The organism is Methylobacterium sp. CB376 (assembly GCF_029714205.1).
GTDB lineage: Bacteria > Pseudomonadota > Alphaproteobacteria > Rhizobiales > Beijerinckiaceae > Methylobacterium.
The window spans coordinates 7,136,332-7,191,814 of record NZ_CP121648.1; the positions used below are offsets into that span (position 1 = coordinate 7,136,332).

The 55,483-nt window shown below is 72.9% G+C and carries 53 protein-coding genes and 2 tRNA genes (2 of these 55 running past the window's edge); 35 read left to right on the top strand and 20 right to left on the bottom strand.

Annotation, left to right across the window (positions count from 1 at the left end; translation table 11 throughout):
- From QA634_RS32840 to fliQ, 5 genes are all read left to right on the top strand, one after another.
- Positions 1 to 792, top strand: partial view of a flagellar hook-associated family protein gene (locus QA634_RS32840; protein WP_012336142.1) — the 3' portion only. Its footprint begins 243 nt before the window's first position; only the last 792 of its 1,035 coding nucleotides appear in the window; its start codon lies off the left edge, out of view; its stop codon occupies positions 790 to 792.
- 284 nt (positions 793 to 1,076) lie between these two features.
- The gene (flaF, locus tag QA634_RS32845; RefSeq protein WP_012336143.1) at positions 1,077 to 1,424 is read left to right on the top strand and encodes a flagellar biosynthesis regulator FlaF; all 348 of its coding nucleotides are present in this window, start codon (positions 1,077 to 1,079) and stop codon (positions 1,422 to 1,424) included.
- An 8-nt stretch (positions 1,425 to 1,432) separates the two neighbouring features.
- Entirely contained in the window at positions 1,433 to 1,876 is a 444-nt protein-coding gene (flbT, locus tag QA634_RS32850) for a flagellar biosynthesis repressor FlbT (RefSeq protein ID WP_150108772.1), read from the top strand.
- A 111-nt stretch (positions 1,877 to 1,987) separates the two neighbouring features.
- Positions 1,988 to 2,416: a flagellar hook assembly protein FlgD gene (gene flgD / locus QA634_RS32855; RefSeq protein WP_012336145.1), complete on the top strand. Its 429-nt coding sequence runs from the start codon at positions 1,988 to 1,990 to the stop codon at positions 2,414 to 2,416.
- On the top strand, positions 2,413 to 2,679 hold the full coding sequence (gene fliQ, locus QA634_RS32860; protein ID WP_012336146.1) for a flagellar biosynthesis protein FliQ: 267 nt from the start codon (positions 2,413 to 2,415) through the stop codon (positions 2,677 to 2,679). Before flgD ends, fliQ begins: the two co-directional genes overlap by 4 nt.
- Positions 2,680 to 2,836: 157 nt before the next feature.
- Here the strand turns inward: fliQ and QA634_RS32865 are convergent, their stop codons facing one another.
- Together QA634_RS32865 and QA634_RS32870 are read right to left on the bottom strand one after the other, a co-directional pair.
- Positions 2,837 to 3,280, bottom strand: a complete 444-nt coding sequence (locus QA634_RS32865) for a hypothetical protein (RefSeq protein ID WP_150108773.1) — start codon at positions 3,278 to 3,280, stop codon at positions 2,837 to 2,839.
- Complete coding sequence (locus QA634_RS32870; protein ID WP_050777532.1) at positions 3,270 to 3,596, bottom strand: hypothetical protein; 327 nt, start codon at positions 3,594 to 3,596, stop codon at positions 3,270 to 3,272. The genes QA634_RS32865 and QA634_RS32870 overlap by 11 nt, the downstream gene beginning before the upstream one ends.
- A 565-nt stretch (positions 3,597 to 4,161) precedes the next feature.
- Between QA634_RS32870 and QA634_RS32875 the strand changes: the two genes are divergently transcribed.
- The 7 genes from QA634_RS32875 to QA634_RS32905 all read left to right on the top strand — a co-directional run bounded on the left by QA634_RS32875 (position 4,162) and on the right by QA634_RS32905 (position 9,592).
- Positions 4,162 to 4,716: a hypothetical protein gene (locus tag QA634_RS32875; RefSeq protein WP_012336147.1), complete on the top strand. Its 555-nt coding sequence runs from the start codon at positions 4,162 to 4,164 to the stop codon at positions 4,714 to 4,716.
- A gap of 272 nt (positions 4,717 to 4,988) precedes the next feature.
- Positions 4,989 to 7,070, top strand: a complete 2,082-nt coding sequence (gene flhA / locus QA634_RS32880; protein WP_012336148.1) for a flagellar biosynthesis protein FlhA — start codon at positions 4,989 to 4,991, stop codon at positions 7,068 to 7,070.
- Complete coding sequence (gene fliR / locus QA634_RS32885) at positions 7,067 to 7,837, top strand: flagellar biosynthesis protein FliR (protein ID WP_012336149.1); 771 nt, start codon at positions 7,067 to 7,069, stop codon at positions 7,835 to 7,837. The genes flhA and fliR overlap by 4 nt, the downstream gene beginning before the upstream one ends.
- Before the next feature lie 3 nt (positions 7,838 to 7,840).
- The gene (locus tag QA634_RS32890; protein WP_012336150.1) at positions 7,841 to 8,272 is read left to right on the top strand and encodes a hypothetical protein; all 432 of its coding nucleotides are present in this window, start codon (positions 7,841 to 7,843) and stop codon (positions 8,270 to 8,272) included.
- Positions 8,273 to 8,332: 60 nt separating this feature from the next.
- Positions 8,333 to 8,794 carry a rod-binding protein gene (locus QA634_RS32895; protein WP_012336151.1) on the top strand — a complete coding sequence of 154 codons (462 nt, stop codon included), beginning with the start codon at positions 8,333 to 8,335 and terminating at the stop codon, positions 8,792 to 8,794.
- A 17-nt stretch (positions 8,795 to 8,811) separates the two neighbouring features.
- A complete protein-coding gene (locus QA634_RS32900; RefSeq protein WP_012336152.1) occupies positions 8,812 to 9,135 on the top strand; it encodes a flagellar protein FlgN in 324 nt (107 codons plus the stop codon).
- A 10-nt stretch (positions 9,136 to 9,145) separates the two neighbouring features.
- A complete protein-coding gene (locus tag QA634_RS32905; protein WP_012336153.1) occupies positions 9,146 to 9,592 on the top strand; it encodes a hypothetical protein in 447 nt (148 codons plus the stop codon).
- Positions 9,593 to 9,699: 107 nt separating this feature from the next.
- On the opposite strand, the gene QA634_RS32910 is transcribed toward QA634_RS32905, so the two are convergent.
- The 3 genes from QA634_RS32910 to QA634_RS32920 all read right to left on the bottom strand — a co-directional run bounded on the left by QA634_RS32910 (position 9,700) and on the right by QA634_RS32920 (position 15,088).
- Positions 9,700 to 12,375, bottom strand: coding sequence for a heparinase II/III domain-containing protein (locus QA634_RS32910; RefSeq protein ID WP_283027085.1), 2,676 nt, complete (start codon positions 12,373 to 12,375; stop codon positions 9,700 to 9,702).
- 45 nt (positions 12,376 to 12,420) lie between these two features.
- Positions 12,421 to 14,106: a thiamine pyrophosphate-binding protein gene (locus QA634_RS32915; protein WP_012336155.1), complete on the bottom strand. Its 1,686-nt coding sequence runs from the start codon at positions 14,104 to 14,106 to the stop codon at positions 12,421 to 12,423.
- A 106-nt stretch (positions 14,107 to 14,212) separates the two neighbouring features.
- Complete coding sequence (locus QA634_RS32920; protein ID WP_012336156.1) at positions 14,213 to 15,088, bottom strand: hypothetical protein; 876 nt, start codon at positions 15,086 to 15,088, stop codon at positions 14,213 to 14,215.
- 85 nt (positions 15,089 to 15,173) lie between these two features.
- Between QA634_RS32920 and QA634_RS32925 the strand changes: the two genes are divergently transcribed.
- The 5 genes from QA634_RS32925 (at position 15,174) to QA634_RS32945 (ending at position 19,043) form a co-directional block, all read left to right on the top strand.
- A complete protein-coding gene (locus QA634_RS32925) occupies positions 15,174 to 15,431 on the top strand; it encodes a phosphopantetheine-binding protein (protein WP_012336157.1) in 258 nt (85 codons plus the stop codon).
- Positions 15,418 to 16,881, top strand: a complete 1,464-nt coding sequence (locus QA634_RS32930; protein WP_012336158.1) for an ANL family adenylate-forming protein — start codon at positions 15,418 to 15,420, stop codon at positions 16,879 to 16,881. The genes QA634_RS32925 and QA634_RS32930 overlap by 14 nt, the downstream gene beginning before the upstream one ends.
- Positions 16,874 to 17,599 (top strand): SDR family NAD(P)-dependent oxidoreductase, encoded by a 726-nt coding sequence (locus QA634_RS32935; protein ID WP_012336159.1) that lies wholly within the window; start codon positions 16,874 to 16,876, stop codon positions 17,597 to 17,599. Before QA634_RS32930 ends, QA634_RS32935 begins: the two co-directional genes overlap by 8 nt.
- A 76-nt stretch (positions 17,600 to 17,675) precedes the next feature.
- Positions 17,676 to 18,329, top strand: a complete 654-nt coding sequence (locus tag QA634_RS32940; protein ID WP_012336160.1) for a YidB family protein — start codon at positions 17,676 to 17,678, stop codon at positions 18,327 to 18,329.
- Between the two features lie 3 nt (positions 18,330 to 18,332).
- Complete coding sequence (locus QA634_RS32945) at positions 18,333 to 19,043, top strand: glutathione S-transferase (protein WP_012336161.1); 711 nt, start codon at positions 18,333 to 18,335, stop codon at positions 19,041 to 19,043.
- Between the two features lie 24 nt (positions 19,044 to 19,067).
- On the opposite strand, the gene QA634_RS32950 is transcribed toward QA634_RS32945, so the two are convergent.
- Complete coding sequence (locus tag QA634_RS32950; RefSeq protein WP_012336162.1) at positions 19,068 to 20,000, bottom strand: EcsC family protein; 933 nt, start codon at positions 19,998 to 20,000, stop codon at positions 19,068 to 19,070.
- Positions 20,001 to 20,170: 170 nt separating this feature from the next.
- Here QA634_RS32950 and QA634_RS32955 point away from each other — a divergent pair, with 170 nt between their 5' ends.
- On the top strand, positions 20,171 to 20,614 hold the full coding sequence (locus QA634_RS32955) for an acyl-CoA thioesterase (RefSeq protein WP_012336163.1): 444 nt from the start codon (positions 20,171 to 20,173) through the stop codon (positions 20,612 to 20,614).
- A gap of 54 nt (positions 20,615 to 20,668) precedes the next feature.
- On the opposite strand, the gene QA634_RS32960 is transcribed toward QA634_RS32955, so the two are convergent.
- The gene (locus QA634_RS32960) at positions 20,669 to 22,000 is read right to left on the bottom strand and encodes an AmpG family muropeptide MFS transporter (protein WP_012336164.1); all 1,332 of its coding nucleotides are present in this window, start codon (positions 21,998 to 22,000) and stop codon (positions 20,669 to 20,671) included.
- A 279-nt stretch (positions 22,001 to 22,279) separates the two neighbouring features.
- Between QA634_RS32960 and QA634_RS32965 the strand changes: the two genes are divergently transcribed.
- A complete protein-coding gene (locus QA634_RS32965; protein ID WP_265576476.1) occupies positions 22,280 to 23,341 on the top strand; it encodes a sensor histidine kinase in 1,062 nt (353 codons plus the stop codon).
- 281 nt (positions 23,342 to 23,622) lie between these two features.
- On the opposite strand, the gene mutS is transcribed toward QA634_RS32965, so the two are convergent.
- From mutS to QA634_RS32985, 4 genes are all read right to left on the bottom strand, one after another.
- Positions 23,623 to 26,445, bottom strand: a complete 2,823-nt coding sequence (gene mutS, locus QA634_RS32970) for a DNA mismatch repair protein MutS (protein ID WP_415926895.1) — start codon at positions 26,443 to 26,445, stop codon at positions 23,623 to 23,625.
- Positions 26,446 to 26,521: 76 nt separating this feature from the next.
- Positions 26,522 to 27,532: an Hsp33 family molecular chaperone gene (locus tag QA634_RS32975; protein WP_012336167.1), complete on the bottom strand. Its 1,011-nt coding sequence runs from the start codon at positions 27,530 to 27,532 to the stop codon at positions 26,522 to 26,524.
- A gap of 187 nt (positions 27,533 to 27,719) precedes the next feature.
- A complete protein-coding gene (gene argF, locus QA634_RS32980; RefSeq protein ID WP_012336168.1) occupies positions 27,720 to 28,664 on the bottom strand; it encodes an ornithine carbamoyltransferase in 945 nt (314 codons plus the stop codon).
- Complete coding sequence (locus QA634_RS32985; protein ID WP_012336169.1) at positions 28,664 to 29,857, bottom strand: aspartate aminotransferase family protein; 1,194 nt, start codon at positions 29,855 to 29,857, stop codon at positions 28,664 to 28,666. Before QA634_RS32985 ends, argF begins: the two co-directional genes overlap by 1 nt.
- Positions 29,858 to 30,079: 222 nt before the next feature.
- On the opposite strand from QA634_RS32985, the gene QA634_RS32990 reads away from it, so the two are divergent.
- Both QA634_RS32990 and QA634_RS32995 read left to right on the top strand, forming a co-directional pair.
- Positions 30,080 to 30,553 (top strand): RidA family protein, encoded by a 474-nt coding sequence (locus tag QA634_RS32990; protein WP_012336170.1) that lies wholly within the window; start codon positions 30,080 to 30,082, stop codon positions 30,551 to 30,553.
- On the top strand, positions 30,550 to 31,317 hold the full coding sequence (locus QA634_RS32995; RefSeq protein WP_012336171.1) for a glycerophosphodiester phosphodiesterase family protein: 768 nt from the start codon (positions 30,550 to 30,552) through the stop codon (positions 31,315 to 31,317). The genes QA634_RS32990 and QA634_RS32995 overlap by 4 nt, the downstream gene beginning before the upstream one ends.
- Positions 31,318 to 31,329: 12 nt before the next feature.
- Here QA634_RS32995 and QA634_RS33000 read toward each other — a convergent pair whose 3' ends face one another.
- Positions 31,330 to 32,415, bottom strand: coding sequence for a 2'-deoxycytidine 5'-triphosphate deaminase (locus QA634_RS33000; RefSeq protein WP_012336172.1), 1,086 nt, complete (start codon positions 32,413 to 32,415; stop codon positions 31,330 to 31,332).
- Between the two features lie 173 nt (positions 32,416 to 32,588).
- On the opposite strand from QA634_RS33000, the gene apaG reads away from it, so the two are divergent.
- Together apaG and argE are read left to right on the top strand one after the other, a co-directional pair.
- Positions 32,589 to 32,981: a Co2+/Mg2+ efflux protein ApaG gene (apaG, locus tag QA634_RS33005; protein ID WP_012336173.1), complete on the top strand. Its 393-nt coding sequence runs from the start codon at positions 32,589 to 32,591 to the stop codon at positions 32,979 to 32,981.
- A gap of 79 nt (positions 32,982 to 33,060) precedes the next feature.
- Positions 33,061 to 34,230 carry an acetylornithine deacetylase gene (argE, locus tag QA634_RS33010; protein ID WP_012336174.1) on the top strand — a complete coding sequence of 390 codons (1,170 nt, stop codon included), beginning with the start codon at positions 33,061 to 33,063 and terminating at the stop codon, positions 34,228 to 34,230.
- Between the two features lie 126 nt (positions 34,231 to 34,356).
- Here the strand turns inward: argE and QA634_RS33015 are convergent, their stop codons facing one another.
- The 5 genes from QA634_RS33015 to QA634_RS33035 all read right to left on the bottom strand — a co-directional run bounded on the left by QA634_RS33015 (position 34,357) and on the right by QA634_RS33035 (position 37,937).
- Complete coding sequence (locus QA634_RS33015) at positions 34,357 to 35,673, bottom strand: GGDEF domain-containing protein (RefSeq protein WP_012336175.1); 1,317 nt, start codon at positions 35,671 to 35,673, stop codon at positions 34,357 to 34,359.
- A gap of 203 nt (positions 35,674 to 35,876) precedes the next feature.
- Positions 35,877 to 36,500: a LysE family translocator gene (locus tag QA634_RS33020; RefSeq protein ID WP_012336176.1), complete on the bottom strand. Its 624-nt coding sequence runs from the start codon at positions 36,498 to 36,500 to the stop codon at positions 35,877 to 35,879.
- 296 nt (positions 36,501 to 36,796) lie between these two features.
- Positions 36,797 to 37,048: a hypothetical protein gene (locus QA634_RS33025; protein ID WP_043701846.1), complete on the bottom strand. Its 252-nt coding sequence runs from the start codon at positions 37,046 to 37,048 to the stop codon at positions 36,797 to 36,799.
- Positions 37,041 to 37,226 (bottom strand): ribbon-helix-helix protein, CopG family, encoded by a 186-nt coding sequence (locus QA634_RS33030; protein ID WP_043701849.1) that lies wholly within the window; start codon positions 37,224 to 37,226, stop codon positions 37,041 to 37,043. Before QA634_RS33030 ends, QA634_RS33025 begins: the two co-directional genes overlap by 8 nt.
- Positions 37,227 to 37,424: 198 nt before the next feature.
- Positions 37,425 to 37,937 (bottom strand): PRC-barrel domain-containing protein, encoded by a 513-nt coding sequence (locus QA634_RS33035; protein ID WP_012336177.1) that lies wholly within the window; start codon positions 37,935 to 37,937, stop codon positions 37,425 to 37,427.
- A gap of 228 nt (positions 37,938 to 38,165) precedes the next feature.
- Here QA634_RS33035 and QA634_RS33040 point away from each other — a divergent pair, with 228 nt between their 5' ends.
- Together QA634_RS33040 and hrpB are read left to right on the top strand one after the other, a co-directional pair.
- A complete protein-coding gene (locus QA634_RS33040) occupies positions 38,166 to 40,457 on the top strand; it encodes an NADP-dependent malic enzyme (RefSeq protein ID WP_012336178.1) in 2,292 nt (763 codons plus the stop codon).
- A 91-nt stretch (positions 40,458 to 40,548) separates the two neighbouring features.
- Positions 40,549 to 43,020: an ATP-dependent helicase HrpB gene (gene hrpB, locus QA634_RS33045; RefSeq protein ID WP_012336179.1), complete on the top strand. Its 2,472-nt coding sequence runs from the start codon at positions 40,549 to 40,551 to the stop codon at positions 43,018 to 43,020.
- A gap of 43 nt (positions 43,021 to 43,063) precedes the next feature.
- Here hrpB and cmk read toward each other — a convergent pair whose 3' ends face one another.
- Positions 43,064 to 43,696: a (d)CMP kinase gene (gene cmk / locus QA634_RS33050; protein ID WP_012336180.1), complete on the bottom strand. Its 633-nt coding sequence runs from the start codon at positions 43,694 to 43,696 to the stop codon at positions 43,064 to 43,066.
- Positions 43,697 to 43,722: 26 nt separating this feature from the next.
- Positions 43,723 to 45,072 carry a 3-phosphoshikimate 1-carboxyvinyltransferase gene (gene aroA / locus QA634_RS33055; protein ID WP_012336181.1) on the bottom strand — a complete coding sequence of 450 codons (1,350 nt, stop codon included), beginning with the start codon at positions 45,070 to 45,072 and terminating at the stop codon, positions 43,723 to 43,725.
- Positions 45,073 to 45,284: 212 nt separating this feature from the next.
- On the opposite strand from aroA, the gene QA634_RS33060 reads away from it, so the two are divergent.
- From QA634_RS33060 to QA634_RS33070, 3 genes are all read left to right on the top strand, one after another.
- The gene (locus tag QA634_RS33060) at positions 45,285 to 45,668 is read left to right on the top strand and encodes a TIGR02300 family protein (protein ID WP_012336182.1); all 384 of its coding nucleotides are present in this window, start codon (positions 45,285 to 45,287) and stop codon (positions 45,666 to 45,668) included.
- 180 nt (positions 45,669 to 45,848) lie between these two features.
- A tRNA-Ala gene (locus QA634_RS33065) sits at positions 45,849 to 45,924 on the top strand.
- 96 nt (positions 45,925 to 46,020) lie between these two features.
- Positions 46,021 to 46,096 (top strand) — tRNA-Ala (locus QA634_RS33070).
- Between the two features lie 242 nt (positions 46,097 to 46,338).
- On the opposite strand, the gene QA634_RS33075 is transcribed toward QA634_RS33070, so the two are convergent.
- Entirely contained in the window at positions 46,339 to 46,629 is a 291-nt protein-coding gene (locus QA634_RS33075; protein ID WP_012336183.1) for a hypothetical protein, read from the bottom strand.
- 494 nt (positions 46,630 to 47,123) lie between these two features.
- Between QA634_RS33075 and QA634_RS33080 the strand changes: the two genes are divergently transcribed.
- From QA634_RS33080 to QA634_RS33110, 7 genes are all read left to right on the top strand, one after another.
- On the top strand, positions 47,124 to 48,377 hold the full coding sequence (locus tag QA634_RS33080; protein WP_012336184.1) for an aminotransferase class V-fold PLP-dependent enzyme: 1,254 nt from the start codon (positions 47,124 to 47,126) through the stop codon (positions 48,375 to 48,377).
- A 75-nt stretch (positions 48,378 to 48,452) separates the two neighbouring features.
- Entirely contained in the window at positions 48,453 to 49,391 is a 939-nt protein-coding gene (locus QA634_RS33085; RefSeq protein WP_012336185.1) for a D-2-hydroxyacid dehydrogenase, read from the top strand.
- A 127-nt stretch (positions 49,392 to 49,518) separates the two neighbouring features.
- On the top strand, positions 49,519 to 50,382 hold the full coding sequence (locus tag QA634_RS33090; RefSeq protein WP_012336186.1) for an NADP-dependent methylenetetrahydromethanopterin/methylenetetrahydrofolate dehydrogenase: 864 nt from the start codon (positions 49,519 to 49,521) through the stop codon (positions 50,380 to 50,382).
- A complete protein-coding gene (gene fchA / locus QA634_RS33095) occupies positions 50,382 to 51,008 on the top strand; it encodes a methenyltetrahydrofolate cyclohydrolase (RefSeq protein WP_012336187.1) in 627 nt (208 codons plus the stop codon). The genes QA634_RS33090 and fchA overlap by 1 nt, the downstream gene beginning before the upstream one ends.
- A 125-nt stretch (positions 51,009 to 51,133) precedes the next feature.
- Positions 51,134 to 52,312: a malate--CoA ligase subunit beta gene (locus QA634_RS33100; protein ID WP_012336188.1), complete on the top strand. Its 1,179-nt coding sequence runs from the start codon at positions 51,134 to 51,136 to the stop codon at positions 52,310 to 52,312.
- Between the two features lie 23 nt (positions 52,313 to 52,335).
- Positions 52,336 to 53,235: a succinate--CoA ligase subunit alpha gene (gene sucD / locus QA634_RS33105; protein ID WP_012336189.1), complete on the top strand. Its 900-nt coding sequence runs from the start codon at positions 52,336 to 52,338 to the stop codon at positions 53,233 to 53,235.
- A 215-nt stretch (positions 53,236 to 53,450) separates the two neighbouring features.
- Positions 53,451 to 55,483 carry the 5' portion of a phosphoenolpyruvate carboxylase gene (locus tag QA634_RS33110; protein ID WP_012336190.1) on the top strand. Its footprint extends 730 nt past the window's final position, so only the first 2,033 of its 2,763 coding nucleotides appear in the window; its start codon is at positions 53,451 to 53,453; its stop codon lies beyond the right edge, outside the window.

Consider the following 55,483-nt stretch of genomic DNA (forward strand, 5'->3'; position numbering starts at 1 on the left):
ACGCTCAAGCAGCTCCAGGCCGCGGCCGACGACACCCTCAAGCAGCTGCTCGGCGCCTCGATCGACAAGAAGGTCTCGACCATCTCGACGCTGGCCGCCACCCAGCTCGCCGCCCTGACCTCGGCCCTGAACGGCGCCGCCAACGGCCAGTACCTGTTCGCCGGGCTCAACACCGACAAGGCGCCGCTCACCGCCTATGCGGGCAGCCCGACCTCGCCCGCCAAGGCGGCGGTCGACCAAGCCTTCCAGGCGGCCTTCGGCAGCGCGGATCCCGCCACGATCACGCCGGCCCAGATGACCGCGTTCCTGAATGGGCCCCTGGCCCAGCTGTTCGACGAGGCGCACTGGACCGCGACCTGGTCGAGCGCGTCGAGCGACGCGCTGACGAGCCGGATCGCCCCGGACGAGACCGCCCGGACCTCCGTCAGCGCCAATGCGGAGCCGATCCGCAGCCTCGCCATGGCCTACGTCCTCGCCTCCGCCCTGAAGGCAGACACCATGTCGGCGGCCACGCAGACCGTCATCGCCGACAAGATCACGTCGCTGCTCAGCCAGGGGAGCCAGGGCCTCGTCGGCCTCCAGGCCGATCTCGGCACGGTGCAGGCGCGCATCAAGGACGCGAACACCCGCATGGACGCCCAGAAGAGCCTGATCGCCAGCCGGATCGACGATCTCGAAGGGGTCGATCCCGCCGAGGCCAAGACCCGGCTCGACCGGCTCAACGCTCAGATCCAGATGTCCTACTCGCTCACGTCGCAACTTCGGCAGCTCAGCCTCGTCAATTATCTGTAGTGATCGCCGGTTGCGGATCATCTTCCGCAGCTGCACTCAGCTTGGTTCTCCTTGCATGGGAAGGTTTTCACGGGCGCAGGCCAGGTCCCGCGCGCGTCATGGGCTCCCAAGAAAGGCCGCTCAGGAGTTTGTCGGTGTTAACCTTAAGCACAAACTCTCCTGAGATACTTCGCGACGGCCGCCCGACCCGGCGCGGATGGGGCTCCCGGGGCCCCTCCGACCGGCGGGCGGCCGGTTCGACGGTCCGGCTGACCGGGCCCGAGTCACACGAGGCATCAGCGACGATGTACCGTTTTTCCTACAACGAGATCCTGGAAGACGCGCCGGACCTCTGCCGCGAGCGGGAGCGCGCGGCCTTCGACAGGGCGCTCGCCCTGCTGCGGAAGGCCGATGCGGCGGACGCGAAGTTCGAGGATCGCGGCGAGGCGGTGAGCTTCCTGCAGCGACTCTGGGACGTCCTCATCGAGGACCTCCTCAACCCGGAGAACGGGCTGCCGGAGCCGTTGCGCACCGACCTCGTCTCGATCGGGCTGTGGAGCATGCGCGAGGCGAGCGAGGCCCTGCGCCTGCCCGAGCGCAGCCTCGCGCCGCTGATCGACGTGAACACGGCGATCCGCGACGGTCTGCGATGAGCCGGCGCATGCGGCTGTCCCTGCGGGCCGGCGAGCGGGTCTACGTGAACGGCGCGGTCCTGCGCGTCGACCGTCGGGTCTCGCTCGAGCTCCTGAACGAGGCCACCTTCCTGCTGGAGCAGCACGTGCTCCAGCCCGAACAGGCGACGACTCCCCTGCGGCAGCTCTACTTCGCCGCCCAGGTGCTGCTGATGGACCCGGCCGGGGCCGAGCCGGCCCGCAAACTCTATGACGAGTTGCATGCCGGCCTGATGGCGGCGCTCACCAACGCGGAGATCCGGGAGGGCCTGATGGCCGCCTCCGCCCAGATCGCGGCCGGGCGGCCCTACGAGGCCTTGAAGCTCATCCGGAATCTCTACGCCGCCGAGGCGGCCGTCCTCGACGGCGGCGCGGCCCAGGCCGAGCTGCCCCCGCCGCGCCGGGTCGTCCGGAGCGCGGGCCGCGCGGCCTGAGGCCCGAGCGGCCCGAGATCCAACCGGCACGAGAGCCAACCGGCCCGGATCCAAGCGACACCGCGCCGCCGGCGCGGCAGCGGCGCCGCGGCGCCAGAGGAGAGACCAGCGATGAGCATCACCGGCATCAGTTCGTCCACGGCGGGGGCGTCGAGCGGCGCGACCGCGACGGGCGGCAGCGCCGCGCCCACCACCTCGAAGACCGCGACCTCGCTCAACACGGACGCCTTCCTGCAGCTGCTGCTCACGCAGCTCAAGAACCAGGATCCGACCAAGCCGATGGATTCGACGGCCTATATGGGCGAGCTCGCCACCTTCTCGGAGGTCGAGCAGAGCACCAAGATGAACAACAAGCTCGACGCGCTCCTGTCCTCGAACTACCTGTCGCAGGCCGAGAGCGCGATCGGGCGCACCGCGACCTCGGACGACGGCAAGATCACCGGCGTGGTCGCCTCCGTGAAGATCACCACGGACGGTCCGCTCGCCACCCTGAAGGACGGCCGGCAGCTGCTCCTCGGCAACGGCGTGTCTCTGTCGTGAACGAGGTCGACGCCCTCGAACTGGTGCGCGCCGCGATCTGGACCATCCTGATCGGGGCCGGGCCCGCGGTCGCGGCCGCCATGGCGGTCGGCATCGCGGTCGCCCTGCTCCAGGCGCTCACGCAGATCCAGGAGGTGACCCTCACCTTCGTGCCGAAGATCGTCGTGATCCTGCTCGTGATGCTGATGACCGGCTCCTTCGTCGGCACCCAGCTCTACATGTTCACCGAGAACGCCTACGGGCGGATCACCTCGGGCTTCTGAGGAACGCGGAGAGGGCCCGGATGGCCGTCGCGCGAGGGCCGGCCCGGCCCTGGCGGCGCGGTCTCGCGCCGGCGAGACCCTCGGGGGCGGGCCGAACCGGGGCCGCGAGGGGAAGGGCGACCGCGCGCGGCGATCGCCACCACTTCACCGCCAGGTTCTACGCGAAGATGAAATCGCTCGCGTCCATCGCGGTCGGCGTCACCCCGGCCAGGAGCGCGTAGGTCGAGCCCCCATCGAACCTGAGCAGCGCGTTTCCATTATAGTTGAGCACGTCGACGGATGAGAGCGAGGGTCCGACGACGATCTTGTCGGTGCCGTCCTGCCAATCCATGATCAGGTCGATGCCTTGACCGGCCTCGAAGCGGAATTGATAAATCCCGCTGCCGCCGATCAAGGTGTCGTTGCCCTCGCCGCCGTCGAGCCTGTCGCTGAGATCGGAGCCGGTGAGTTCATCGTTGCCGCCGTATCCGTTGATCGTGATGCCCGTCCACGTGCCGGTCGCCTGGTGGTACACGCGTTCCCCGGTCAGATAATTGTTGCCTGCGCTGCCATTCAGCGCATCGATATCGACCAGTTTGACTCCTGTGAGATCAAGTGACAAATTTGGTTTTGATTGTTGTCGGGACGCTCGTGAGATTAATGATCGCCTCGATCGAAGTCATCGAGCTGATGCCGATCTCGACGTAATTCCATACATAGCTGACGCCTTTGAGAAAAATACTATCGGATCCGCTGCCGCCCTCGTAGAAATCGTTACCCTCCGATCCATTCAGGAGGAACACGTCGTCCCCGTCGTCGCCTTGCAGGACATCGTCACCGTATCCACCGTAGATGGTGTCATCGCCACCTTTTCCCTGGATGAGATCAGGTCCAGAGGTGCCCCCAAAGAACGTCGCGCCCGTCAGTTCCAACGACATTCGCCATCTCGGATCTCCTCATTGGAAAGCTGCAGATTCTCACCTGCGAAGCAGGCCTAGCGGCCTTCGATGCGGCGTCCTCTCCACGCCGCAGCGCCAACTCCTTTGAGTCAGCGACTAACCCTAGCGGGAACATATCGATCCAACTACCGACCGAAGGTTGTTTAAGGCCGCTTTGGTAATTCCTGTAATTCGTTTCCAGTTCGCTCTGTAGCAATAATTCAGGAATATATAAAATATTCACCTATAGCAATTTCAGTGCTACAGATCGAATTTGTACGCAGAAACAAGATAAGTGATTTCCATATATACAAAGTTCGTGCTGATATTTTTCTTTGTTTTACACAAACCTTTCTGGCTTGCTGAGTATCAAAAATGCAAGCATCGTTGAATTTCGGCGCTAAGAATGTCGTACAGAAATGATAGTATACTGGAAATATATTTGAATTCAGCACAAAGATCGGATCTCTCGGTGGAACGAGGAGATTTGTACTGGGCAGAAGTATGCAGATTGACATAATCTTAATCATCTTGCCCGAGCGTAACAGGGGCTTTCCTCGCAGCCATGGGCGAGCCCAACGCGCGTGCTCCGCAAGACCTCACCCGCGGCCAAACAGGTGTTCATGCCATGACGACCGTTTCTCTCACCAGCAAAACTCCGGTGCTCGCTTTGCTGCGCGGGACCGGAGCCGCAGCAAGTTCTCCCTCATCACCGGCCGATGATCTCATCAAGACCGCGACCGGTATATCCAACAAGCCGAGTTACGCGACGAGGCAGGCCGCGTCCGCGGCAGCGGGTCTCGCGATGGCCGCTGCGCTCAGCGACGGCAAGGTCATCTATGCGACGAAGATGATCACCATCGCGGATCTTGGCTCTTTCGATACATTCGATGAGGCTGTCGATTATGTTGATAAAAGCCCTGAAATTGCTAAAGACAAGAAATTCGATTGGGTTAAGTTTCTAAGATCACTTGAGAAATCGCGCAACGAAATCGAAGAATTTATGCATTCGGGTCTGGGGAAGAAGTTGAAATCGGGAGAATTGCAACCTCCGAAGGCCGAGACTCGGGCGTATTCGGTCGACGAGGCCTTTGCCCAACTGGATGCCGCGACGCGCTGATCCGACCGCGGAGCGAAGGTCACGGCGCGGGGCCGCCGCCCCGCCTGCCCGTCCGAGCCGGACGGTTCCCAGGCCCTCCCGGCAGGCGACGATCGCACCGGACGCGGCGCCGCCCGTCCCGGGACGACCCGCCGCCCCGGCCGGGTCCGTACCCCCGGGCCGATCCGGGGTGCGGGCCTCACCCCCGCCCGCACCGCCGGCAAGGCCCCGCCACCCTCGCGCAAGCTTCCGCGCCGACAAGGACCGGCGTCACCGGAGAGCGGGGAGCCGCGATGGCGTTGGTCGAGGCAATCGGGCTGGAGCGCAGGACGCAGCGGGATTTCGGCTTCGCGGCCGGCATCGTCGCCATCCTGGCCGTCCTTTTCCTGCCGATCCCGGCGGTCCTGATCGATGTCGGCCTCGCCTTCTCGATCGCGCTCTCGGTCCTGATCCTGATGGTGGCGCTCTGGATCCAGAAGCCGCTCGAATTCTCCGCCTTCCCGACCGTCCTGCTCATCGCGACGCTCCTGCGCCTCGCGCTCGGCATCGCTACGACCCGGCTGATCCTGGCCAACGGCCAGTCCGGCGTGAACGCCGCCGGCCACGTCATCCAGGGCTTCTCGCAATTCGTGATGAGCGGCGACTTCGTGATCGGGATCGTGGTCTTCGCGATCCTGATCACGGTCAACTTCCTGGTCATCACCAAGGGCGCGACCCGCATCGCCGAGGTCGGCGCCCGCTTCACCCTCGACGCCATCCCCGGCAAGCAGATGGCGATCGACGCCGACCTCAATGCCGGGCTCATCGACGACAAGGAGGCGCAGCGCCGCCGCCGCGAGCTGGAGGAGGAGAGCGCCTTCTTCGGCTCGATGGACGGCGCCTCCAAATTCGTCCGCGGCGAGGCGGTGGCGAGCCTGATCACCATCGCGGTCAACATCTTCGGCGGCATCATCATCGGCACGACCCGCCACGGCATGCCGCTCGCCACCGCGGCCGACGTCTTCACCAAGCTCTCGGTCGGCGACGGCCTCGTCTCGCAGATCCCGGCCCTGATCGTCTCGCTCGCCGCGGGCCTGCTCGTCTCCAAGGGCGGCACCCGGGGCACCGCCGAGCAGGCGGTGCTCGGCCAGCTCGGCGCCTATCCGCGCGCGCTCACCGTCGCGGCCGCCCTGATGGGCCTGTTCGCCCTGGTCCCGGGCCTGCCCTTCGTCCCCTTCATGGCCCTCGCCGCCCTGATGGGCTTCGTCGCCTACGCGATCCCGCGCCGCCTCGCCGAGAAGAAGGCCGCGGAGGCCGCGCAGCGCGCCCTCGAGGAGGAGCGCAAGGCCGCGGCCGCCAAGGATTCGGTCAAGGAATCCTTGAAAACCCCCGAGATCGAGCTCTGCCTCGGCCGCCACCTCTCGGCCCAGGCCAACACCGCCCGGATCGAGCTCGGCCACCGGGTATCGAAGATGCGCCGCAAGTTCGCGCTGCAGTACGGGTTCGTGGTTCCCGACATCAAGCTGACCGACAGCCCCTCGCTGCCGCCCAAGACCTACCAGATCCGCATCCACGGCACCCTCTCGGCGAGCCAGGAGATCCGCCCCGGCGAGTCGCTCGTGGTGGTGGGCGACGGGCCGCGGCCCGACGTGCCCGGCGAGGAGGTGCGCGAGCCCGCCTTCGGCATGAGGGCGATCTGGGTGCTCGACGCCTACGCGGCCGAGGTGCGCCGCGGCGGCTTCGAGCCGGTGGACGGCACCTCGGTGCTGCTGACCCACCTGTCCGAGGTGATCCGCAACAACCTGCCGCATCTCCTCTCCTACAAGGACATGCGCAACCTCCTCGACCGGCTCGACCCCGAGTACAAGCGGCTCCTGGAGGAGATCTGCCCCTCCCAGATCTCCTATTCGGGGCTGCAGGCGGTGCTGAAGCTGCTGCTGGCGGAGCGCGTGTCGATCCGCAACCTGCACCTGATCCTGGAGGCGATCGCCGAAATCTCCCCCCACGCGCGCCGGTCCGAGCAGATCGCCGAGCACGTGCGGATGCGCATCGCCCAGCAGATCTGCGGCGACCTCGCCGAGGACGGGGTGCTGGCGGTGCTGCGCCTGGGCAGCCGCTGGGACCTGTCCTTCCACCAGAGCCTCAAGCGCGACGCCAAGGGCGAGGTGATCGAGTTCGACGTCGACCCGCGCCTCGTCGAGCAGTTCGGCACCGAGGCCTCCGAGGCGATCCGGGCGCGGCAGAAGGAGGCGCACGTCTTCGCCCTGGTCACCGCCCCGGATGCCCGGCCCTACGTGCGCATGATCATCGAGCGGCTCTTCCCGACCCTGCCCGTCCTGTCGCACCTGGAGATCGCCCGCGGGGTCGAGATCCGCTCCCTCGGGACGATCTCGTGAGCGGGCCGGGCCCCTTCCTGCCCGGGCCCGACCTCTTCCTCGGGATCTTCCTGATGTTCTGCCGCATCGGCGGCTGCCTCCTGGTGGTCCCCGGCGTCTCCAGCGCCCGCATCCCCGTCCAGGTGCGCCTGTTCCTCGCGCTCTCGGTCACCTTCGCGCTCAGCCCCCTGATCCTGCCCCTGTTCAGGGGCCGGCTCGCCGCGCAGGAGCCGGCCGTCACCTTCCTGTGGATCCTCTCGGAGAGCCTGACGGGCTTCCTGATCGGGCTCCTGGGCCGGGTCTTCCTGTTCGTGCTGGAGACCGTGATGACCGCCGTGACCATGGCGGTGGGGTTCGGGACCATCCCGGGCACGCCGATGGAGGGCAACGAGCCCCAGGGCGCCCTCGTCTCCCTGGTGATGGTGGCGGCGACGGCCCTGCTCTTCTCCGCCGGCCTGCACTGGGAGCTGTTCCGCGGCCTCGTCGACTCCTACGCCCGCCTGCCGCCCGGCGAGGGGCTCGGCTCCCAGGCGGCGCTGGTGCAGATCGTCGATCAGATCACCAGCGTGTTCGTGCTCGGCCTGCGCATCACCTCGCCCTTCATCGTCTACTCGATCGTGGTGAACCTCGCCGTCGGTTTCGCCAACAAGCTGACGCCGACGATCCCGGTCTACTTCATCGCCACGCCCTTCGTGATGGTGGGAGGAATCCTGATGCTCTACCTGATCTCCGGGGAGGTGCTGATGCAGTTCCTCGGCTCCTACGCGATCTGGCTGCGGCAGGGCTGAGGCGTGCGCGCGCCCGACCGCCTCGCCCGCGCCAAGCGCCTGATGGCCCTGCAGGAGCAGATGCGGCGCGCCGCCGAGCGGGACCTCGCCGAGACCCGGCGCCGGACCGAGGCGGTCGGCGCCTCCGAGGCCGCCCTCCTCGCCGCCCTCGGCCAGGACGCCGCCGCGGGCCTCTTCCTCGAAGCCGCCGCGCGCCGCGTGAAGGCGCTGGCGGGCGAGAAGGCCGCCCTCGCCGCGCGCGCCGGAGCCGAGCAGGAGACCCTGCGCGAGCGCGCGCTGGCGCAGAAGCGCAGCGAGCGCCAGGTCGCCCGGCTCGACGCCGAGGCCCGGCGCGAGGCGGAGCGGCGCGACCTCGCCGAGCGCATCGAGGGGCTGGTCGCCCAAGGACCGGTCGCCCAAGGACCGGTTGCCCGCGGTGACGCAAGCCTCCCGTAAGCCAGCGGGGCTATCGCTCGCGCATCCTCTCCCGCAACGGCAGGATCCCCGGCAGTCGCCATGAGCATCAAGCCTCCCTCCGACATCGTGCTCGACGTCGCGCGGGCCGCCGACCCGACCCGCCTGCAGGAGGCCGCCGCCAAGCTCGGCACCGCCGGCGGGGCGGTGGACCCCTCCGCCTTCGCGGACGCGATGGCCTCGGCCGGCCTCTCGACGCACATGCCCCTCGACGCGCAGGGCGCGCTCACCGCGGCCAAGTCCGACACCGCGCTCTCGGCCAAGAAGGCGGCCGGCCCCTACCGGCAGTTCGAGTCCTTCGTGCTGCAGCACTTCGTCGAGACGATGCTGCCGTCGAAGGCGAGTTCCGTCTACGGCAAGGGCATGGCGGGCGGCTACTGGAAGTCGATGCTCGCCGAGCAGATCGGCGGCCAGATCGCCAAGGCCGGCGGCCTCGGCATCGCCCGGCTGCTCGCCAACGCCCACCCGGTCCAGACCGGCGAGACCAAGAAGTCCCAACTCTGACCGCCCGAGGCGCCCCCATGCTGATCGCATCCCTGACCCGGCTCGAAGCCACGATCGACGAGGAGACGGAGGCGCTGCTGACGCGCCGGCCGATCGACCAGGACGAGGTCAACCGGCGCAAGAGCCAGAGCCTGCTCGAACTCACCCGCCTCGCCCGCCACCGGGACGAGCCGGCGGATCCCGATCTCGCCGCCTGCCTGACCCGCCTGCGCGACAAGCTCGCCCGCAACCAGGAGGTCGTCGCCCTGAACCTGCGGGCGGTGGAGGAGGTGTCCGAGGTGATCGCCGGCGCCCTGCGCGCGGCGGACTCCGACGGCACCTACGGCCCCGACCACCGCTGAGGCTTCGCGCATGCGCATCGTCGTCACGGGCATCTGGATCTGCGTCGTCACCCTGCTCTCGTGCTACGGCGTCGTCACCTGGGGCGCCGGCCTGTTCGCGCAGAGGACCGAGCCCTACCTCGAAGGGCTCCAGTACCAGAAGCTGCGCGCCATCAACGTGCCGGTCATCGCGGACGGCGCGCTCCAGGGCTACATCGTCACGGTCCTGGTCTTCACCGCGGATGCCAAGCTGATGCACACGGTCGCGGTGCCGCCCAATTCCTTCGTCATCGACGAGGCCTTCCGCCAGATCTACGGCGATCCGAGCCTCGATTTCCGCAGGATGGCCAAGTACAACATCAGCAAGCGCCTCGACGAGATCCGCGCCAAGGTCAACGAGCGGCTGGGCGCCGAGGTGGTCAAGGACGTGCTGGTGGAGGACTTCAACTTCGTGCCGCGCAAGGACCTGCGCTCGTGAGGCGGGCGGGCTGATCCGGGATCCGGTTGATCGCAGCGGATCGCGGATCACGCGCCCGCGCGGCGCATGAGCGAAGCCCGGATCCGCGAGACCCGACCCGGGCCGGTTCACGCCTCACCGAGCAGCCGCTTCACGGCGTCGAGGGTCAGCCGCCCCGCCAGCGCCCTCTCGCGCCCCTCGTCGAGCGCGATGGCGACCCCGCCGCAGACCGCGCCCTGCCCGTGGAAGACGTAGCGCAGCGTGCTCGACGGGTGCAGCACGCCGGGCTTGAGCGAGAGGTAGCCCTGCAGGCCGCCCGGGCGGTCGCTGCGGCCGCTGACCAGGGCGAGGCCGCCGCGCTTGCCGTCCACGAGGCGCGGCACGACCCGCAGGCGCTGCGCCTCGCGGCTCGCCAGCACGAGGCGCGGCCCGGCGAGCGCCACCAGCACGTCGGGCGGGAAGTGCAGGAGCCCCTCGACCGAGAGCGGCCGCTCCTCGGTCTCGAAGCGGTCGAACACCGCCAGCGCGGTCAGGTCGTCGAGGGTCACGATCACCCGGCGGTGGCGGTAATCCGGCCCGTGCACGCTGGTGCCGATCGCGTAGGCGGTGGCCCCGTCGAGGCGCTCCACCTCGGCGAGCCAGCCGGTGCCCGCGCCGGGCTCGCGGCCGTCCGGCCAAGCCACGTTGTGGGCGCGCGCCGAGGTCAGGTAGTGGCGCACCAGCCCGCTCTCGACCTGGCCCGAGCCGCCGGCCTCGACGATCCAGCGCACCCCCTCCGCCGCGAAGACGAAGGAGGTGCAATCCGCGTGGCCGTGGGCGTGGCGCTGCTCGCCGAAGGCGCAGGCGAGGTGCGCCCGGCTCGCCCCCGGCCCCTCCGCCCGCGCGGCGATCAGGCCCGGCCCGCCCCGGGCCGGCACGAGGCTGCCGCGCGCGGCCGTCGCCCGCTCGCCGGGGCCGAGGAGGCGCCCGATCCAGGCCCGGTGGTCGATGCCGTGCGGCGCGTCGCCGAAGGGCGGCAGCCGCCCGCCCGGATCGAGGAGCCCCGCGAGCATGCGCAGGGCGGGCCCCACCCGCCGGCCGATCGTCGGCCCGGGCGCCTCCTCGCCGAGCGCCTCGGCCAGCAGCCGCCCGAGGCTCGCCAGTTCCAGCCGCTGGTGCAGGGACGGGTCCGAGAAGGTGCCGTCCGGGGCGCTGAGCGCCGCGAACCCCTCCTCCAGGGCGTGCCGGGCGAGCGAGAGCCAGAACGGCGAGAGCGGCAGGCGCGGCAGGGCGAGGGCGACCGCCCGCAGCGCCACCGCGGCCTGGACGTGGTGCAGCGTGCGCGCCACGGCATTCTGGCCGATGATCTCCGCGAGGGCGAAGCCGTGCCGCACCGCCTCGCCCGCCAGGGTGCGCAGGGGTTCGACCCGCATCGAGCCGATGCTGAACGGCGCGAGCAGGGCCACGAACACCTCGGCCCGGGCGGCGAGCGCCGCCGGATGCAGGCTGAGCCCGTCGGCCGGATTGCCCCAGGGATTGGCCCGCGACCACGACAGGGCGATCTCGGTCGCCCTTGCGGCATCCGCCGCGGCGAGGGGCAGGAGCCAGCCGAGGGATTGGTACTCGAGCCGCCACGCGGGCGACTGGAACGGGTCCTCGCTCCAGCTCGGCTCGGGCGGCAGGTCCCAGGCGGGGGCCCGGCCGAGGCGGAGCGCGGTCCCGGCCGGGTCCGGCGCCGCGTCCGGGCCGGCCTCGCCCGGCCCGGCGGGCCCGGATTGCAGCCGGCGCAGCCGGTCGAGGAGGAGCGGCACCCCCTCGGCGGGGGCGGGCGAGCCGCGCAGGCCCAGCGCCGCGTCGACCCGGTCGAGGAAGGTGCCGGCGTCGATGACCTCGTCGCCGCACAGGGCCTCCAGGCGCAGCCCGTCCTCCAGCCCGATCTCGACCGGGCCGGTCAGTTCCACCTCGGCCCCCGCCTCCCAGGTGGCGAAGCCGACCCGCACGGCGGCGGCCTTCGGCGGCGGGGTCAGGTCGAGGGTGAAGCGCCGGGCCTGCCGGTGGGCCGGCAGGTTGATGCCGGCCCCGAAATCGGGCGTCGAGACCGTGTCCGGATAGGGCGGCGGGATCGCCTCCCCGGCCGCGTTCCTGTAGGCGACCCGCGCCAGCGCCCCCTCCCGGCCGGTCCGCGCGGCGTGGATCTGCCCGCGCAGCACGAGCGGCCGGCCCGGCACCAGGGCGAGGTCGAGCCAGTCCGGTTCGAGGCCCAGGCGCCGCCGCCGCCGCGGGATGCGGGCCGGCCCGCCCTGGCGCAGCTCCGGCCGGATCACGCCGAAGGGGGCGGCGTTGCGCCAGGAGCGCACGCTCACCGTGGCGTGGCGGGCGGGATCGGGCACCAGGAAGCCGAGGCGCACCATCGCGGCGCGGGTGCCCTCCCCGGCATCGAGGTAGGCCGGCCCGGCGATCCAGGCGCTCTGCGGATCGAGGAGCGTGCGCGACAGGCCCGGCACGTGCTCGAAGTCGAGGCTCGACCTGTCCTCCGCCAGGAAATCCACCCCGACCAGCGCGAAGTCGAGGCTGGCGCCGGCGGTCTCGGCCTCGTCCCAGGCGAGCAGGAAGGCGAATTCCACCCAGGTCTCGGGCCGGAGGTCGGAGAAGGCGAGCACCGCCCGGGCGAAGCGGTTGTTGGCCGCCACGACGTGCTCGTCCGGGCGGGCGCCGGCCGCGGCGCCGCCGGCATAGCTCACCGAGACGGGCAGGAAACGGGGCGCGGCGGGCATGCTCGCGGGCGGGTGGAGGCGGGCGGGCGTCCTGGGGACGGGAGACCGCACCTGCCGGCTGGGCCGCCGGCCTGTCAAGCCGGCGCCGCCCTCCCGTCAGGCCGCGCGCCCCGCCACCGCCCGGTCGCGGATCTGGGTCAGGGTCTGGCCGGGCGTGATCGCGTCGGTGGCGATCTTGAGGTGGATGATCGCGGGCCGGCCGCAGGCGCTCGCCTCCCGGAACGCCGCCGGGAAGTCCTCGGTGCGCTCGACCGTCCAGCCGAGCCCGCCGAAGGCCCGCGCATAGGCGGCGAAATCCGGGTTGACGAGGTCGGTGGCGACGACGCGGTCGGGGAATTCGCGCTCCTGATGCATCCGGATCGTGCCGTAGCTGGCATTGTCGGCCACGATCACCACGAGCGGCAGCCGGTACTGCACGGCGGTCGCGAATTCCTGGCCGTTCATCAGGAAATCGCCGTCGCCGTTGATCGACACCACGGTGCGCTGCGGCCACAGGCGCTTCATCGCCACCGCGGCCGGCACGCCGTAGCCCATCGAGGCCGAGGTCGGGGCGATGTGGGAGGCGAGGCCGCGGAACCGGTAGAAGCGGTGGATCCAGGCCGCGTAATTGCCCGCGCCGTTGCACAGGACCGCGTCGCGCGGCAGCACCTCGCGCAGGTGGATGATCACCTCGCCGAGATTGACCCCGCCCGGCTGCGGCGTCGCCCGCTCGCCCCAGGCGAGGAACTCCGCGTGGGCGGCCCGGGTCTCCTCCCGCCACGGGATGCGGGCCGGGGCCGGCAGCCGCGCCAGGGCGGCGGCGGTGCGCGCGGGCGAGGCGTTGATGGCGAGGAAGGGCTGGTAGACGCGGCCCAGCTCCTCCGGGCCGGCATGGATGTGGACGAGGCGGGTCCGCGGCCCGGGCACGTCGAGCAGGCTGTAGCCCTGCGAGGGGATCTCGCCGAGGCGCCCGCCGAGCAGCACGAGCAGGTCGGCGGCCCTGGCGCGCGCCACCAGCTTCGGGTTGGGGGCGAGGCCGAGATCGCCCGCGTAGTTCGGATGCAGCGCGTCGAACAGGGGGCTGCGCCGGTAGCTGGTGGCGACCGGCAGGTCGAAGGCCTCGGCGAAGCGGGCGATGGCCGCGCAGGCGCCCTCGCTCCAGCGGCTGCCCCCGAGCAGCAGGAGGGGCCGCTCCGCCGAGGCGACGAGGTCGGCGAGCCGCGCCACGTCCTCCTCCCCCGGCGCCGCCTCGACCGGCCGGAAGGGCGGCGCGAGCGGGGCCGCCGTCGCCTCGCTCAGCATGTCCTTGGGCAGCGCCACCACGACCGGGCCGGGCCGCCCGGCCGTCGCCGTCGCGAAGGCGCGGGCCACGAATTCCGGCACCCGGTCGGGGTCGTCGATCTCGGTCGCCCACTTCGCCATCGGGCCGAACACCGCCCGGTAATCGAGCTCCTGGAACGCCTCGCGCTCGCGGAAGCGCCGCTCGATCTGGCCGACGAACAGGATCATCGGGGTCGAGTCCTGCTGGGCGACGTGCAGGCCCGCCGAGGCGTTGGTGGCGCCCGGGCCGCGGGTGACGAAGCAGATCCCGGGCATCCCGGTCGCCTTGCCGTGGGCCTCCGCCATCATGGCGGCCGCCCCCTCCTGGCGGCAGGTCGTCACCGCGATGCCGGAATCCCGCAGCGCGTCGAGGACGGGCAGGAAGCTCTCGCCCGGCACCGTGAAGACGTGGCGCACCCCGTTCGCCACCAGCTGATCCACCAGCACCCGGGCGGCTGTGCGCCCCGGCCTCGCCTCGTCCATCGTGCGGCTCCATGCGGTTGCGTCGTGTGGGCGCTCCGCGCCCGGGCGGGGCCCGTGCGGCGGCGCGGGCGGGCGGATCCCGGCCCGGTCAGGGCCGAAGGCCTCGTCAGGGGCCGAAGATCGCGCCCTCCGTGTAGGGGATCTCCCCCGGCCGGGGCGGGTTCGGGCCGCGGAAGTACCGGGTCTGCTGCCGGGCGAGCGACAGGCCGACGAGGCCCGGCAGCGGCCCGTCGGCGTCGATCAGCACGGTCGGATGGCCGCGCCCGAGGAGGTGGCGCCCGAGCGGCCCGGCGAAGCGCGCGAACTCGGCGAGGTCGCGGCAGTAGATCAGGTGGCGCGTCGGCACCAGCCGCTTGAGGATGCGCCGGGGGGCGAAGACGAAGGGGTGCAGCCCGTCCTGCGCCTCCGCCACCAGGCAGGTGCAGCCGTAGCCGGCATGGGCCTCCAGCAGGTCGCGCTCGGGCAGGTCCGCCAGGCATTCCGGCGCCCGCTCGCCCACCCGGTGGATGCGCACGCGCTCGTGCGGGTCGGCGAGCCAGGGCAGGCTGAGGAACAGCCCGCGGCCGAACGGCTGGAAGCCCTGCCGCTCGATGATCGGCTGGGTGTGCGGGGCCGGCGAGAGATTGAGGTAGGTGACGGTGGGGTCGCGCAGGACCGCGCCGACGAGCAGCGCGGCGTGGCCCGCGAAGGCGGGCTCGGACGACCAGCTCGACAGGTTGCAGCGCACGACCCGGCGCCCGTCCCGCACCGCTTCGGAGAAGATCGTCAGCAGCACCGCGACCGGCCGCCCCCCGGCCTCCAGCAGGTAGCCGAAGCGCGGATAGCTCTCCGGCACCGGCCGCGCCGCCTGCCGGGCGAGGCCGCGCCGCCAGTAGCTCTTCGGCCGGAACCGGAAGCCGCGGCTCAGCAGCCCGGCCACGGCGTCGAGGTCCGCTTCCGTGATCTGCCGCCGGCGCACCGGGCCGCGGACATCTGTAACCATTCCGTTCACCCTACGGAGGCGAAAACCTTGCTGGGCTTTCACGGCGGCTGGTATAGCGGATGAAGAGAACAGGAGATACGCCCGCATGTCCGTAAGGTTAACGATTCTCGATCAAATGAAGAAGATCGCCGAAGAGCAGCAGCGCAAGCTGGCTCCACTGTCGGACAACACGGCTCTGGTCGAGACCGGGCTGGATTCGCTGTGCTTCGCGATCCTGGTGGCGCGGCTGGAGGGCGAACTGAACGTCGATCCATTCACGATGTCGGACGAGATCACCTTCCCGGTGACGGTCGGCGAGTTCATCGCGCTCTACGAGGGCGCCGCCGTCGATGCCGCGGCCTGACCCGGGCTCCCTGCGCGAGGCGCTGGCGGGTGCCGGCGAGACCGGCGGCCGCCTCCTCGGGCGCGAGGCCGCGATCGACTTCGCGGCGCTCACCCGCGCGAGCGCGCTGGGACCGGCCCGCGACGGGCTCGCCGGGCGCGCCGTGCTGGTCGCGACCGCGGACCAGTTCGCGGCCGCCCTGGCGCTGATCGACCTCGACGGGCTCGCCCGCCGGCTCCTCCTCGCCCCGCCCGACCTCGACCCCGCCCACCTGCCGACCCTGCTGGACCGCGCCGGGATCGAGGCCGTGGTAACGGACCTCGCGCCCGCGGCGCGGCCGGATGTCGGCGGCCGCCCGGTCCACGCGATCGGCGCGCCGCGCCCCGCCGCGGCCCCGGCCGCGCCCCGGCTCGCCACCGAATGGGTGCTCCTCACCTCCGGCACCACGGGCGTGCCCAAGATGGTGGTGCACGACCTGGAGGGGCTCGCCGGCGCGATCCGCCCGCGTCCCCCCGGGGAGCCGGCGCCGGTCTGGTCGACCTTCTACGACATCCGCCGCTACGGCGGGCTCCAGATCTTCCTGCGCGCGGTCCTCGGCGGCGCCTCGCTGGTCCTCTCGGCCAAGGACGAGCCGGTGGCGGAGTTCCTCGCGCGCCTCGGGCGCCACGGGGCGAGCCACGTCTCGGGCACGCCCTCGCACTGGCGCCGGGCGCTGATGAGCGCGGGGCTCGGCGCCTTCCGCCCCTCCTACGTCCGGCTCTCCGGCGAGATCGCCGACCAAGCGGTGCTCGACGCCCTGCGCGCCGCCTTCCCGCAGGCCTCGATCGGCCACGCCTACGCCTCCACCGAGGCGGGGGTGGGGTTCGAGGTGACGGATGGGCGCGAGGGTTTCCCCGAGAGCTTCCTCGGCCCCCGCGCGGGCGGCGTGGAGCTGCGCGTGGTCGAGGGCGCCCTGCGGATCCGCTCCGGCCGCACGGCCCGCCGCTACCTCGGCGAGGGCGCGCCGATCCTGCTCGACGCGGAGGGCTTCGTCGATACCGGCGACATGATCGAGATCCGCGACGGGCGCTGCGCCTTCGTCGGGCGGCGCGGCGGCATCATCAATGTCGGGGGCCTCAAGGTGCACCCGGAGGAGGTCGAGGCGGTGATCAACCGGCATCCGCGGGTGCGGATGTCCCTGGTCGAGGGCCGCCGCAACCCGATCACGGGCGCGCTCGTCACCGCCACCCTGGTGCTCGATCCCGGGGAGGCCTCCGTCGAGGCGGTCAAGGCCGAGATCCTGGCCGCCTGCCGGGCGGCCCTGCCCGCCCACAAGGTCCCGGCCGTCCTGCGCGTCGCCGAGGCGCTGCCGGTGACCGGGGCCGGCAAGCTCGCCCGGGGACGCGGTCCGGGCGCCCAGGCCCCGCTTGCCCAGGCTCCCCTTGCCGAGACGCCCCTTGCCGAGACGCCGCCGGAGAGCCGTCATGCGTAACGTCCTCGTCACCGGGGCGAGCCGGGGCCTCGGCCTCGCGATCGCCGTCACCCTCGCCGGCGCCGGCTTCCGGGTCGCGGCGGTGGCCCGCCGCCCGAGCGAGGCGCTCGAGGCGGCGATGCGCGCGGCCGGGCCGGGCGAGCTCCACTTCGCGGCCGCCGACCTCGCGGAGATCGGGGCCCTGCCCGACCTGGTGCGGCGCCTGCGCGAGGCGCACGGGCCGCTCTACGGCCTCGTCAACAATGCCGGTCTCGGCACCGAGGGGCTCCTGGCGATGATGCCGCTCGCCGACATCGAGGCGCTGGTGCGGCTCAACACGCTCGCGCCGATCGTGCTCACCAAGCACGCGGTGCGCGCCATGATGGCCGAGGGGGCCGGGCGCGTCGTCAATGTCAGCTCGATCATCGCCTCGACGGGCTACAACGCGCTCTCGGTCTACGCCGCCACCAAGGCGTCGATGATCGGCTTCACGCGCTCCCTCGCCCGGGAGGTCGGCCCGCTCGGCATCACGGTGAACGCGGTGGCGCCGGGTTTCATCGACACCGAGATGACCGCGGGCCTCGGCGAGGCGGAGCGCCGCAAGATCACCGGCCGCGCCGCCCTGCGCCGGCTCGCCGAGGCGCAGGACGTGGCGAACGCCGTCGCCTTCCTGATGGGCGAGAGCGGGCGCAACATCACCGGCACGGTGATGACGATCGACGCCGGCAGCACCGCCTGACCGCGCCGCGACGCAACCGCGCCCCTCCGGCCGGGTTAACGCACCGGAAGAGTCCGCGGGGCGCGGGAGGAGCGTGATGGGTCTGCTCGATCAGGTGATCGGTTCGGTGCTCGGCAACGTGCTCGGGGGCCAGGGCCGGGCGGGGGGCGGCGCCTCGGCCATGTCGCCCCTCGTCAAGGCGCTGCTGATGCTGCTCGCCTCGCGGGCGCTGCAGGGCGGCTTCGGCGACATCCTCGGCGGCGGCGCCCGCCCGGCGCCGCGCCCGCGCGGCGACGAGGGCTTCGCGCCGCGCCCCGGCCCCGCCGCCGATCCGAACAACCCCTTCTCCGACTTCTCCGGCATGCTCGACGGGCCGGGCGGCCCGGGCCCGCAGGCGGGCGGCAGCGTGCCCAACCCCTTCGACCAGCGCGCCGACCAGTATTCCGGCCTCGACCGCGAGATCCCGGACAATGCCGGCCCGGCCGGGCTCGACCAGCTGATCGACCGCTTCCGCCGCGGTGGGCTCGGCGAGGTGATCGAGTCCTGGATCGGCCCCGGGCAGAATCGCGGGATCGCGCCCCAGCAGCTCGCCCAGGCGCTCGGCCCCGACACGGTCGAGACGCTGAGCCGCGAGACCGGCCTCGAGCGCGACACCCTCCTGACCCAGCTCGCCGCCGTGCTGCCCGGGGTGATCGACGGGCTCACCCCCGGGGGCCGCCCGCCGAGCCGTGACGAGATGCGGAGCTGGTAGGCGGTGGCCTACGAGCTGTTCTACTGGCCGGGCATTCAGGGCCGGGGCGAGTTCGTGCGCCTTGCCCTGGAGGAGGCGGGGGCCGCCTACCGCGACGTCGCCCGGACGCGGGGCTTCGGCGCGCTGCACGACCTCCTGGCGGAGGACGGGCCGCGCCCCTCCTTCGCCTGCCCGATCCTGCGCGACGGCGACCTGATGATCGGCCAGACCGCCGCGATCCTGCTCTATCTCGGCCCGCGCCTCGGCCTCGTCGGCGAGGGTGAGGCCGAGCGGATCCGCACCCACCAGCTGCAGCTGACCGTGGCGGACGCGGTGAGCGAGGTGCACGACACCCATCACCCGATCGCCAGCAGCCTGTTCTACGAGGACCAGAAGCCCGAGGCCGCGCGCGCCGCCCGGATCTTCCGCGAGGCGCGCCTGCCGGCCTATCTCGGCTTCTTCGAGCAGGTGCTCGCCCGCAACCCGCGGGGCCCCGCGCAGCTGGTGGGCGGGCGGCTCAGCTACGCCGACCTCTCGCTGTTCCAGCTGGTCGAGGGCCTGCTCTACGCCTTCCCGCAGGCCGCCGCGCGGGGGCTCGCCGGGGCGCCCAAGCTGGCGGCCCTGCACCGGGCCGTGGGCGAGCGCCCGCGGATCGCCGCCTACCGGGCGAGCGACCGCCGGGTGCCCTTCAACGAGGACGGGATCTTCCGCCGCTATCCGGAGCTCGACGGGTGACGGCGCGGCGGCGCGCGGCCCGCCTCACCCCGCCAGCGCCGCCCGCTCCGCCTCGTAGGCCTCCCGCACCCGCTCCTTGCCGTAGCGCCGCTCCAGCCGCCGCACGGTGAAGTGGGCCCGGGCGATGGCCTGGAAATGGTCCATGAAGGCCGCGTTCACCGCCGCGCCGCCGAGGGCGCCCACCACCGGCACCGCCTGGGCGGCGGCCTTCTGCGACACGACGAGGCCGAAGCGTGCGGCGACCTGCGCCACGAAGCGCATCACCGCCGGGGCGCTCTCGTCGAGGAGCCCGCGGCCCGCCGCGTAGCGCGCCACCTCCGACATCGTCTTGGCCAGCATGCCGCGCACCGCGAAGTAGCCGCTGTCGGTGGGGCTCGGCTCCGGTCCGCCGCGGCCGCCGAGCGCGAAGACCTGCAGGCAGGCCAGCGCCGCCTCGGGCTCGCGCAGGTCCTCGCCCTCGCGCTGGGCGATCTCCGCGATGGAGCGCAGCATCAGGGTCGTGGTGAGCGGCAGTTCCACGGGGATCGTCGCCAGCCCGAAGGCGCCGCCGACCGCGCCCGATACCGCCGCCAGCGCCTTGTGGCCGAAATCCCCCGGCGGGTAGCGCTCCAGCAGGTCGAGGGCGCGGCTGCGCAGGGAGGGCCGCTCGGCCGCCTCGGCCGGCACCACGGCCTGCGCCTCCCCCGCCCGCGGCAGGGTCGCGACCGCCACCCTCAGCGCGCCCCGCATGGCGCCCTCGGTGGCCTGCGTGATGGTCTCGGTCACCGCCTCGGGCAGGGCCCGGCCCAGCATGTCGAGGGGGGCGCCCGCCATGGCCGAGAGCCGGGCCGCGAAGCTCGGACGCTCCAGCACCGCCACCGCCGCCCGCAGCGCCGCGCGGTCCGCGTCGCTGAGCGGTTCGGGCGCGGGAGGGGGGGCCGGCAGCGGGGCGGTCTCGACGGCGACGATCTCGGTCACGGCGCGAACCTCGGGATGGGACCAGGACGGATGAAAGCTGGCGATGCCGGGGCCGGTTCCGCAAGGGCCCGACGGCCGCCCCGCACCCCCCTCGGACGCCGGGGCGGTCGCCCTCGCGGCCGAGGTCGGTTACGAAGGGGCTCCTCACGCAGCCGAGAGACGCGGTCCCCATGGCCACCGACCCGCCCGCCAGCGTGCCCGATTGGGGCGCCCCGGTCATCCGCACCATCGCCATGCCGGCGGACACCAACCCGGCCGGAGACATCTTCGGCGGCTGGCTGATGGCCCAGATGGACCTCGCCGCCGGCAACGTGGCGGCCCGCCGGGCGCGGGGGCGCTGCGCCACCATCGCGGTCGAGGGCATGACCTTCCTGCAGCCGGTCCTGGTGGGCGACGAGGTCAGCCTCTACGCCCGCATCGTCGCGGTGGGCCGCTCCTCGATCCGCATCCAGATCGAGGCGTGGCGCCGCGCCCGCGAGAGCGAGGAGACGATCAAGGTCACGCAGGCCCTCTTCACCTTCGTGGCCATCGACGAGAGCCGCCGGTCGCGGCCGGTGCCGCCCGAGCCGCCCGCCCCCGCCGATGACGGCAGCTTCGGCCCGTGGTCGGTCTGATCCGACATCCGCCGGATGGCGTCGCCATGCGGATGTCGGCTTCGCTCACCCCGCTCAGGCGCGCAAGGTGACGCCCCCGCCCCCGAGATCCGCCTCGGGTGCGGCGGACGGCTCCTCGGGCAGGAAGCGGAGCGCGAGGCACAGGGCCACGACCGGGATGCCGGTCGCCGAGGTGAGGATGAAGAAGGTCGGGTAGCCGACGGCGTCGACGGCGAAGCCCGAGAGGCCGCCCACCCACTTGCCCGGCAGCGCGTAGAGCGAGGAGAGCAGCGCGTACTGCGTCGCCGCGAAGGCCGGCGAGGTCAGGCTCGACATGTAGGCGATCAGCGCCGTGCCCGCGAAGGCGCCCGCGAAGTTCTCGACGCTGATGCTGCCGATGAGGAGCGGCAGGTTGTGCCCGGCCACCGCCACCCAGGCATACATCAGGTTCGAACTCGCCGCCGCGATCCCCCCGATCAGGAGCGCGTTGAGGAGCCCGAGCCGGCTCACCGCGATCCCGCCCGCGAAGGCCCCGGCGATGCCGATCCACACGCCGTAGACCTTCGACACCGTGGCGATCTCGCTGAGCGAGTACTTCATGTCGATGTAGAGCGGGTTGGCCATGATCCCCGACACGATGTCGGGCAGGCGGTAGAGGGTGATCAGGAGCAGGATCAGGGCGAGCCCCGCGCCCTTGCGGGCGGCGAGGTCGGCGAAGGGCTCGACCACCGCCTCGCGCAGCGCCGCGCGCCAGCCGCGCCCGGCGGGCGGGTCGGCCGCCTGGACCTTCGGCGCGGCGAGGCAGCCGGCGATCGCGATCAGCATCAGGAGCGCCATGGTGCCGTAGGCCGGCTTCCAGCCGAACGCGTCGGCGAGGTAGAGCGCGCCCGCCCCCGCGCAGATCCGCGCGAGGCTGTAGCCGAGCTGGTAGGCGGCGAGCATCATGCCCTGGCGCTCGGGCGGCGCCGAATCGATCCGCCAGCCGTCGACCACGATGTCCTGCGTCGCCGACGCGAAGGCGATGGTCAGGGCGCAGACCACCATGTAGCCGAGGGAGCGCGTGGGATCGCCCTGGCTCATCGCGAGGAGCGCGCCCGCCACGGCGAGCTGCGCGGCCAGCATCCAGCCCCGCCGCCGCCCGAGCAGCCGCGCCAGGACCGGCAGGTCGAAGCGGTCGATGACCGGCGCCCACAGGAATTTCAGGGTGTAGGCGAGCGAGACGTAGCTGAGCAGGCCGATGCTGGAGCGCTCGATCCCGGTGCTGCGCAGCCACGCCGACAGGGTCGCGAAGACGAGCAGGATCGGCAGCCCCGCCCCGAAGCCGAGGAGCAGCATCAGGGCCATGCGGCGGTCGCGCACGACGTCGCGCAGGGTCTGGCGGGTGCCCTCGAGCCAGCCGGTGGTCATCGCAACCTCGTCCTCAGCCTTCGCGCCGCACTCCGCCAGAGGAGTGAGGCTGCATGATGGTTGCTGCGCCGTTAACGCGGACCGGGGGCGGCGGGACCATCCGGCCCGAGAGGCCGTCGGCGAAAAACCGTTGGCGAAAAACCGTTGGGAAGAGGCCGCGTGGCCCTGGAACCGAAGGTTGTCCGGGTGGTTCGCTCATGGAACAGTCGTGTTTCCGGAGGCGGCCCGCTCCGGATGGCGGGGCGCCGCGGCGCCGGGCAGCGCGGGCGGAGCGAGGCGATGGCCGGGGCGGCCCGACGATCGACCAGGGGTGCGGAGAAGCGGCCCGGGGCCGAGGCGCCCGGGCTCGACGACGCGTTCGCGGCGGCGATCCGCGCGAGCGGCGTGCCGATGGCGCTCGTCGAGGCGACGACGCCCGGCCACCCGATCGCCTTCGTGAACGAGGCCTTCTGCCAGCTGACCGGCTACGCGCCCGACGAGCTGCTGGGGCGCGGCTGCGGGCTGCTGCGCGGCCCGGGCACCGGGCGGCTCGCCGCGGCGCGGCTGCGCTCGGCGGCGACGCGCGGCGTGCGTGCGCGGGCGGAGGTGGAGGGCCTGCGCAAGGACGGCGCGCGGCTGCGCCTGTCGGTGGCGGTGAGCCCGGTGCGGAACGCGGCGGGGGCGCGCCACGCCTTCGCGGTGGTGAGCGAACTCGCCGCCCCGGTCCCGGCCGAGCGGCTCGCCGATCTCGAGGCGGCCCTGGAGCGGCGCACCGCCCTGCTGCACGAACTCGACCACCGGGCCAAGAACACCCTGCAGGTCGTCGCCTCGCTGGTGCTGCTGCGCGCCCGCCGGGCGCCGGATGCCGCCTCGCGGGCCGTCCTCGACCGGATGGCGGAGCGGATCGGCGCCCTGGCCGCGGTGCAGCGCCACCTCGCCGGCCGGGACGAGGACCGCCGCCTCGACCTCGGGGCCCTCGCCGAGGAATTGGCGGGCGAGGTCGCGGCGGGCGTCGAGCGGGACCGCGTGACGGTCGCCGCGGAGGTCGCGCCGGTGCTGGTCCCCGCCGTCCAGGCCGTGCCGGTCGGGCTCCTCCTGCACGAACTGGCGAGCAACGCCGCCCGCCACGCCTTCCCGGACGGCCGGCCCGGCCGGGTGCGGATCCGCGCCGCCCGCGAGGCGGACGGGCTGGTGCTGGAGGTCGCCGATGACGGGATCGGCTTCTCGCCCGAGGGCGACGGGCGGGAGGGCTTCGGGCTCAGCCTCGTCGCCATGCTGGTGCGCCAGCTGCGCGGCACGCTCACCTGGGATGCGATGCCGGGGGGCACGCGGGCCCGGATCGTGCTGCCGGACGGCGGATAGCTGACCCTGGATCGCCGCGCGGGTTCGAAGCGCATCGCCCGCGCGGCGCTTGAGCGACGCCCACATCCGTCATCCCGAAGGGATCAATCCGATTTAAAGACTATGTTCTGGCGATCCGATCAGCGCAGCCGAAATCGTGGCCGGCCCTGGCCGGATGCCATGCCGGACCGATTGCCAGCTCTCCGTCCGACGCCCACCCCGCGCACATCGAAACAAGACGCCGGAGGCCGAGATCGTGCCCAAGCGCGGCGCAAGTCTGAACGGATCAGGCGGATGCCGGATCACGCCTTCCGCGCCGCCTTCAGCCGGTAGAGGGCGTCGAGCGCTTCGCGCGGGGTGAGCCCGTCCGGATCCAGGCTGTCGAGGAGGTCGCGCAGGGGATCGGCCTTCGGGGCAGGGGGCGGCGCGGGCGGTGCCGGCGGCAGCGCGGAAAACAGCGGCAGCTCGGCCGGGGGCCGCCGCCCGCGCCCACCCTCCCCCTTCTCCAGGTCGGCCAGGATGACCTTGGCGCGGGCGATCACCGAGGCTGGCAGCCCCGCGAGCCGCGCCACCTGCAGGCCGTAGGAGCGGTCCGCGGCACCCGGCACCACCTCGTGCAGGAAGACCACGTCGCCCTCCCACTCGGTGACCTTGAGGGTCGCGTTCGACAGCCGCTCCAGGCGCTTGGCGAGGCCCGTGAGCTCGTGGAAATGGGTCGCGAACAGCGCCCGGCAGCCCGTCACCTCGTGCAGGTGCTCCAGGCAGGCCCAGGCGATCGACAGCCCGTCGAAGGTCGCGGTGCCGCGCCCGATCTCGTCGAGAACCACGAGGGAGCGCCGCGTCGCCTGATTCAGGATCGCGGCGGTCTCCACCATCTCGACCATGAAGGTCGAGTGGCCCCGCGCGAGGTCGTCGGCCGCGCCGACCCGCGAGAACAGCCGGTCCACCAGCCCGAGATGGGCCGCGCGCGCCGGCACGAAGGCCCCCATCTGGGCCAGCACCGCGATCAGCGCGTTCTGGCGCAGGAAGGTCGATTTGCCGCCCATGTTCGGGCCGGTGACGACCAGGATCCTGCCGGCCTCCCGGCCGGAGCCGGCCTCGCGGCCGGAGCCGGCCTCGCGGCCGGGGCCGGCCCTCTCCCCCGACAGATCGCAGGAATTGGCGATGAAGGGTTCGCCCGCCTGGCGCAGGGCCGCCTCCACCACCGGGTGGCGGGCGCCCTCGACCCGGAAGGTCAGGCTCTCGTCGAGGACGGGCCGGACCCAGCCGAGTTCGACCGCGAGCTCCGCCTGCGAGGCCGCCACGTCCAGCGCCGCGAGCGCGGTCGCCGCGGCGGTGATCGCCTCCGCCCGCCCCATCACGGCGGCCGCGAGCGCCTCGAAGGCCGCGAGTTCCAGGGCCAGCCCCCGGCCCGCCGCGTTGGCGATCCGCGATTCCAGCTCCCCGAGCTCCACGCTGGTGAAGCGCATCGCGTCGACCATGGTCTGGCGGTGCACGAAGGTGCCGCGCCAGGGATCCTTGAGCAGGGTCTCGCCGACCGCCTGCGGCACCTCGATGAAGAAGCCCAGCAGGTTGTTGTGCTTGATGCGCAGGGTGCGGCAGCCGGTCTCCTCGGCGTAGCGGGTCTGCAGCCCGGCGACGAAGCGGCGGGAATCGCTCTGCAGCGCCCGCGCCTCGTCGAGTTCGGGCGAGTGCCCCTCGCGCACGAAGTTGCCGTCGCGCTTGGACAGGGGCAAGTCGTCGGCGAGCGCCCCCTGCAGGGTCTCGACGAGCCCGTCGCCGACGCTGGCGAGGAGCCGCGCCGCCTTGCCGATCTCGGCCGGCAGCGCGCCCGCCCCGGCGAGGCGCGTCGCGATGCTGCGCGCCGCGTCGAGCCCGTCGCGCAGGGCGGCGAGGTCGCGCGGCCCCGCCCGCCCGACCCCGACCCGGGACAGCGCCCGCGCCATGTCGGGCGCCCGGGCGAGGTCGGCGCGCAATTCGGCGCGCAGGCCGCCCTCGGCGACCAGGAAGGCCACCGCGTCCTGGCGGCGCCGGATCAGCGCGAGGTCGGTCGAGGGGCTGGCGAGGCGCTCGGCGAGGAGCCGGGCGCCGGCCGCCCCGACCGTGCGGTCGATGGCCGCCAGCAGGCTGCCGGCGCGCTCGCCCGAGAGCGTGCGGGTGAGTTCGAGATTGGCCCGGGTCGCCGCGTCGATCAGCAGGGTGCCGCCCGCGGCGTGGCGCGCGGGCGGGCCGAGCGGCACCTTGGCGCCGAGCTGCGTGCGGGCGATGTAGTGCAGCACGGTCCCGGCCGCCGCCACCTCGGCGCGGCCGAAGGCGCCGAACCCGTCCAGGGTGGCGACGCCGAACTGCTCCCTGAGCGCCCGCTCGGCCGAGGCCGGGTCGGCCTCGCCGCGCCCGAGGGGCGTCACCGAGGCGGAGGTGTCGCGCCACAGCCGCGCGAGGTCGGGATCGGCGTGGATCGCCTCCGCCACCACGATCTCGCGGGGGTCGAGCCGGGCGAGTTCGGCGGCGAGCCCGGCGCCGTCCACCTCCGAGAGGGTGAAGCGGCCGGTCGAGATGTCGACCGCCGCGATGCCGTAGGTCCAGCCGGTCTCGGAGGCGCGCCGCCGGGCCAGCGCCACCAGCAGGTTGGCGCGGGCCGGGTCGAGCAGCCGCTCCTCGGTGATCGTGCCGGGGGTGACGAGGCGCACGACCTCGCGCCGCACCACCGATTTCGCGCCGCGCTTCTTCGCCTCGGCAGGGTCCTCGGTCTGCTCGCAGACCGCGACCCGGTGGCCGAGCGCGATCAGCCGCTGCAGGTAATCGTCCGCCCGGTCAATCGGCACCCCGCACATCGGGATGTCCGCCCCCGCGTGCTTGCCGCGCCGGGTCAGCACGATCCCGAGCGCCCGCGAGGCGATCTCCGCGTCCTCGAAGAACAGCTCGTAGAAATCCCCCATCCGGTAGAACAGGAGCAAGCCCGGATTGGCCGACTTGATCTCGATGTACTGCGCCATCATGGGCGAGGCCACCGCCTCGGCGGGCGGCGGCGCGCCGCGCCGCCCGCGCGGGGGCGGGGCGTCCTGCGCCGGCTCGTGGGGCTCGTCGCGGGTCGGGCGCCGGCCGAAATCGCTGTCCATCGTCATCGGCCCGGACTCTAGCAGACGGTCCCGGTCCTTCCAGGCGAGGCCCGAGTTCTCCCCGGGGATCATCGGGTCCGCCTCAGTGCCGGGCGCCGCCCGCGATCTCGGCCTCCACCTCCGCCGGATCGAGGTCGTAGTGGCGCGAGCAGAACTCGCAGGTGATGCCGATGCGGCCGTTCTCGCCGACCATGTCGCGCCGGTCCTCGTCCGAGAACCGGCGGATCATGGTCATCACCCGCTCGCGCGAGCAGCGGCAGGCCTCGTGCACGCCCTGGGCCCCGAAGACCCGCACGCCGCGCTCGTGGAAGAGGCGGTAGAGCAGGCGCTCGCTCGACACGGTCGGGTCGACGAGTTCGTGGTCCTCGGTGGTGGCCACCAGGGACTTCGCCTCGACCCAGGCATCGTCCTCCGGCACCCCGCGCTCGTCGAGGCGCGCGTGGCCCTCCGGGACGTCGCCGGGCGGCAGGTCGGCGGCGCGGGCCCGCTCGGGGGATTGCGGCAGGAACTGCACCAGCAGCCCGCCGGCCCGCCAGCTGCGCGTCCCCTCCTCCAGCCGCTCGGCCACCGCGAGGCGCACCCGGGTCGGGATCTGCTCGGACTGGCGGAAATACTGGTGCGCCGCCTCCTCGAAGCCCTGGCCGTCGAGGGCGACCACGCCCTGGTAGCGGCTCTGGGCCGAGCCCTGGTCGATGGTGAGCGCGAGGTGGCCCTGGCCGAGGAGGTCCGCGGTGCCCTGGCGGCCGCCCAGCGCCGCGAGGCGCTCCGCGTCGAAGCGGGCGGTGGCGCGCAGGCGGTCGGGCGCCTCGAAATCCACCACCACCATGTCGACCGCGCCGTCGGTCTTGGTTTGGAGCTGGAAGCGGCCCTCGAACTTGAGCGAGGCGCCCAGCAGCACGGTGAGCGCCGCCGCCTCGCCGAGCGCCCGGGCGACCGGGTCGGGATAGCCGTGGCGGCGCAGGATCGTGTCGACCGCGGGGCCGAGCCGCACGATGCGGCCGCGCACGTCCAGGGGCTCGACCGCGAAGGGCAGCACCACGTCGTCGCGGCCCTCGGCCGGGAGATCGGTGTCGTGGGGGGTGTCGGAGCTCATGTCCTCTCCGGGGCCGGGGGCGGGACGCCGCGCCGGCGCGCTCGAACGGATCGATGGTCTCCCGGCGGCGCGGCTCCACGGCTCCGCGCCCGCCGGGGACGGCGGGGTCGCGGGAAGCGCTCGGGGTGGAACCGCCGCGTCGAGAGACCGGCCTGTCCACCCGATATGGGGAGCCGCCCGCCGCTTTTCACGCCTCCACGGCGCCGAGGCACCAGGCGAGGATGCCCTTCTGGGCGTGGAGGCGGTTCTCGGCCTCGTCGAACACCACCGATTGCGGCCCGTCGATCACCTCCGCGGTGACCTCCTCGCCGCGATGGGCCGGCAGGCAATGCATGAAGACCGCGTCCTTGGCGGCGGCCCGCATCAGTTCCCCGTTGACCTGGTAGGGCATCAGCAGGTTGTGGCGGTGCGCCTCGTCCTCGTCGCCCATCGAGACCCAGCAATCGGTCACGACCGCGTCCGCCCCGGCGGCCGCCTCGAAGGGATCGGCCGTGACGGTGACCTGGGCGCCCTCGGCCCGCGCCCAATCGAGGAGTTCGGGCTTGACCGGGAGCTCCGGCGGGGTCGCGATCCGCAGGCGGAACTCGAAGCGCGCCGCCGCATGCGCCCAGGAGGCGAGGACGTTGTTGGCATCCCCCGACCACGCCACGGTCCGGCCCCGGATCGGCCCGCGATGCTCCTCGAAGGTCAGCACGTCCGCCATGATCTGGCAGGGATGCGAGAGCTTGGTCAGCCCGTTGATCACCGGGACCTCGGCGTGGCGGGCGAGTTCCCGCATCATGTCGTGGTCGAGGATGCGGATCATGATCGCGTCGACGTAGCGCGACAGGACGCGCGCCGTGTCGGCGATGGTCTCGCCGCGGCCGAGCTGCATCTCCTTGCCGGTGAGCATCAGCGTCTCGCCGCCGAGTTCCCGCATGGCGACGTCGAAGGAGACGCGGGTGCGGGTCGAGGGGCGGTCGAACACCATCGCCAGGATCTTGCCGGCGAGCGGGCGCTCGGCCGGCGGCTGGCCCTTGCGGCGGCGGCTCTTCAGGTCGGCGCAGGCGTCGAGCACGCCGCGCAGCTGGCCGGCGGAGAGGTCCGTCAGGTCGAGGAAGTGCCGCGGACCGGTCGTGAAGGGGCCGTTCATCACTCGGCGGCTCCCCGCATCGTGGCTTCGAGGGAGGAGGACGCGGCCTCGAGGCGGTTCACCGCCTCGGCGACCTCGGCCTCGCCGATGATCAGCGGCGGCAGGAGCCGCACCACGTTGTCGCCGGCCGGGATCACCAGCAGGTGCTCGGCCCGCGCCGCCGCGGCGAACTCGGTGTTGGGGACCACGCAGCGCAGGCCCGTCATCAGGCCCTCGCCGCGCACCTCCGCGATCACGCCGGGATGCCGGTCCTTGAGCGCCGCGAGGCGCTGCTTGAGCAGCAGCCCGGTCCGGCGCACCTGCTCCAGGAAGCCCGGCGCCAGCACCACGTCGAGGACGGCGTTGCCCACCGCCATGGCGAGCGGGTTGCCGCCGAAGGTGGTGCCGTGGCTGCCCACCACCATGCCGCGCGCCGCCTCGCGCGTCGCGAGGCAGGCGCCCATCGGGAAGCCGCCGCCGATGCCCTTGGCGGCCGACAGGATGTCGGGGGTCACGCCCGACCATTCGTGCGCGAAGAGCTTGCCGGTGCGCCCCATCCCGGTCTGGACCTCGTCCATGATCAGGAGGAGCCCGTGCCGGTCGCAGAGGCCGCGCAGGGTGCGCAGGAATTCGGGCGACACGACCCGCAGGCCGCCCTCGCCCTGGATCGGCTCGATCATCAGGGCGGCGGTCTCGGGCGTGATGGCGTGCGCGAGCGCGTCGAGGTCGCCGTAGGGCACCTGGTCGAAGCCCTCGACCTTCGGCCCGAAGCCCTCGATGTACTTCTGCTGCCCGCCCGCCGCGATGGTGGCCAGGGTGCGGCCGTGGAAGGCGCCCTCGAAGGTGACGATCCGGAACCTCTCCGGGTGCCCGCCCGCCGCGTGGTACTTGCGCGCCATCTTGATGGCGGCCTCGTTCGCCTCCGCGCCGGAATTCGAGAAGAACACCACGTCCGCGAAGGTCGCGTCGATCAGGCGCTGCGCGAGGCGCTCGCCTTCCGGGATTTCGAACAGGTTGGAGACGTGCCAGACCTTGCGCGCCTGCTCGGTCAGCGCCTCGACGAGGTGCGGGTGGGCGTGGCCGAGCGCGTTGACGGCGATGCCGGCGCCGAAGTCGAGGTATCGCGAGCCGTCTCGGGCGACGAGCCACGCGCCCTCCCCGCGTTCGAACGATACCTTGGCCCTGGCATAGGTCGGCAAGAGGGCGGACGTCACGATTCCGTCTCCGTCGCGGCCGCCCCCGCAGAAAGGCGGCCAAAAAGAAAGCGCCGCCTCGAAGGGCGGCACGCGCGCGAATACTAGGGATCGGGGCCGGCCTGTCAACGCCGGGGCCCGCGCGGCGGCGGCGCCCCGCCGCTTGCCTGTGGCAGGCTTGCCATGAGGGCCCTCCTCGGGCGAGACAGCCGCCACCGATTCGACGCACATTGGGAGACCCGCATGAGCGCCACGTTCGACCGCCTGAAGGATCTCGGCCTCGTCCTGCCCCCGGCCGCCGCCCCGGTGGCGAACTACGTCCCGTTCAAGCGGGCCGGCAACCTCGTGGTGGTCTCCGGCCAGCTCTGCTTCGGGCCGGACGGCCAGCTCGATTCCCGCCACAAGGGCAAGGTCGGGGCCGAGGTGAGCCCCGAGGCGGCCACCGAGGCCGCCCGCTTCTGCGCCCTCAACGTGCTCGCCCAGCTCCAGGCGGCGGTCGGGAACCTCGACGACGCGGTGGTGAGCTGCATCCGCCTCGGCGGCTTCATCAACACGGCGCCGGGCTTCTCGGCCGTCGCCGGGGTGATGAACGGCGCCTCGGACCTGATGGTGCAGGTGCTCGGCGAGCGCGGGCGCCACGCCCGCTCGACGGTCGGCGTCGCCGAACTGCCCCTCGACGCGGTGGTCGAGGTCGAGGGCATGTTCGAAGTCCGATGACCCCGGCCCTCGCCCCCGCCTGGCTGACCGCGCGGCCGATCGCGCATCGCGGCCTGCACGACCGCGCCGCCGGCCTGCCCGAGAACTCGCTCGCGGCGGCCGAGGCGGCGATCGCCCTCGGCTACGCGATCGAGTGCGACGTCCAGCTGAGCCGGGACGGCGAGGCGATGGTGTTCCACGACGAGGCGCTCGGGCGCCTCTGCGGCGCGCCCGGCCTGGTGCGCGAGCGGGACGCCGCCGACCTCGCCGGGCTCTCCCTGCTGGGCGGCCCGGAGCGCGTTCCGACCCTGCCCGCCTTCCTCTCCCGCATCGCCGGGCGCACGCCCCTCGTCGTCGAGGTGAAGTCGCGCTTCGACGGCGACCTCGCGCTCGCCCGCCGCACCGCCGAGGTGGTGGCGGCCTATGCGGGGCCGGTGGCGCTGAAATCCTTCGATCCGGCGGTGGTGGCGGCCCTTGCCGACCTCGCGCCCGGTCTGCCGCGCGGCATCGTCGCCGAGAGCCGCCGGGAGAACGATGCCGAGGAGGGCGCCTATGCGGGGATGAGCCCGGAGGCGCGGGCGAGCCTCGCCCACCTCCTGCACTTCGCCGAGAGCCGGCCGGACTTCCTGTCCTGGCGGGTCGACGACCTGCCCAACGCGGCCACCCACCTCGCCCGGCTGCTGGGCGGGCGCCCGGTCATGACCTGGACCGTGCGCACGCCCGCGCAGGTCGCGCGGGCGCGGCTCCACGCCGACCAGATGGTGTTCGAGGGCTTCCGGGCCTGACGGGGCCCGCCCCTACACGAAGTGCTTCGAGAGTTTGAGGCCCTGGGCCTGGTAGTTCGAGCCGGCCTGCTCGCCGTAGAGGGCGGCCGGCCGCTCGGCCATGCGCTCGTAGACCAGCCGCCCGACGATCTGGCCGTCCTCCAGCATGAAGGGCACGTCGCGGGAGCGCACTTCCAGCACCGCCCGCGCCCCCGCCCCGCCCGCCTCGGCATGGCCGAAGCCCGGATCGAAGAAGCCCGCGTAGTGGACGCGGAACTCGCCCACCAGGGGGTCGAAGGGCACCATCTCGGCGGCGAAGTCCGGCGGCACTTGCACGCATTCCTTCGAGGCCAGGATGTAGAACTGGCCGGGATCGAGGATCAGCGTGCCCGAGCCGTCCGCCCGCAGGGGCTCCCAGAACTCCCCGACCGGGTAGGCGCGCGGCCGGTCGACGTCGACGAGGCCGGTATGGCGCTTGGCCCTGTAGCCGATCAGCCCGTCGAAGCCCGCGAGGTCCACCGACACCGCCACCCCGCCCTGGAAGGAGGGATCGGGCGCGCTGACGAGCGGGCTCTGCGCGTGCAGCCGCGCCAGCGCCTCGTCGCCGAGGCGCACGGACCCCTTCCGGAAGCGGATCTGGGACAGGCGCGAGCCGGTGCGCACCAGGACCGGGAAGGTGCGCGGCGAGATCTCGGCGAAGAGCGGCCCGGCATAGCCGGGCTCGACCATGTCGAACTCGCGCGCCTGGTCGGTGATCACCCGGGTGAAGACGTCGATGCGGCCGGTGGAGCTCTTGGGATTGGCGCTCGCCGCGAGGTCGGGCGGCAGGGCGAGGCCCTCCTGCAATTCGGCGATGTAGACGCAGCCCGTCTCCAGCACGGCGCCCTGGCGCAGGTCGATCTCGTGCAGCTTGAGCTTGGCGAGGCAGGCGGCGACGTCCCGGGTGCGGCCGGGCAGGAAGCTGGCGCGGACCCGGTAGGCCTTCCGCCCCAGGCGCAGGTCGAGGCTCGCGGGCTGGACCTGGTCGTCCGCGAAGGGCGCCTCGGTGCGGATCACCCCGGCCGCGCGCAGGCCCACGATGCTCTCCGCCGCCTGTATTCCGTCGCGCAACGCCACCATGACCGGTCCTCTCCGGGCGAATGTCGTAGACGGGCCTTTCGGATGCGTGAAGGTCCCGGCGGAATGCGCACGCGCCGCGCTGCCGATTGACGCGGGTGGCGGCGGACCGTACCACGGCGCGGCTGGGCGGCGGCTCCGGTTTTCGGGGCGGCCGCGACCCCGGAGGCTCCCGGATGTACAAGGCCGAGACCCGCGGCATCAGCGTGACCGTCACGCCCCGTTTCGTGGAGGAGGAATCCTCGCCGGACGAGAGCCGCTACTTCTTCGCCTACACGGTCGAGATCACCAATAACGGGCGTGACAAGGTGCAGTTGCGCTCGCGGCACTGGCGCATCGTCGACGGGCGGGGCGCCCTCCAGGAGGTGCGCGGGGCCGGGGTCGTCGGCAAGCAGCCGGTGCTCGGGCCGGGTGAATCGTTCAGCTACACGAGCGGCTGCCCGCTGCCGACGCCGAACGGCACCATGGAGGGCACCTACACGATGGCGACGGCGGACGGCGAGAGCTTCGAGGCAGCGATCCCGGCCTTCTCCCTCGACGTGCCGCACGTGCGCCGGGTCATGCACTGAGCGCATCGCCGCGCCGCTGGACGGGGGCCCGGAGCCGCGTAGGCTGCGCAGCGCCCTCGTTCACGTCTTCCGGATCCCGATGACCCATGCCGGCCCGACCCTGACGCCGCTCGCCCTGCTCGAGCGGCTCGTTGCCTTCGACACGAGCAGCGAGAAGTCGAACCTTCCCCTGATCGCCTTCGTGGAGGAGTACCTCGCGGGGCTCGGCGTGCCGTTCGTCCGCGTGCCCAACCGCGCCGGCGACAAGGCCGCGCTCTTCGCCACGATCGGCCCGATGCGGGACGGCGGCGTCGTGCTCTCCGGCCACACCGACGTGGTCTCCCCCGCCGGGCAGGACTGGACGAGCGACCCCTTCCGGCTGCGGCTGGCGGAGGGGCGTCTCCACGGCCGCGGCGCCGTCGACATGAAGGGCTTCTGCGCGCTCTGCCTCGGCCTCGTGCCGGAGATGCTCGCCGCCGACCTCGCCCGGCCGATCCACCTGCTCCTCTCCTACGACGAGGAGACCACCTGCCTCGGCGTCGTGGACGCGATCGCCCGGTTCGGCATCGACCTGCCGCGCCCGGGCGCCGTGATCGTCGGCGAGCCGACCGGGCTCGAAGTGGCGGACGCGCACAAGAGCGTCGCCACCTTCGTGACCACGGTGCTGGGCCACGAGGCCCACTCGTCGAAGCCCGCCCTCGGGGCGAACGCGGTGATGGCGGCGGCCGAACTCGTGGCCGAGCTCAACCGGATCGCCGACGAGCTCATCGCCCGCGGCGACCCGAGCGGCCGCTTCGATCCGCCCTACTCGACGGTGCATGTGGGGGTGATCGGCGGCGGCACCGTGCGCAACATCCTGCCGGGGCGCTGCACCTTCGAGTGGGAGTTCCGCGGCCTGCCCGACCTCGACCTCGACGAGGTCCCGCGCCGCTTCGCGGCCGCCGCCGAGACGGTGGCGCGCGAGCGCCTGAACCGCTTCGGCCCCTACGGGCGCATCGAGACGGTGCGGGACGCCTCCGTGCCGGGGCTGTCGCCGGATCCGGGCTCGGCCGCGGAGCGGCTGGGCCTGCGGCTCGCCGGGCGCAACCGCACGATCTCGGTGCCCTACGCCACCGAGGCGGGCCGCTTCCAGCGCGAGGGCCTGCCGACCATCGTCTGCGGCCCGGGCTCGATCGACCAAGCCCACCAGCCCGACGAGTACATCACGGTCGCGGCCTTCGAGGCGGGCGAGGCCTTCCTGCGCGGCCTCATCCGCGATTGCGCCGCCTGATCCCGACGCTCATGCCCGATGAGCGCCGGTTCCGGGCTCGGCCCTTCGCCAAGCCGCTGGCTTGCGTCGATGCGTCGAGAGTGTCGGCGGCCCGGGGCCGTGGCCACGGTCCCGCCCGCCGCGCCCTCACGCCGCCTCGGCCTCGGGCGGTCGCGGCGGGCGGGCCGCGCTGACCCGGTTCCGGCCCTCCGCCTTGGCGCGGTAGAGGGCCAGGTCGGCCTCGGCGATCAGCCGGTCGAGGGCGTCGCGGTCGACCGCTCCGGCGCTCTCGGCGACGCCGATGCTCACCGTGACGATCCCCTCCGGGGCGAGCGGGTGCGGCCGGTCGAGCCCGGCCACGGCGGCCCGCGTCGCCTCGGCGGCGCGCAGGAGCTCGCCGGGCGCCGGGTCGGCCAGCAGGGCGACGAATTCCTCGCCGCCGTAGCGCGCCACGAGCGCCGCCTCCGGCAGGCTCGCCCGGATCGCCGCCGCGACCGCCTCCAGGCAGCGGTCGCCGGCGGCGTGGCCGGCGCTGTCGTTCAGGCGCTTGAACGCGTCGATGTCGGCGAGGAGGATGCCGACGGGCCGGCCCCGCCCCGGCTCCCGCCACAGCCCGGCGAAGGCCGCGTCGAAGCCCCGGCGGTTCAGCAGCCCGGTGAGCGGGTCGGTGTCGGCCTGCACGGCGAGGCGCGCGTTGGCGGCGGCGATCTGCCGGCCCTGGATGGCGCTCTTCAGCCGCAGCAGGAAGGCGTGCTGGAGCAGGCTGTTGATCGCGTGCCGGGCCACGATCATGCCGTAGGTCACGCAGGCGCAGTAGAGCGTCACCCCGGCGGTCCGCGACCAGGGTTCCGGCCCCGCCAGCCCGAAGCCGAGGAACATCCCGATCGCCACGACGGCCGCCGCCACCGTCCAGCGCAGCTGGACCGGCACGATCACCAGCCCGGTCGCGATGCCGAACAGGCCGCAGAGCAGGTAGTCGTGGCTGCCCAGCCGCGTCAGCGGGCCGAGCAGGCCGGCCGTCACCATCATGGCGGCCACCGCGAGAGGCAGGGTCAGCCCCTCGATCCAGGCCGGCCGCGGGCGCCGCCAGACCCCGATCAGCGCCCCGTAGAGGGTCGGGATGACGAGGCCGCGCATCGCCAGCGACGGGCCGAGCAGGCCGGGATTGAACAGGATGTCGAGCCCGATCGTGACCAGGCTGATCGTCACCACCCCGGCCAGCCACGCCCGCGCGATGCGGCCGCGGGCCCGCCGCGAACTCTCGGCGAACAGCCGCGCCAAGCGGCCGCGGAGGATGACGGCGCCCATGCGGCGGCGCAGGGCCTCGTCGGCCTCCTGAAGCAGGAGGCGTTGCTCCTCCGCGCCGAGCGCGTCGAGGAGCGCGGCCACGCGGTCGGAACGAATTCTCCCGGAGCGCACCATCGCCAGCCGTTCCGCCCCCACCATGAGCCCCGCGAGGGGCAATCCATCCCTCGGCCTGCTCTAAGGGCACGATCGGCCCTCCACCGTTAAGGCAGGATTGATGCGCGCTCGAAATAGTCTGCGGTCCTGAGGTTCTGCTTCGATAGATTGACCGAGGGTCGGACTGACCGAGCGTGCTGCTCGACGCGACGATGACGCCCGGTCCCTCCCCGGGTGCCGATCGGTCCGGCCGGATCGCCGCCCGCTCAGCCGGCGGGCCGGCGGGCGAGCGCGAGGCCGAGCCCGGCCCCGATCAGGCCGAGGCCGGAGAGGCGGTTGCGCCAGCGCCCGGGCAGGCGCAGCGCCCCGCGCAACCGCCCCGCGAGGACGGCCCAGAGACTGTCGAGGCCGGCCGCGATGGCCAGGAAGGTGGCGCAGAGGAGCAGGAGCTGGCCCGGGGCGTCGCCGTCCGGGGTCAGGAATTGCGGCAGGAAGGCCGCGTAGAACAGCAGCGTCTTCGGATTGACCAGCGCGACGAGGAACCCGCGCCCGATCATCGCGCGGGCGCCGCCGGGGGCGGGGCGGGCCGCCGCGAGGTCGAGGGGCGGCGCGCGCCACGCGCGCAGGCCGAGCCAGACCAGGTAGGCCGCGCCGAGGAGGCGCAGCCAGCCGAACCAGCCCGCCAGGGCGGCGAGGAGCGTCGTCGCGCCGAGCGCCGTCAGCGCGAGCTGCACCGCCATCGCGGCGCTCGTCCCCGCCACCGTGGCGAGGCCGGCCCGCGCGCCGTGCGCGAGGCTGTTCGCCACGATCAGCGCCACGTTCGGCCCCGGGATCAGCACCAGGACGACGCTCGCGGCCACGAAGGCGAGGTAGAGGTCGAGGGGCATCATCCCCCGCCCCGGCGCTCGCGCCCCGGCCGGACCGCGAAGGCCTCCCGCACCCGCGCCGCACCGTCCATCGCCGCCTCCGTGCCGCCGCCCGTCATCCGCGCGGGCGGCGCGGCGACGCCCGGGACCGCGCCCCTCAGGCGATCAGGCCGCGGTCCAGTTCGAGCACCTTGATCCGCAGCCCGTCCGGCCCGCGCAGCGTCAGCATACGGCCGAACGCCTCGTCGGCAACGCCCCGGGCGATGCGGTCGGGCGCCCGCAGCCGCAGATGCGCCTCCAGCCGCTCCAGCGGCTCCGCGCTAGCGAAGTGGCGCTGGCGAAGTGGCGCTGGCGAAGTGCAGCTCGACCGCTCCCGCCCCGGGACCGGGCGGATGCGCCAGCAGGCTGAGGAGCGAGCCGCCGAAGCGCACCAGCGCCCAATCCCCGTCCCGGCTGCCATACACCAGGGACCCGCCGAGCCGCTCGTAGAAGCCGATGGCGGGCGCGAGCTCCGCCACGTGCACCATCGGCGGGACCTGCAGACCGAACCGGTCCGCTGCCCCGTCACCCATCCCGTCCTCCTCGCTGCAAGTACGATTCCAGCGCGGCCGCGACGAGGTCCGAGAGGGACATCTGCGCGTCGAGGGCGCGGTACTTGACCCGCCGGACGAGGTCGGGCGGCAGGTACACGTTGAATTGCTGCTTGGTGCGGCCTTCCGGCGTGCCGCGGCCGTCGTTCCGTCCGCTCATCGCAATTTGCTAGCATGCTAGCACGGGCGGCGCAAGCCGCGGGGGCGGCGCGCCGCCCCCGCCCGGCCGCCAGGGCTTGGTTCAGGTCTTGGCCTCGCCCTTCCGGGCACCGGCCTTGGCTCAGGGCTTGGCCTCGCCCTTCCGGGCACCGGCCTTGGCTCAGGGCTTGGCCTCGCCCTTCCGGGCACCGGCCTTGGCTCAGGGCTTGGCCTCGCCCTTTCGGGCATCGGCCTTGGCGAGGTAGACGTATTCGGGGGCGGCGCGGAGCTGGTCGCGGTCGGTGTCGATCACGGCCTTGAGGGTGGTGTCGTCGACGCGGCTGATCTCGACCGCGCTGCGGGCGATCGAGACGTACTTGGTGCCGATGCCCAGGAAGCCGCCGACGCCGACCACGTAGGACTTCACCGAGAGGTCGGGGGCGAGGACGAGGTCGGCGACGGAGCCGATCGTCTCGTCGGCGCGGTTGCGGATCGACAGGCCGATGAGCTTGGAGGCCACCATCTCGTCCGGCTGCTGGGCCACGAAGGTCGGTCGCAGGGCGTTGTCGAGGGTGGCCGGGGCGGCGGGCACGGCCGTAGGCTCGCGGGCGGGCGCGGCGGAGGCCGGCGCGGGCGGGGGCTGGTCGGCGGGGGACGGGGTCTTGGCGTCCTGCGCGGCGGCGCAGAGTGCGCCCGCGACGAGGAGCGCGGCGGCGAGGGCGAGACGAGGCATTCGAGGGCTCCGAAACGGGCGGGCCGGCCGGATTCGACCGGCAAACGCCTGACAAGCGGGCGACCTTCCGCAAAGTTCCCGAGCGGCCGGCGGCGCCCGGGCGCGGCGGCGCCGGCCGGGCCGCCGCGCCCGCCGGTCGCGATCCCGCCCTTGAGCCGCGCCTCGCCCGGCCCTATGGACCATCTCCCGCAGTCACCCTCTCAGACTAAAGGCGAAGAAGGTCCCGGCATGAGCGAGTCCCGTCCCGTCACCCGCCGCGCGCGTCCGACCTTCACCGATCAGGAGGCGCTGCAGTTCCACGCCCAGGGGCGCCCGGGCAAGCTGGAGGTCGTCGCCACCAAGCCGATGGCGACGCAGCGCGACCTGTCGCTGGCCTACTCGCCCGGCGTCGCCGTGCCGGTCCTCGCCATCGCGGAGGATCCGGCGCTCGCCTTCGACTACACGGCCAAGGGCAACCTCGTGGCGGTGGTCTCGAACGGCACCGCCATCCTCGGGCTCGGCAACCGCGGGGCGCTCGCCTCGAAGCCGGTCATGGAGGGCAAGGCCGTCCTGTTCAAGCGCTTCGCCGACATCGACGCCTTCGACCTCGAGGTCGGGACCGAGGATCCCGAGGCGGTGATCAACTGCGTGCGCTACCTCGGCCCGACCTTCGGCGGCATCAACCTCGAAGACATCAAGGCCCCCGAGTGCTTCATCATCGAGGAGCGCCTGCGGGAGTTGATGGACATCCCGGTCTTCCACGACGACCAGCACGGCACCGCGATCATCGCGGCGGCGGGCGTGATCAACGCGCTGCACCTCACCGGCCGCGACATCGGCGAGGCCAAGCTCGTGGTGAACGGCGCCGGGGCGGCCGGCATCGCCTGCATCGAGCTCCTCAAGGCAATGGGCTTCTCCGACCGCAACGTGATCCTCTGCGACACCAAGGGCGTGGTCTATGCCGGCCGCACCGAGGGCATGAACCAGTGGAAGTCGGCCCACGCGGTCGAGACCAGCCGGCGCAGCCTCGCGGAGGCGATCGAGGGCGCCGACATCGTGTTCGGCCTCTCGGTCAAGGGCGCCTTCACGCCCGAGATGATCCGCGCGATGGCGGCCCAGCCGATCATCTTCGCGATGGCCAATCCCGACCCCGAGATCACGGCCGAGGAGGTGGCGCGGGTGCGCGACGATGCCATCATGGCGACCGGGCGCTCCGACTACCCCAACCAGGTCAACAACGTGCTGGGCTTCCCCTACATCTTCCGGGGTGCCCTCGACGTGCGCGCGACCACGATCAACATGGAGATGAAGATCGCGGCCGCGCAGGCGCTGGCGGCGCTCGCCCGCGAGGACGTGCCCGACGAGGTGGCGGCGGCCTATCAGGGCGCGCGGCCGCGCTTCGGGCGCGACTACATCATCCCGGTGCCCTTCGACCCGCGCCTGATCCACACGATCCCGCCGGCGGTGGCCAAGGCCGCCATGGACACCGGCGTCGCCCGCAAGCCGATCCCCTCGATGGACGCCTACCGGGCCCAGCTCTCGGCCCGGCGGGACCCGGTCGCCGGCACGCTGAACCGCATCTTCGAGCGGGTGCGCAAGTTCCCCAAGCGCGTCGTCTTCGCGGAGGGCGAGGAGGAGGTCGTCATCCGGGCGGCCATCTCCTTCGTCAACCAGGGGCTCGGCACCGCCATCCTGGTCGGGCGCGAGGAGCGGGTGCTGGCCAAGGCCGAGGCGGCCGGCATCGATCTCGCCGGGCGCGACCACATCGAGATCCACAACGCCGCGAAATCCGACCGCAACACGGTCTACGCGCAGTTCCTCTACGCGCGCATGCAGCGCAAGGGCATGCTGTTCCGCGACTGCCAGCGGCTGATCAACCAGGACCGCAACCACTTCGCGGCCTCGATGGTGGCGCTCGGCGACGCCGACGCGATGGTGACCGGCGCCACCCGCAACTACTCGGTCGCGCTCGACGACGTGCGCCACGTCATCGATCCCAAGCCCGGGCACCGGGTGATCGGCGTCTCGCTCTGCCTCGCGCGCGGGCGCATCGTGCTCGTCGCCGACACGGCGATCCACGAGATGCCCTCGGCCCAGGAGATCGCCGGGATCGCGATCGAGGCGGCCGGCGTCGCGCGCCGCCTCGGCTACGAGCCGCGGGTGGCGCTCCTGTCCTTCTCGACCTTCGGCCATCCCAAGGCCGAGCGCGCCGAGAAGGTGCAGGAGGCGGTCAAGATCCTCGACGGCATGCGGGTCGATTTCGAGTACGACGGCGAGATGGCCGCCGACGTGGCCCTGAACAGGGAGGTGCTGGCGCAGTACCCGTTCAGCCGCCTCAAGCAGCCGGCGAACGTGCTGGTGATGCCGGCCTTCCACTCCGCCTCGATCTCGACCAAGATGCTGCAGGAGCTCGGCGGCGCGCAGGTGCTCGGCCCGCTGATCGTCGGCCTCGACAAGCCGGTGCAGATCGTCTCGCTCGGCGCCACCGACACCGACCTCGTCAACATGGCGGCGCTGGCGGCCTTCAACATCGGGGGCTGAGGACGCCCCGCCGGAGGCGGCCGTTTCAGGTCGGGACGGCCGCCTCGACCCCGGACTTGCATCCCGCGCGCCGCGCGGCCATGCGGGCCGCATGCCCGCGCTCCCCGCCCTGCCGATCGACGCCGTCCTCGCCGACCTCCAGGCCGCCCTCGCCGGACGCCCGAACGCCGTGCTGGTCGCGCCGCCCGGCGCCGGCAAGACCACCCGGGTGCCCCTCGCGCTCCTCGACGCGCCCTGGCGGGGCGACGGGCGGATCATCGTGCTGGAGCCCCGCCGCCTCGCGGCCCGGGCGGCGGCCGAGCGCATGGCCGAGACCCGCGGCGAGCGGGTCGGCGACACGGTCGGCCTGCGGGTGCGGCTCGGCTCGAAGGTCTCCGCCCGCACCCGGATCGAGGTCGTCACCGAGGGCGTCTTCGCCCGCATGATCCTCGACGACCCGGAACTGACCGGGATCGCCGCGGTGCTGTTCGACGAGTTCCACGAGCGCTCCCTCGACGCCGATCTCGGCCTCGCGCTGGCCCTCGACGCGCAGGGCGGCCTGCGCGAGGACCTGCGCCTGCTCGCCATGTCGGCGACGCTCGACGGGGCCCGGGTCGCGCGCCTGATGGGCGGGGCGCCGGTGATCGCCTCGGAGGGCCGCGCCTTCCCGGTCGAGACGCGCTACCTCGACCGCGACCCGAACCGGCGCGTCGAGGAGGCGACGGCCGAGGCGATCGAGCGGGCGCTGCGGGCCGAGCCGGGCTCGGTCCTGGCCTTCCTGCCCGGCCAGGGCGAGATCCGCCGGGTCGCGGAGCTGCTCGCCCCGCGCCTCGCCGCCCATCCGGAGGTCGACCTCGCCCCGCTCTACGGGGCCCTCGACCGCGGCGAGCAGGACCGGGCCGTGCGCCCGAGCCCGCCGGGCCGGCGCAAGGTGGTGCTCGCCACCTCCATCGCCGAGACGTCGCTCACCATCGAGGGCGTGCGGGTGGTGGTGGATTCCGGGCTCGCCCGCGTGCCGGTCTACGAGCCGGATCTCGGCCTCACCCGCCTCGCGACGGTCCGGGCCTCGCGGGCCTCGGTCGACCAGCGCCGCGGCCGCGCCGGGCGCACGGAGCCGGGAATCTGCTACCGGCTCTGGGCGGAGGCGGCGACCGGGGCGCTGGAGCCCTTCACCCGGCCGGAGATCCTCTCGGCCGACCTCGCGGGCCTCGTCCTCGACTGCGCCGCCTGGGGCGTGGCCGATCCCGCCACCCTGCCCTTCCTCGACCCGCCCCCCGGCCCGGCGCTCGCGGAGGCGAAGGCGCTGCTCGCCGGGCTCGGCGCCCTCGACGCCGGGGGCCGGCTGACGCCCGAGGGGCGCCGCCTGCGCGCCCTGCCGCTGCCGCCGCGGCTCGCCCGCATGGTGGTGGCGGCGGCGGCCGAGGGACGGGCGGCGGCGCGGGAGGCGGCCGACCTCGCCGCCGTGCTGGTCGAGCGCGGCCTCGGCGGCGACGCGGTCGACCTCGCCGAGCGGGTCGAGCGCTTCCGCCGCGACCGCTCGGGCCGGGCTGAGGACATGCGCCGGCTCGCCTCCGGCTGGGCCCGCGCCGCCGGGGCGGGCCCGGCCGAGGGCGAGGCCCCGCCCCTCGGCGCGCTCCTCGCCCTCGCCTATCCGGACCGGATCGCCCGCGCCCGGGGCAGGCCCGGCGAGTTCGTGCTGGCGAACGGCCGCGGCGCCGCCCTCGACCCCGCCCTGGCGCTCGCCCGCGCGCCCTTCCTGGCGGTGGCCGAGATCGTCGGCAAGGCCGCCGCCGCGCGCATCCTGGCGGCGGCGCCGATCGGGCTCGAGGCGATCGAGGCGCGCTTCGCCGACCGGATCGAGGCGCGCGAGAGCGTCGCCTTCGACCCCGCCGCCCGCGCCCTGCGCGCCCGGGCCCAGCGGCGCCTCGGCGCGGTCACGCTCGGCGAGCGCGTCCTGCCGGTCCCGGCCGACGAGGCGAGCGCGCGGCTCCTCGCCCGCGGGATCGCCGGCCTCGGGCTCGCGGCCCTGCCCTGGTCGAGGGCGGCGGCGCAGTGGCGCGAGCGGGTCTCCTTCCTGCGCCGGGCCGAGGGCGAGCCCTGGCCCGACGTCTCCGACGCGGCGCTCGCGGCGGCGGCCGAGGACTGGCTCGCGCCGCACCTCCTCGGCCTCACCCGCCTCGACGAGATCGGGCCGGAGCGCCTCGCCGAGGCGCTGCACGCGCTCCTGCCCTGGACCCTGCGGGCGCGCCTCGACGCGGAGGCCCCGACCCACGTCGAGGTGCCGACCGGCTCGCGCCTCCCGATCGATTACGGGGCCGAGGAGCCGGTCCTGGCGGTGCGGGTGCAGGAGCTGTTCGGGCTCGCCGCACATCCGACGATCGGCGGCGGGCGGGTGCCGCTGGTGCTGCACCTGCTCTCCCCGGCCCAGCGCCCGATCCAGATCACCCGCGACCTGCCGGGCTTCTGGCGCGGCTCCTGGGCGGCGGTGCGCGCCGACATGCGCGGCCAGTACCCGCGGCATCCCTGGCCGGAAGACCCGCTCGGCGCGCCACCGACCCGGCGGGCGAAGCCCAGGGGCACCTGAGGAAGGGGCGGCCTGCAGGGCTCCCGAGGCCCGGGCGCGTCGCTCAGCCCCGCCCGGGCCAGCGCGCCTCGACCACGGCCGCCGCGGCCCGGAAGGCCGCCTCGGCGTCGAGCGCCGTCGTGTCGATCACCACCGCGTCGTCGGCGACGCGCAGGGGCGCCGCGGCCCGGTCGGCGTCGCGGGCGTCGCGGCGCACGATGTCGGCGAGCACCGCCTCGAAGGCCACCGGCTCGCCCCGCCCCCCGAGCTCCCGGTGGCGGCGATGCGCCCGCTCCTCGGGCGAGGCCGTGATGAAGAGCTTCACGGGCGCGTCCGGGCAGACCACCGTGCCGATGTCGCGCCCGTCGAGCACCGCCCCGCCCGGCGCGGCGGCGAAGCGGCGCTGCCAGTCGAGGAGCGCCGCCCGCACCGCCGGGAGCGCCGAGACCAGGGAGGCCGCCTCCCCCATGGCGCGCTCGCGCAGGCGGGCGTCGCCGAGCGACTCGGCGCGCAGCGTGCGGGCCGCCGCCTCCGCCGCCGCCTCGTCCCGCAGGTCGCGCTCCGCGTCGAGGAGCGCCAGCGCCACCGCCCGGTAGAGGAGGCCGGTGTCGAGATGCGGCAGGCCGTAATGCTGGGCGAGCCGCCGCGCGAGCGTGCCCTTGCCCGACGCCGCCGGCCCGTCGATCGCGATCACCATCCCGTCGTCCCCGCGCTCACCCGCACTCACTCGGCGAAGGCGGCGCCGAGGCCCCGCAGATCGGCCAGGAAGGCCGGATAGCTCGTCGCGATCATGGCGCCGTCGTCGACCGTCACCGGCTCCCCGGCGGCCAGCCCCATCACCAGGAACGCCATGGCGATGCGGTGGTCGAGGTGCGTCGCCACGGTGCCGCCGCCGGGGGCCGGCCGGCCGTCCCCGTGCACGATCAGGTCGTCGCCCTCGACCGCGTGGGCGACGCCGTTGGCCCTGAGGCCGTCCGCCACCGCGGCGAGGCGGTCCGATTCCTTCACCCGCAATTCGTGCAGGCCCTGCATCCGCGTCGTGCCCTCCGCGAAGGCCGCCGCCACGGCGAGGACCGGGTACTCGTCGATCATCGCGGGCGCGCGCTCGGGCGGCACCGTCACCCCGGCGAGGCGGCTCGCCCGCACCCGCAGGTCGGCCACCGTCTCGCCGCCCTCGTCGCGCTCGTTCAGCCGCGCGATGTCGGCGCCCATCTCGATCAGCGTGGTGATGAGCCCGGTCCGCAGCGGGTTCATCATCACCCCCTCGATCACCACGTCCGAGCCCGGCACGATCAGCGCCGCGACGATCGGGAAGGCGGCCGAGGACGGGTCGGCCGGCACGATCACCTCGGCCGCCCGCAGGGTCGGCTGGCCCGTGAGCGCGATGGCGCGGCCGTGGCCCGCGGGCCCGTGCGCCGCGACCGTGACCTCGGCGCCGAACAGGCGCAGCATCCGCTCGGTGTGGTCGCGGGTCGCGGCGGCCTCGATCACCGTGGTGGTGCCGGGCGCGTTGAGGCCGGCGAGCAGCACCGCCGACTTCACCTGCGCGGAGGCGACCGGCGTCGCGTAGGTGATCGGGATCGCCTCCTCCGGGCCGCGCAGCGTCAGCGGCACGCGCCCGCCCGCCTGCTCGGACAGGATCTGCGCGCCCATCTGCACCAGCGGGTCGAGGATCCGCCGCATCGGCCGCTTGCGCAGCGAGGCGTCGCCGTCGAAGGTCGCGGTGACGGGCTGGCCGCCGACGACGCCCATCATCAGCCGCGAGCCGGTGCCGGCATTGCCGAAATCGAGCACGCCCTCGGGATCCGACAGGCCGCCGATGCCGACGCCGCGCACCCGCCAGCGGCCCGGCCCGTCGCGGTCGATCCCGGCGCCGAGCGCCCGGGCGGCGGCGGCGGTGCGCAGCACGTCGTCGCCCTCCAGCAGGCCCTCGACCCGGGTCTCGCCGAGGCTGAGCAGGCCGAGGATCATCGCCCGGTGCGAGATGGACTTGTCGCCGGGCGGGCGCAGCCGCCCCCGCAGGGGCGTCCCGGCCCGGGCGGTGATCGGCGAGGGAACGGAATCGTGGGACACGGACTCTTGCCTGGTCGAGGGAGTGTCGGGAGCGGCGGGTCGTTACCACGCGGGCGCTCCCGCGTCATCCGCCGGCCGGCTCCGGGCGGACGACGCCGGGAGCGCTCCGTCGGTCGGCAGGGCCGCGCCGGCCCGCCGCCGCCCGATTTGACACGGCCAACGCCCCCGACTAACGGGCCCTTTCCCGACGATATCTCGAAGGCTTTCGAACCGTGGCCAGACCGGAACTCGGCTTGAAGCGCCAGTGCATGAGCTGCGGCGCCAAGTTCTACGACCTCAACAGGGACCCCGCCACCTGCCCGAAATGCGGCACGGTCTACCAGATCGCGGCCCTCACGACGACGCGCGTGCCGCCCCCGGCGATCGCCAGCCGCGCCGCCGACGAGGAGCCCGACGACGAGGCGGGCACGCCCGAGATGATCTCCCTCGACGAGGTCGAGGCCGCCGAGGAGGGGGCCGACGCCGTCGTGGACGACGACGCCGACGTGGGCGGTGCCGGCGGCGACGACGACACCTTCCTGGAGGAGGACGAGGAGAGCGGCGACGACGTCGCCGACCTGATCGACGGCGACATCGAGACCGACGAGGAATCGTGATCGGCTAAGTCGCGGCCGCGCCTCGCGAATCCGGCGCGGTCACGAAAACTTCGCAAGACGGCGCCGCGGGGGCTTGTCTCCGCCGCGGCGCCCTCATATACAGCCGCCACCGAACGCGACCGCCCCGACGGGCCGGTCGGGCGGCACCGCGGGCGACCCAACCGCCGCGGTCTTGAGCGTGGGGCCATAGCTCAGTTGGGAGAGCGCTTGAATGGCATTCAAGAGGTCGGCGGTTCGATTCCGCCTGGCTCCACCAGAAATCTTCCGGGATGACCGGGTCGAGCGGGGCCGCGCAGCGCGGGACCGTCGATGATGCGAGACCCGCGGTGCCCCCATGCGCCGTGGATGGAACGGGGCCATAGCTCAGTTGGGAGAGCGCTTGAATGGCATTCAAGAGGTCGGCGGTTCGATTCCGCCTGGCTCCACCACCCCCTTCGCGTCCACTTCCCCTCGTAGGATCCGCCCGCTCCGTCGCGGGCCGGGCGCCCTCGTCAGGTCTCTCGACTCCCGACCGGCGTGGCTCTGCCGCGAAGGCGGGATGACGAGGCGGGTGCCGCGACGCTCCGCCACGCGCTCCCGCTGCTGGGCTCGGCGTGGGACTCGGGCGGGGCCGCGGCCGTACCGATGAGGGTGCGGCCGCGCAACCGTCGATCCGGTCGGCGCCCCGCCGTCAGCGGCCCGTCGAGGCCGTCGCGATGTCGGCGTTCGGGTCGAGGGCCGTCGGCAGCCCGTCGCGGAAGGCCACCAGGCCGCTCGCGCCGACGTCGCGGAGGTCCGCCTCGGCGCCGGGCGCCAGCCGCGGCAGCGCCGCGAACAGCGGCATGCCCCGCGGGACGCTGTCGGAGAAGCCCACCACCGCGATCGGCGCGAGGCCGGCCGCCGCCAGGCCGTCATCCGCGGCGCGCGCCGCGCCCATCCCGGCCACCAAGAGACCCGCGATCACCAGAGATTTCGTCACCATGGCCAATCCTCCGCCGGATGCCTATCCCCAGCTTAACAACGCGCGAGGCGCGATTCGGTTCTCGGCCTGTGCTGATGCAATACTGCGCTCCCGCGCGCGACATTGCGGGTGAGGCGCGAGCCGGGCGCGCGAGGCCGGCCCGGGGCCGCCGCAGGTCCCGGTCAAAAGTACAAATTCCAAATTTTTGAACGAGATGGAAAGTTTTTTCAGTTTTCCTTCTAGTCCGGTCCGACCCATAGTCCGCCCCGACACGGAAGCGGGGCCCGCGGTCGGACGCGCCCCGCCCCGTGAACAACGAAGAACCGGATGGGAAGGCGCACCATGGAGTTCGGGTTCCGACGCTCCGCCCTCAGGGCACTCCAGAGCCAGCCCCTCCCCCGTCCGGGTCGGCGCGTCATCCGCGCCTGAGGCTTTCCCCCGCGGGCCCAACGAGGGCTCCCCAACGAGCCCGACCGGGTCTCGACCGACGACGGTCAAGGAAACTGGAGGACAACATGGCAGGATCGAGACGGCCGGGTCGCAACTTTCTCTTCGTGCCGGGTCCGACCAACGTGCCGGAGCGCGTCCAGCGCGCGATGATCGTGCCGATGGAGGACCATCGCTCGTCGTCGTTCCCGGACCTGACGCTGCCCCTGTTCGAGAACCTGAAGAAGGTGTTCAAGTCGAAGGACGGGCAGGTCTTCATCTTCCCGTCGAGCGGCACCGGCGCCTGGGAGGCCGCGCTCACCAACACCCTGTCGCCCGGCGACCGCGTGCTCGCCTCGCGCTTCGGCCAGTTCAGCACGCTCTGGATCGACCTCGCCCAGCGCGTCGGCCTCGACGTCGTCATCCAGGACGAGGAATGGGGCACCGGCGCCAATCCGGAGCGGATCGAGGAGGCCCTGCGGGCCGACCGCGAGCACCGCATCAAGGCCGTCCTCGTCGTCCACAACGAGACCGCCACCGGCGTGACCAGCGACGTCGGCGCCGTGCGCCGGGCCATCGACGCCGCCAACCACCCGGCGATGCTCTACGTGGACGGCGTGTCCTCGATCGGCAGCATCGACTTCCGCGCCACCGAGTGGGGCGTCGACTGCGCCATCACCGGCTCGCAGAAGGGCCTGATGCTGCCCGCCGGCCTCGGCATCGTCTGCGTCAGCCCCAAGGCGCTCGCCGCCTACAAGACGGCCGAGTGCCGCCGCGTCTACTTCGACTTCGGCGACATGTCGAAGGCGAACGCCACCGGCTACTTCCCCTACACGCCGGCCCTGCCCCTGCTCTACGGCCTGCGCGAGGCCATGGCCTGCCTGTTCGAGGAGGGGCTGGAGCGCGTCTTCGAGCGCCACCGCGTGCTCGCCGACGGCTGCCGCGCCGCCGTGAAGGCCTGGGGCCTGACGCTCTGCGCCAAGGAGCCCAAGTGGTACTCCGACACGGTGAGCGCCATCATGGTGCCGGACGGCGTCAACGGCGCCGACGTGATCGACGTCGCCTTCCGGCGCTACAACCTCGCGCTGGGCGCCGGCCTGTCCAAGGTCGCCGGCAAGCTCTTCCGGATCGGCCATCTCGGCGACCTCAACGACCTGATGCTGCTCGGCGCGCTGGCGGGCGCCGAGATGGCGATGCTCGACGCCGGCATCCGGATCGAGCCGGGCAGCGGCGTCGGCGCGGCCCAGAAGCACTTCCGCGAGACCATCCTGGCCAAGGACAAGCGCCCGAGCGAGGCGGGCATCTTCGACCGCAACCACTCCGACGGCGTCGTCCGGGTGTGAGGAATAAGCCGCGGGTCTGGTATGCCAGGCCCGCGGCCCCGCTCCCCCGCGCAAGGCCAGCCGGAGATTCCCGCGATGTCCCACACGATCGTCTTCCTCGACCGCGAGACGCTCGATGCCCGCGTGCGCGAATTCAGCTTCCCGCACAGCTACAAGGAATATGACGTCACTGCGCCGGACCAGATCGTCGCGCGCTTGGCCGATGCCGAGATCGCGATCGTCAACAAGGTGCCGATGCGGGCCGAGACCCTGCGCCAATTGCCCAAGCTCAAGCTGATCGCGGTCGCGGCGACCGGCACCGACATCGTCGACAAGGCCGTCGCCAAGCAGCAGGGCATCACCGTCGTCAACATCCGCAACTACGCCTTCAACACGGTGCCGGAGCACGTCGTCGCGCTGATCTTCGCGCTGCGCCGCGCCATCGTGCCTTACGCGAATTCGACCCGTCGGGGTGATTGGAACAAGTCGCGGCAGTTCTGCTACTTCGATTATCCGATCCGCGACATCGCCGGCTCGACGCTCGGCATCGTCGGCTACGGCGCGCTCGGCAAGTCGATCGCCAGGCGGGCCGAGGCCCTCGGCATGAAGGTCATCGCCACCGACGTCTTCCCGCAGGAGGGCCTGGTCGATTTCGAGACGATCCTGCGCGAGAGCGACGTCATCACGCTGCACGTGCCGCTGACGCCCGAGACCCGCAACATGATCGGGCGGGACGAGTTCGCCAAGATGAAGCGCGACGCCATCCTCATCAACACGGCCCGCGGCGGGCTGGTGGAGGAGGCGGCCCTCGCCGAGGCGCTCAGGAACGGCACGATCGCGGGGGCGGGCTTCGACGTGCTCACCACCGAGCCGCCGGTCGAGGGCAACATCCTGCTCGACCTCGACCTGCCGAACCTGATCGTCACGCCCCACGTGGCCTGGGCCAGCAAGGAGGCGATGCAGATCCTCTCCGACCAGCTCGTCGACAACATCGAGGCCTTCGTGGCGGGCAGGCCGCAGAACGTGGTCGAGTGACGCGCGGCGCGCCCCGTGGCGCGCTACAACGGGGCGGCCGGGGCGCCGGGCGCGTGGCGCGTCCGGCCGCCAGAGTAGCCGCGCGAGCGGCCAGAATCGTCAAGCCGCGCCAGCGGCCAGAGGTTGGATGATGAAGAAGCTCCTGTTCCAGTTCGACACCGACCCGATGCCGAGCGTGTTCGACACGGTGGTCGGCTATGACGGCGGCGCCGACAACATCACGGGCTACGGCGGCGTGACGCCGGAGAGCGTCGGCGCCCTCGTCGACGGCACGATCTACACCCGCGGCGGGTCGGAGAAGAAGTCGACGGCGATCTTCGTCGGCGGCGGCAGCATGGCGGCCGGCGAGGCGGTGTTCGAGGCGGTCAAGAAGCGCTTCTTCGGCCCGTTCCGGGTCTCGGCGATGCTGGACTCGAACGGCTCCAACACCACGGCGGCGGCGGGCGTCGCCCTCGTCGCCAAGGCGGCGGGCTCGCTCAGGGACAGCCGCGCGGTGGTGCTCGCCGGGACCGGCCCGGTCGGCATGCGCTCGGCGGCGCTGCTCGCCCGCGAGGGCGCCTCCGTGGTGCTGACCGGCCGCTCCCGGGCCAAGGCCGAGGAGGCCGCCCGCGCGATCGAGAAGCGCTTCGGCGTCGCCGTCGAGGCGCTGGAGACCCCGGACGCGGCCTCGCGCGCCGCCGTCGTGAAGGGCGCCCAGGTGGTGTTCTCGGCCGGGGCGATCGGCCTCGAACTCCTGCCCGAGGAGGCCTGGGCGAACGAGGCGAGCATCCGCTTCCTCGCCGATTACAACGCCCAGCCGCCGCTCGGCTTCGGCGGCATCGACGCCATGGACAAGGGCAAGGAGCGCCACGGCAAGAGGGCCTTCGGCGCGCTCGGGATCGGCGGGCTGAAGCTCAAGCTGCACCGCTCCTGCGTGGCCAAGCTGTTCGAGAGCACCGAGTCGCTGCTCGACGCCGAGCAGATCTACGCCCTGGCGAAAGAGATGGCGTGATGGCCGAGCACGAGACGATCGCCCATTTCCTCGACGGGCTGGCGAGCGAGCAGCCGACGCCCGGCGGCGGCGGGGCGGCGGCGATCTCCGGCGCCATGGGGGCGGCCCTCGTCTCCATGGTCTGCAACCTCACCATCGGCAAGAAGAAGTACGCCGAGGTGGAGGAGGAGCTGAAGGGCGTCCGCGAGAAGGCGGAGGCCCTGCGCGCCAGCCTCACCGGCATGATCGCGGACGACGTCGCCGCCTTCGACGCGGTGATGGGCGCCTACGGCCTGCCCAAGGCCACGGACGAGGAGAAGGCGGCCCGGGCCGAGGCGATCCAGGTCGCCCTGCGCCAGGCCACCGACGTGCCCCTCGCCTGCTGCCGCGCCTGCCGGCAGGTCATCGACCTCGCGGCGGTGACCGCCGAGAAGGGCAACCTCAACGTGATCAGCGACGCGGGCGTCGCGGTCCTGTCGGCCCAGGCGGGCCTGCGCAGCGCCGCCCTCAACGTCTTCGTCAACGCCAAGGCCATCACCGACCGCGACTTCGCGGAGGGGCGCCTGCGCGAACTGGACGATCTTCTCTCCGGGGCCGACGCCCTGACCGAGAAGACCTACGGCGTCGTCAAGGCGAAGCTGAGCTGAAGGGCCGCTCCCGGCCGCGGGCCGGGAGCCGCTCCCTTAGGGAAAACCGAAATCTGCTTCAACCGGGGCGCGGTCCGCTCCCGGAACGGGCGCTCGCGCCCGCACACGGACCCGAGGAGGCAACCATGGACGTCCACGAATACCAGGCCAAGGAATTGCTGGCGAGCTTCGGCGTGCCGATCCCGAAGGGCGCGGTCGCCTTCAGCCCCGACCAGGCGGTCTACGCCGCCACCGAACTCGGCGGCTGGCACTGGGCCGTGAAGGCCCAGATCCACGCGGGCGCCCGCGGCAAGGCCGGCGGCATCCGCCTGTGCAAGACCTACAACGAGGTCCGGGACGCGGCCAAGGACCTGCTCGGCAAGCGCCTCGTCACCCACCAGACCGGCCCCGAGGGCAAGCCGGTCCAGCGCGTCTACATCGAGACCGCCGATCCGTTCGAGCGCGAGCTCTATCTCGGCTTCGTCCTCGACCGGAAGGCCGAGCGCGTGCGCGTCATCGCCTCGCAGCGCGGCGGCATGGACATCGAGGAGATCGCCGCCACCGATCCCGAGGCCCTGCTCCAGGTCGTGGTCGAGCCGGCGGTCGGCCTGCAGCAATTCGAGGCCCGCGAACTCGCCTTCCAGCTCGGCCTCAACATCAAGCAGGTCGGCGGGGCGGTGAAGACCATCATGAGCGCCTACCGCGCCTTCCGCGACTGCGACGCCACCATGCTGGAGATCAACCCGCTCGTCGTCACCAAGGACGACCGGGTGCTGGCCCTCGACGCCAAGATGTCGTTCGACGACAACGCGCTGTTCCGGCGCCGCACCATCGCGGACATGTACGACCCCTCGCAGAGCGACCCGCGCGAGGCGCAGGCCGCGGAGCACAACCTCAACTACATTGGCCTCGAGGGGGAGATCGGCTGCATCGTCAACGGGGCGGGCCTCGCCATGGCGACGATGGACATGATCAAGCACGCGGGCGGCGAGCCGGCGAACTTCCTCGACGTCGGCGGCGGCGCGAGCCCCCAGCGCGTCGCCACCGCCTTCCGCCTCGTCCTCTCGGACCCGAACGTGAAGGCGATCCTGGTCAACATCTTCGCGGGCATCAACCGCTGCGACTGGATCGCCCAGGGCGTCATCCAGGCCGCCCAGGAGGTCCAGATCGGCGTCCCGCTGGTGGTCCGGCTCGCCGGCACCAACGTCGAGGCCGGCAAGGCCATCCTGGAGAAGAGCGGGCTCGACCTCATCACCGCCGACACCCTGACGGAAGCCGCCCAGAAGGCCGTGCAGGCCGTCAAGGGCACCCGCGCGGCGGCCTGACCCCGAGATCCCGGAGACGTGTCATGAGCATCCTGATCGACGAGAAGACCCCGATCCTCATCCAGGGCATCACCGGGGACAAGGGCAGCTTCCACGCCAAGGAGATGATCGAGTACGGCTCGAACGTCGTCGGCGGCGTCACCCCCGGCAAGGGCGGGCGCAGCCACCTCGGCATTCCTGTCTTCGACACCGTCAAGGAGGCGGTGAGGCAGACGGGCGCCACCACCAGCATCACCTTCGTGGCCCCGCCCTTCGCGGCGGACGCCATCATGGAGGCGGCCGATGCGGGCATCCGGCTGATCTGCTCGATCACCGACGGCATCCCGGCCCAGGACATGATGCGGGTGAAGCGCTACCTGAAGCGCTACCCCAAGGAGCGCCGCTCGATGGTGGTGGGGCCGAACTGCGCCGGCATCATCTCGCCCGGCAAGTCGATGCTCGGCATCATGCCCGGCCACATCTACCTGAAGGGCAATGTCGGGGTGATCTCCCGCTCCGGCACCCTCGGCTACGAGGCGGCCTCGCAGATGAAGGCGGTGGGCCTCGGCATCTCGACCTCGGTCGGGATCGGCGGCGACCCGATCAACGGCTCCTCCTTCCTCGACCACCTCGCCCTGTTCGAGGAGGATCCGGAGACCGACGCGGTGCTGATGATCGGCGAGATCGGCGGCCCGCAGGAGGCCGAGGCCGCGGCCTGGATCAAGGATAACATGTCGAAGCCGGTGGTCGGCTTCGTGGCGGGCCTCACCGCCCCGAAGGGCCGCCGCATGGGCCATGCCGGCGCGATCATCTCGGCGGTCGGCGACAGCGCCGCCGAGAAGGCCGAGATCATGCGCTCCTACGGGCTCACCGTCGCCCCGAGCCCGGGCGAGTTCGGCTCCACCATGGCCAAGGTCATGGAGACCCGCCGCAAGGCGGCCTGAGGAAGTCCGCGCGGCCCGGCCCGCAACCCTCCCGGGTCGCCAGCGACCTTCCCGGGTCGCCAGCGACCTTCCCGGGTCGCCAGCGACCGTCCCGGGTCGCCGCGCGACCTTTCGGGGTCGCCGAGCGACCTTTCGGGGTCGCCGAGCGACCTTTCGGGGCCGCCCCCTCGCCGCAGGCGGGGCGGCCCCGGCCCCCCTGTCCCGAGAGGCCGACGATGACCCTCGCGCTTTCCGTCCCCGCGGGCGCTCCCGATCCTTCGTTCGCGCCCCCCGTGATCACCGGCACCTCGTCCCGCGAGGCGACCGACATCCTGTTCCACTCCCTGCTGGACGTCTGCCGCCGCCACGAGCCGGAACTCGAATCCGTGCTGCACGGCAACGCCAACATCTCGGATTTCTCGCCGGACCTGATGGCCCGCGCGCTCCAGGTCCAGGGCATCTGGTTCCAGCTCATCTCGATCGCCGAGCAGAACACCGCGATGCGCCGCCGCCGCCACGTGGAGCGCACGCGCGGGCGCCACGCCCTGCGCGGCTCCTTCAGCGCGGTCCTGGCCGAGGCGGTGCACAACCGCGTCCCGGCGCGCGAGATCCACGCGCTCCTGAAGGATTTGCGCATCCGCCCGACGCTGACCGCGCACCCGACCGAGGGCAAGCGCGTTACCGTGCTGGAGAAGTTCCGGCGCATCTACCTGCTCCTGCGCGAACTCGAACTCCCCCGCTGGACCGAGCGCGAGCGCACCGGCCTGATGGCCGACCTGCGCGACCAGATCGAGCTCGTCTGGATGACGGGCGAACTCCACCTCGAGAAGCCGACCGTCGAGCAGGAGGTGGCCTGGGGCCTGCACTTCTTCGACGAGACCCTGTTCGAGATGCTGCCCGAGGTGATGGTCTCGCTGGAGGAGAGCCTGCGGGAATACTACCCGGACGAGACGTTCGAGGTACCGGCCTTCTTCCAGTTCGGCTCCTGGATCGGCGGCGACCGCGACGGCAACCCCTTCGTCACGGCCGCGGTCACCCGCTCGACCCTGCGCCGCAACGCGCTCGCCAGCATGCGCCGCTACCGGGACGGGGTGATCCATCTCGGGCGGATGCTCTCGATCAGCGAGCGCTCCCTGCCCGCCCCCGCCTCGTTCAAGACCGAACTCGCCCGCCAGCTCGCGGCGAGCGGGGATGCCCGCGGCATCGCGCGGCGCAATCCCGGCGAACTCTACCGCCAGTACCTGACCTGCATCCTGCGCAAGCTCGAAGCCACGATCGCCCGCAACGAGGGCGACGCGATCACCGGCGCGCCCGACTACTCGGACGCGGACGACCTCATCAACGACCTGCGGGTGCTGGAGGCGGGCCTCACCGACGCCAAGTGCCCGTCCCTGGCCGTCGACCTGGTGCGGCCGGTGCGCCGCATGGTGGAGATCTTCCGCTTCTCGACCGTGCGCCTCGACATCCGCGAGAACACCACCCGCACGACGCGGGCGCTGCAGGCCCTCTGGCGTCAGGGACGCGGCGACGAGGCCGCGCCGCCGGAGGTGGACCAGCCCGCCTGGACGGCGTGGCTCACGGCGGAACTCGCCCGGCCCCTGGAGGGCCAGCGCTCGTTCCAGTCCCTGCCCGAGGAGGCCCGCGAGACGCTGGAGACCTTCCGGCTCGTCGGCGAGATGCGCAAGGAGCTCGACCGCGAGGCCTTCGGCAGCTTCGTCCTGTCGATGACCCACTCGGTGCCCGACATCCTCGGCGTCTACCTCCTCGCCAAGGAGGCGGGGCTGTTCCTCGACGCGGCCGGGATCGAGATCTGCCCGCTGCCGATCGTGCCGCTCTTCGAGACGATCGACGACCTGCGCGCCGCGCCGGCGATCATGCGGGAACTCCTCCAGATCCCCCTGGTGCGCCGCTCGACCCGCTGGCAGGGCGGGGTGCAGGAGGTGATGATCGGCTACTCCGATTCCAACAAGGACGGCGGCTTCGTGTCGTCGAACTGGGAACTGGCCAAGGCCCAGGCCAAGCTGACCGAGGTCGGCAAGCAGGCGGGCGTGCCGATCGCGTTCTTCCACGGCCGCGGCGGCTCGGTGAGCCGCGGCGGCGCCCCGACCGGCCGGGCCATCGCGGCCCAGCCGCCGGGCTCGATCCGGGGGCGCTTCCGCACCACCGAGCAGGGCGAGGTGGTCTCGTTCAAGTACGCCAACCGCGGCACCGCCGCCTACCAGATGGAGCTGCTCGCCTCCTCGGTCTTCGCGCACGCCCTCAACGCGGA

Coding starts and splice junctions, on each gene's coding strand:
- QA634_RS32905 (WP_012336153.1), top strand. CDS start 9,146: ATGCGCATCGTCGTCACGGGCATCTGGATCTGCGTCGTCACCCTGCTC.
- QA634_RS32940 (WP_012336160.1), top strand. CDS start 17,676: ATGGGTCTGCTCGATCAGGTGATCGGTTCGGTGCTCGGCAACGTGCTC.
- QA634_RS33035 (WP_012336177.1), bottom strand. CDS start 37,937: ATGCCTCGTCTCGCCCTCGCCGCCGCGCTCCTCGTCGCGGGCGCACTC.
- QA634_RS32920 (WP_012336156.1), bottom strand. CDS start 15,088: ATGGTTACAGATGTCCGCGGCCCGGTGCGCCGGCGGCAGATCACGGAA.
- cmk (WP_012336180.1), bottom strand. CDS start 43,696: ATGGTGATCGCGATCGACGGGCCGGCGGCGTCGGGCAAGGGCACGCTC.
- QA634_RS32900 (WP_012336152.1), top strand. CDS start 8,812: ATGCTGATCGCATCCCTGACCCGGCTCGAAGCCACGATCGACGAGGAG.
- QA634_RS33100 (WP_012336188.1), top strand. CDS start 51,134: ATGGACGTCCACGAATACCAGGCCAAGGAATTGCTGGCGAGCTTCGGC.
- QA634_RS32955 (WP_012336163.1), top strand. CDS start 20,171: ATGGCCACCGACCCGCCCGCCAGCGTGCCCGATTGGGGCGCCCCGGTC.
- QA634_RS32990 (WP_012336170.1), top strand. CDS start 30,080: ATGAGCGCCACGTTCGACCGCCTGAAGGATCTCGGCCTCGTCCTGCCC.
- hrpB (WP_012336179.1), top strand. CDS start 40,549: ATGCCCGCGCTCCCCGCCCTGCCGATCGACGCCGTCCTCGCCGACCTC.
- flaF (WP_012336143.1), top strand. CDS start 1,077: ATGTACCGTTTTTCCTACAACGAGATCCTGGAAGACGCGCCGGACCTC.
- fchA (WP_012336187.1), top strand. CDS start 50,382: ATGGCCGAGCACGAGACGATCGCCCATTTCCTCGACGGGCTGGCGAGC.
- QA634_RS32935 (WP_012336159.1), top strand. CDS start 16,874: ATGCGTAACGTCCTCGTCACCGGGGCGAGCCGGGGCCTCGGCCTCGCG.
- QA634_RS33085 (WP_012336185.1), top strand. CDS start 48,453: ATGTCCCACACGATCGTCTTCCTCGACCGCGAGACGCTCGATGCCCGC.
- QA634_RS32975 (WP_012336167.1), bottom strand. CDS start 27,532: ATGAGCTCCGACACCCCCCACGACACCGATCTCCCGGCCGAGGGCCGC.
- QA634_RS33025 (WP_043701846.1), bottom strand. CDS start 37,048: ATGGGTGACGGGGCAGCGGACCGGTTCGGTCTGCAGGTCCCGCCGATG.
- mutS (WP_415926895.1), bottom strand. CDS start 26,445: ATGACGATGGACAGCGATTTCGGCCGGCGCCCGACCCGCGACGAGCCC.
- QA634_RS33080 (WP_012336184.1), top strand. CDS start 47,124: ATGGCAGGATCGAGACGGCCGGGTCGCAACTTTCTCTTCGTGCCGGGT.
- apaG (WP_012336173.1), top strand. CDS start 32,589: ATGTACAAGGCCGAGACCCGCGGCATCAGCGTGACCGTCACGCCCCGT.
- QA634_RS33000 (WP_012336172.1), bottom strand. CDS start 32,415: ATGGTGGCGTTGCGCGACGGAATACAGGCGGCGGAGAGCATCGTGGGC.
- QA634_RS32930 (WP_012336158.1), top strand. CDS start 15,418: ATGCCGCGGCCTGACCCGGGCTCCCTGCGCGAGGCGCTGGCGGGTGCC.
- QA634_RS32870 (WP_050777532.1), bottom strand. CDS start 3,596: ATGTCGTTGGAACTGACGGGCGCGACGTTCTTTGGGGGCACCTCTGGA.
- argF (WP_012336168.1), bottom strand. CDS start 28,664: ATGAACGGCCCCTTCACGACCGGTCCGCGGCACTTCCTCGACCTGACG.
- QA634_RS32925 (WP_012336157.1), top strand. CDS start 15,174: ATGTCCGTAAGGTTAACGATTCTCGATCAAATGAAGAAGATCGCCGAA.
- QA634_RS33075 (WP_012336183.1), bottom strand. CDS start 46,629: ATGGTGACGAAATCTCTGGTGATCGCGGGTCTCTTGGTGGCCGGGATG.
- QA634_RS32965 (WP_265576476.1), top strand. CDS start 22,280: ATGGCCGGGGCGGCCCGACGATCGACCAGGGGTGCGGAGAAGCGGCCC.
- argE (WP_012336174.1), top strand. CDS start 33,061: ATGACCCATGCCGGCCCGACCCTGACGCCGCTCGCCCTGCTCGAGCGG.
- QA634_RS32995 (WP_012336171.1), top strand. CDS start 30,550: ATGACCCCGGCCCTCGCCCCCGCCTGGCTGACCGCGCGGCCGATCGCG.
- flhA (WP_012336148.1), top strand. CDS start 4,989: ATGGCGTTGGTCGAGGCAATCGGGCTGGAGCGCAGGACGCAGCGGGAT.
- QA634_RS32960 (WP_012336164.1), bottom strand. CDS start 22,000: ATGACCACCGGCTGGCTCGAGGGCACCCGCCAGACCCTGCGCGACGTC.
- QA634_RS32915 (WP_012336155.1), bottom strand. CDS start 14,106: ATGGACGAGGCGAGGCCGGGGCGCACAGCCGCCCGGGTGCTGGTGGAT.
- sucD (WP_012336189.1), top strand. CDS start 52,336: ATGAGCATCCTGATCGACGAGAAGACCCCGATCCTCATCCAGGGCATC.
- QA634_RS33040 (WP_012336178.1), top strand. CDS start 38,166: ATGAGCGAGTCCCGTCCCGTCACCCGCCGCGCGCGTCCGACCTTCACC.
- flgD (WP_012336145.1), top strand. CDS start 1,988: ATGAGCATCACCGGCATCAGTTCGTCCACGGCGGGGGCGTCGAGCGGC.
- QA634_RS32875 (WP_012336147.1), top strand. CDS start 4,162: ATGGGCGAGCCCAACGCGCGTGCTCCGCAAGACCTCACCCGCGGCCAA.
- flbT (WP_150108772.1), top strand. CDS start 1,433: ATGCGGCTGTCCCTGCGGGCCGGCGAGCGGGTCTACGTGAACGGCGCG.
- QA634_RS32895 (WP_012336151.1), top strand. CDS start 8,333: ATGAGCATCAAGCCTCCCTCCGACATCGTGCTCGACGTCGCGCGGGCC.
- QA634_RS33020 (WP_012336176.1), bottom strand. CDS start 36,500: ATGATGCCCCTCGACCTCTACCTCGCCTTCGTGGCCGCGAGCGTCGTC.
- QA634_RS33030 (WP_043701849.1), bottom strand. CDS start 37,226: ATGAGCGGACGGAACGACGGCCGCGGCACGCCGGAAGGCCGCACCAAG.
- QA634_RS33090 (WP_012336186.1), top strand. CDS start 49,519: ATGATGAAGAAGCTCCTGTTCCAGTTCGACACCGACCCGATGCCGAGC.